The 56,141-nt window shown below is 62.4% G+C and carries 55 protein-coding genes and 1 pseudogene (1 of these 56 only partly in view); 33 read left to right on the forward strand and 23 right to left on the reverse strand.

Annotated features, from left to right (window positions below; all coding sequences use genetic code 11):
- On the reverse strand, positions 1-176 hold the start of the coding sequence (locus X728_RS161590) for a VOC family protein (RefSeq protein ID WP_023830695.1). 265 nt of this gene lie to the left of the window's left edge; only the first 176 of its 441 coding nucleotides appear in the window; the start codon lies at positions 174-176; its stop codon lies off the left edge, out of view.
- 356 nt (positions 177-532) lie between these two features.
- Between X728_RS161590 and X728_RS0134110 the strand changes: the two genes are divergently transcribed.
- The 5 genes from X728_RS0134110 to X728_RS161565 all read left to right on the forward strand — a co-directional run bounded on the left by X728_RS0134110 (position 533) and on the right by X728_RS161565 (position 3,955).
- Complete coding sequence (locus tag X728_RS0134110) at positions 533-1,129, forward strand: cold-shock protein (protein ID WP_031194802.1); 597 nt, start codon at positions 533-535, stop codon at positions 1,127-1,129.
- A 112-nt stretch (positions 1,130-1,241) separates the two neighbouring features.
- Positions 1,242-1,814: a DUF192 domain-containing protein gene (locus X728_RS161585; RefSeq protein ID WP_023815354.1), complete on the forward strand. Its 573-nt coding sequence runs from the start codon at positions 1,242-1,244 to the stop codon at positions 1,812-1,814.
- A 10-nt stretch (positions 1,815-1,824) separates the two neighbouring features.
- Positions 1,825-2,592, forward strand: a complete 768-nt coding sequence (locus X728_RS161580; protein WP_023688366.1) for an alpha/beta hydrolase — start codon at positions 1,825-1,827, stop codon at positions 2,590-2,592.
- A gap of 508 nt (positions 2,593-3,100) precedes the next feature.
- A complete protein-coding gene (locus X728_RS161570) occupies positions 3,101-3,415 on the forward strand; it encodes a hypothetical protein (protein WP_023688368.1) in 315 nt (104 codons plus the stop codon).
- Between the two features lie 39 nt (positions 3,416-3,454).
- Positions 3,455-3,955: a GNAT family N-acetyltransferase gene (locus tag X728_RS161565; protein WP_023830697.1), complete on the forward strand. Its 501-nt coding sequence runs from the start codon at positions 3,455-3,457 to the stop codon at positions 3,953-3,955.
- On the opposite strand, the gene X728_RS161560 is transcribed toward X728_RS161565, so the two are convergent.
- A complete protein-coding gene (locus tag X728_RS161560) occupies positions 3,952-4,566 on the reverse strand; it encodes a hypothetical protein (RefSeq protein WP_023830698.1) in 615 nt (204 codons plus the stop codon). The two genes, X728_RS161565 and X728_RS161560, sit on opposite strands and share 4 nt — an antisense overlap.
- A 133-nt stretch (positions 4,567-4,699) precedes the next feature.
- On the opposite strand from X728_RS161560, the gene cysE reads away from it, so the two are divergent.
- Positions 4,700-5,548, forward strand: a complete 849-nt coding sequence (cysE, locus tag X728_RS161555; RefSeq protein ID WP_023695384.1) for a serine O-acetyltransferase — start codon at positions 4,700-4,702, stop codon at positions 5,546-5,548.
- Between the two features lie 255 nt (positions 5,549-5,803).
- Positions 5,804-6,007 (forward strand): DUF3126 family protein, encoded by a 204-nt coding sequence (locus tag X728_RS161550; RefSeq protein ID WP_006200852.1) that lies wholly within the window; start codon positions 5,804-5,806, stop codon positions 6,005-6,007.
- Positions 6,008-6,295: 288 nt separating this feature from the next.
- Here the strand turns inward: X728_RS161550 and X728_RS161545 are convergent, their stop codons facing one another.
- On the reverse strand, positions 6,296-7,021 hold the full coding sequence (locus X728_RS161545; RefSeq protein WP_023805266.1) for a hypothetical protein: 726 nt from the start codon (positions 7,019-7,021) through the stop codon (positions 6,296-6,298).
- Between the two features lie 110 nt (positions 7,022-7,131).
- Between X728_RS161545 and X728_RS161540 the strand changes: the two genes are divergently transcribed.
- Positions 7,132-7,500 carry a hypothetical protein gene (locus X728_RS161540; RefSeq protein ID WP_023830699.1) on the forward strand — a complete coding sequence of 123 codons (369 nt, stop codon included), beginning with the start codon at positions 7,132-7,134 and terminating at the stop codon, positions 7,498-7,500.
- Between the two features lie 85 nt (positions 7,501-7,585).
- Complete coding sequence (locus X728_RS161535; RefSeq protein WP_023830700.1) at positions 7,586-8,113, forward strand: gamma carbonic anhydrase family protein; 528 nt, start codon at positions 7,586-7,588, stop codon at positions 8,111-8,113.
- 244 nt (positions 8,114-8,357) lie between these two features.
- On the opposite strand, the gene X728_RS161530 is transcribed toward X728_RS161535, so the two are convergent.
- The 3 genes and pseudogenes from X728_RS161530 to X728_RS24835 form a co-directional block, all read right to left on the reverse strand.
- Complete coding sequence (locus X728_RS161530; RefSeq protein ID WP_023830701.1) at positions 8,358-8,966, reverse strand: transglutaminase-like cysteine peptidase; 609 nt, start codon at positions 8,964-8,966, stop codon at positions 8,358-8,360.
- A gap of 288 nt (positions 8,967-9,254) precedes the next feature.
- Entirely contained in the window at positions 9,255-9,872 is a 618-nt protein-coding gene (locus X728_RS161525; protein ID WP_023667501.1) for a PilZ domain-containing protein, read from the reverse strand.
- Positions 9,873-9,996: 124 nt separating this feature from the next.
- Positions 9,997-10,706 (reverse strand): annotated as a pseudogene (locus X728_RS24835) (PAS domain-containing protein).
- Positions 10,707-11,106: 400 nt separating this feature from the next.
- Here X728_RS24835 and X728_RS161520 point away from each other — a divergent pair.
- From X728_RS161520 to X728_RS161505, 4 genes are all read left to right on the forward strand, one after another.
- Positions 11,107-11,874: a rhomboid family intramembrane serine protease gene (locus X728_RS161520; RefSeq protein WP_023681507.1), complete on the forward strand. Its 768-nt coding sequence runs from the start codon at positions 11,107-11,109 to the stop codon at positions 11,872-11,874.
- A gap of 151 nt (positions 11,875-12,025) precedes the next feature.
- Positions 12,026-12,457 (forward strand): CBS domain-containing protein, encoded by a 432-nt coding sequence (locus X728_RS161515; protein ID WP_023667498.1) that lies wholly within the window; start codon positions 12,026-12,028, stop codon positions 12,455-12,457.
- A gap of 201 nt (positions 12,458-12,658) precedes the next feature.
- Positions 12,659-14,158, forward strand: a complete 1,500-nt coding sequence (gene gatB, locus X728_RS161510; protein WP_023681506.1) for an Asp-tRNA(Asn)/Glu-tRNA(Gln) amidotransferase subunit GatB — start codon at positions 12,659-12,661, stop codon at positions 14,156-14,158.
- A gap of 4 nt (positions 14,159-14,162) precedes the next feature.
- Positions 14,163-14,651 carry a GNAT family N-acetyltransferase gene (locus tag X728_RS161505; RefSeq protein WP_023830703.1) on the forward strand — a complete coding sequence of 163 codons (489 nt, stop codon included), beginning with the start codon at positions 14,163-14,165 and terminating at the stop codon, positions 14,649-14,651.
- A 16-nt stretch (positions 14,652-14,667) separates the two neighbouring features.
- Here X728_RS161505 and X728_RS0134115 read toward each other — a convergent pair whose 3' ends face one another.
- The 4 genes from X728_RS0134115 to panB form a co-directional block, all read right to left on the reverse strand.
- Positions 14,668-16,068 carry a glycosyltransferase family 39 protein gene (locus X728_RS0134115; protein WP_050589846.1) on the reverse strand — a complete coding sequence of 467 codons (1,401 nt, stop codon included), beginning with the start codon at positions 16,066-16,068 and terminating at the stop codon, positions 14,668-14,670.
- Positions 16,069-16,250: 182 nt separating this feature from the next.
- A complete protein-coding gene (locus X728_RS161500) occupies positions 16,251-17,411 on the reverse strand; it encodes a helix-turn-helix transcriptional regulator (RefSeq protein WP_023830705.1) in 1,161 nt (386 codons plus the stop codon).
- A gap of 224 nt (positions 17,412-17,635) precedes the next feature.
- Positions 17,636-18,493: a pantoate--beta-alanine ligase gene (panC, locus tag X728_RS161495; RefSeq protein WP_023706622.1), complete on the reverse strand. Its 858-nt coding sequence runs from the start codon at positions 18,491-18,493 to the stop codon at positions 17,636-17,638.
- A gap of 11 nt (positions 18,494-18,504) precedes the next feature.
- Complete coding sequence (gene panB, locus X728_RS161490; protein ID WP_023702475.1) at positions 18,505-19,335, reverse strand: 3-methyl-2-oxobutanoate hydroxymethyltransferase; 831 nt, start codon at positions 19,333-19,335, stop codon at positions 18,505-18,507.
- A 325-nt stretch (positions 19,336-19,660) separates the two neighbouring features.
- Here panB and X728_RS161485 point away from each other — a divergent pair, with 325 nt between their 5' ends.
- From X728_RS161485 to X728_RS161475, 3 genes are all read left to right on the forward strand, one after another.
- Complete coding sequence (locus X728_RS161485) at positions 19,661-20,059, forward strand: NADH:ubiquinone oxidoreductase subunit NDUFA12 (protein ID WP_023667491.1); 399 nt, start codon at positions 19,661-19,663, stop codon at positions 20,057-20,059.
- Positions 20,060-20,174: 115 nt separating this feature from the next.
- Positions 20,175-20,726 (forward strand): DUF2155 domain-containing protein, encoded by a 552-nt coding sequence (locus tag X728_RS161480; RefSeq protein ID WP_023667490.1) that lies wholly within the window; start codon positions 20,175-20,177, stop codon positions 20,724-20,726.
- A gap of 75 nt (positions 20,727-20,801) precedes the next feature.
- The gene (locus X728_RS161475; protein WP_023702474.1) at positions 20,802-21,185 is read left to right on the forward strand and encodes a hypothetical protein; all 384 of its coding nucleotides are present in this window, start codon (positions 20,802-20,804) and stop codon (positions 21,183-21,185) included.
- A 42-nt stretch (positions 21,186-21,227) separates the two neighbouring features.
- Here the strand turns inward: X728_RS161475 and aat are convergent, their stop codons facing one another.
- The 6 genes from aat to X728_RS161445 form a co-directional block, all read right to left on the reverse strand.
- Positions 21,228-21,845, reverse strand: a complete 618-nt coding sequence (gene aat / locus X728_RS161470) for a leucyl/phenylalanyl-tRNA--protein transferase (RefSeq protein WP_023681498.1) — start codon at positions 21,843-21,845, stop codon at positions 21,228-21,230.
- A gap of 27 nt (positions 21,846-21,872) precedes the next feature.
- The gene (accC, locus tag X728_RS161465) at positions 21,873-23,216 is read right to left on the reverse strand and encodes an acetyl-CoA carboxylase biotin carboxylase subunit (protein WP_023681497.1); all 1,344 of its coding nucleotides are present in this window, start codon (positions 23,214-23,216) and stop codon (positions 21,873-21,875) included.
- 10 nt (positions 23,217-23,226) lie between these two features.
- Entirely contained in the window at positions 23,227-23,691 is a 465-nt protein-coding gene (gene accB / locus X728_RS161460) for an acetyl-CoA carboxylase biotin carboxyl carrier protein (RefSeq protein ID WP_023681496.1), read from the reverse strand.
- A gap of 26 nt (positions 23,692-23,717) precedes the next feature.
- A complete protein-coding gene (gene aroQ / locus X728_RS161455; protein ID WP_023667485.1) occupies positions 23,718-24,152 on the reverse strand; it encodes a type II 3-dehydroquinate dehydratase in 435 nt (144 codons plus the stop codon).
- Between the two features lie 150 nt (positions 24,153-24,302).
- On the reverse strand, positions 24,303-25,106 hold the full coding sequence (locus X728_RS161450; RefSeq protein ID WP_023667484.1) for a DsbA family protein: 804 nt from the start codon (positions 25,104-25,106) through the stop codon (positions 24,303-24,305).
- 58 nt (positions 25,107-25,164) lie between these two features.
- The gene (locus X728_RS161445; protein ID WP_023702473.1) at positions 25,165-26,577 is read right to left on the reverse strand and encodes a M48 family metalloprotease; all 1,413 of its coding nucleotides are present in this window, start codon (positions 26,575-26,577) and stop codon (positions 25,165-25,167) included.
- 144 nt (positions 26,578-26,721) lie between these two features.
- Between X728_RS161445 and X728_RS161440 the strand changes: the two genes are divergently transcribed.
- Complete coding sequence (locus X728_RS161440; RefSeq protein ID WP_023830706.1) at positions 26,722-27,870, forward strand: aminotransferase class I/II-fold pyridoxal phosphate-dependent enzyme; 1,149 nt, start codon at positions 26,722-26,724, stop codon at positions 27,868-27,870.
- An 11-nt stretch (positions 27,871-27,881) separates the two neighbouring features.
- Positions 27,882-28,811, forward strand: coding sequence for a glutaminase (locus tag X728_RS161435; RefSeq protein WP_023830707.1), 930 nt, complete (start codon positions 27,882-27,884; stop codon positions 28,809-28,811).
- Positions 28,812-28,979: 168 nt separating this feature from the next.
- Here the strand turns inward: X728_RS161435 and X728_RS161430 are convergent, their stop codons facing one another.
- Positions 28,980-31,898, reverse strand: a complete 2,919-nt coding sequence (locus tag X728_RS161430) for a ribonuclease E/G (protein ID WP_023830708.1) — start codon at positions 31,896-31,898, stop codon at positions 28,980-28,982.
- Positions 31,899-32,546: 648 nt separating this feature from the next.
- Between X728_RS161430 and X728_RS161425 the strand changes: the two genes are divergently transcribed.
- The 5 genes from X728_RS161425 (at position 32,547) to X728_RS161405 (ending at position 38,960) form a co-directional block, all read left to right on the forward strand.
- Positions 32,547-33,806, forward strand: coding sequence for an N-acetylmuramoyl-L-alanine amidase (locus tag X728_RS161425; RefSeq protein ID WP_023830709.1), 1,260 nt, complete (start codon positions 32,547-32,549; stop codon positions 33,804-33,806).
- Between the two features lie 213 nt (positions 33,807-34,019).
- The gene (locus X728_RS161420; RefSeq protein WP_023830710.1) at positions 34,020-36,476 is read left to right on the forward strand and encodes a penicillin-binding protein 1A; all 2,457 of its coding nucleotides are present in this window, start codon (positions 34,020-34,022) and stop codon (positions 36,474-36,476) included.
- Between the two features lie 130 nt (positions 36,477-36,606).
- Positions 36,607-37,738, forward strand: a protein-coding gene (prfB, locus tag X728_RS161415; protein WP_155922402.1) for a peptide chain release factor 2 whose coding sequence is annotated in 2 segments (ribosomal slippage) — positions 36,607-36,672 and positions 36,674-37,738 — 1,131 coding nt in all. Because the reading frame shifts where the segments join, the coding sequence is not laid out codon by codon here.
- 119 nt (positions 37,739-37,857) lie between these two features.
- Positions 37,858-38,277, forward strand: coding sequence for a GFA family protein (locus X728_RS161410; RefSeq protein WP_023830711.1), 420 nt, complete (start codon positions 37,858-37,860; stop codon positions 38,275-38,277).
- A 287-nt stretch (positions 38,278-38,564) separates the two neighbouring features.
- Positions 38,565-38,960: a hypothetical protein gene (locus X728_RS161405; RefSeq protein WP_023667474.1), complete on the forward strand. Its 396-nt coding sequence runs from the start codon at positions 38,565-38,567 to the stop codon at positions 38,958-38,960.
- Between the two features lie 57 nt (positions 38,961-39,017).
- On the opposite strand, the gene X728_RS161400 is transcribed toward X728_RS161405, so the two are convergent.
- Positions 39,018-39,887: an NmrA/HSCARG family protein gene (locus X728_RS161400; protein ID WP_023830712.1), complete on the reverse strand. Its 870-nt coding sequence runs from the start codon at positions 39,885-39,887 to the stop codon at positions 39,018-39,020.
- A gap of 103 nt (positions 39,888-39,990) precedes the next feature.
- Between X728_RS161400 and X728_RS161395 the strand changes: the two genes are divergently transcribed.
- The 5 genes from X728_RS161395 to X728_RS1000000171305 all read left to right on the forward strand — a co-directional run bounded on the left by X728_RS161395 (position 39,991) and on the right by X728_RS1000000171305 (position 43,043).
- The gene (locus X728_RS161395) at positions 39,991-40,881 is read left to right on the forward strand and encodes a LysR family transcriptional regulator (RefSeq protein WP_023681487.1); all 891 of its coding nucleotides are present in this window, start codon (positions 39,991-39,993) and stop codon (positions 40,879-40,881) included.
- Positions 40,882-41,028: 147 nt separating this feature from the next.
- On the forward strand, positions 41,029-41,397 hold the full coding sequence (locus X728_RS161390; RefSeq protein WP_023830713.1) for a GFA family protein: 369 nt from the start codon (positions 41,029-41,031) through the stop codon (positions 41,395-41,397).
- 151 nt (positions 41,398-41,548) lie between these two features.
- Positions 41,549-42,199 (forward strand): OmpA family lipoprotein, encoded by a 651-nt coding sequence (locus X728_RS161385; protein WP_023667470.1) that lies wholly within the window; start codon positions 41,549-41,551, stop codon positions 42,197-42,199.
- A gap of 236 nt (positions 42,200-42,435) precedes the next feature.
- Positions 42,436-42,813: a hypothetical protein gene (locus tag X728_RS1000000171300; protein ID WP_245266063.1), complete on the forward strand. Its 378-nt coding sequence runs from the start codon at positions 42,436-42,438 to the stop codon at positions 42,811-42,813.
- Positions 42,792-43,043: a hypothetical protein gene (locus X728_RS1000000171305; protein WP_245266064.1), complete on the forward strand. Its 252-nt coding sequence runs from the start codon at positions 42,792-42,794 to the stop codon at positions 43,041-43,043. The genes X728_RS1000000171300 and X728_RS1000000171305 overlap by 22 nt, the downstream gene beginning before the upstream one ends.
- Positions 43,044-43,280: 237 nt before the next feature.
- Here X728_RS1000000171305 and X728_RS161380 read toward each other — a convergent pair whose 3' ends face one another.
- Both X728_RS161380 and X728_RS161375 read right to left on the reverse strand, forming a co-directional pair.
- Positions 43,281-43,550 (reverse strand): DUF2798 domain-containing protein, encoded by a 270-nt coding sequence (locus tag X728_RS161380; RefSeq protein WP_023667468.1) that lies wholly within the window; start codon positions 43,548-43,550, stop codon positions 43,281-43,283.
- A gap of 47 nt (positions 43,551-43,597) precedes the next feature.
- Positions 43,598-44,482, reverse strand: coding sequence for an NmrA/HSCARG family protein (locus tag X728_RS161375; RefSeq protein WP_023830714.1), 885 nt, complete (start codon positions 44,480-44,482; stop codon positions 43,598-43,600).
- A 119-nt stretch (positions 44,483-44,601) separates the two neighbouring features.
- On the opposite strand from X728_RS161375, the gene X728_RS161370 reads away from it, so the two are divergent.
- On the forward strand, positions 44,602-45,495 hold the full coding sequence (locus X728_RS161370; RefSeq protein WP_023830715.1) for a LysR family transcriptional regulator: 894 nt from the start codon (positions 44,602-44,604) through the stop codon (positions 45,493-45,495).
- Between the two features lie 167 nt (positions 45,496-45,662).
- On the opposite strand, the gene X728_RS161365 is transcribed toward X728_RS161370, so the two are convergent.
- The 3 genes from X728_RS161365 to X728_RS161355 form a co-directional block, all read right to left on the reverse strand.
- Positions 45,663-47,276 carry a DEAD/DEAH box helicase gene (locus tag X728_RS161365; protein ID WP_031194819.1) on the reverse strand — a complete coding sequence of 538 codons (1,614 nt, stop codon included), beginning with the start codon at positions 47,274-47,276 and terminating at the stop codon, positions 45,663-45,665.
- 192 nt (positions 47,277-47,468) lie between these two features.
- Positions 47,469-48,236 carry an NAD kinase gene (locus X728_RS161360; RefSeq protein ID WP_023729798.1) on the reverse strand — a complete coding sequence of 256 codons (768 nt, stop codon included), beginning with the start codon at positions 48,234-48,236 and terminating at the stop codon, positions 47,469-47,471.
- A gap of 445 nt (positions 48,237-48,681) precedes the next feature.
- Positions 48,682-51,657, reverse strand: coding sequence for a caspase family protein (locus tag X728_RS161355; protein ID WP_155923918.1), 2,976 nt, complete (start codon positions 51,655-51,657; stop codon positions 48,682-48,684).
- A gap of 283 nt (positions 51,658-51,940) precedes the next feature.
- Here X728_RS161355 and X728_RS161350 point away from each other — a divergent pair, with 283 nt between their 5' ends.
- The 4 genes from X728_RS161350 to X728_RS01000000166205 all read left to right on the forward strand — a co-directional run bounded on the left by X728_RS161350 (position 51,941) and on the right by X728_RS01000000166205 (position 55,951).
- Complete coding sequence (locus tag X728_RS161350; protein ID WP_023715777.1) at positions 51,941-52,975, forward strand: extracellular solute-binding protein; 1,035 nt, start codon at positions 51,941-51,943, stop codon at positions 52,973-52,975.
- Positions 52,976-53,072: 97 nt separating this feature from the next.
- Complete coding sequence (locus tag X728_RS161345) at positions 53,073-54,500, forward strand: amidase (protein WP_023830719.1); 1,428 nt, start codon at positions 53,073-53,075, stop codon at positions 54,498-54,500.
- 69 nt (positions 54,501-54,569) lie between these two features.
- Positions 54,570-55,259, forward strand: a complete 690-nt coding sequence (locus X728_RS161340; protein WP_023725772.1) for a TetR/AcrR family transcriptional regulator — start codon at positions 54,570-54,572, stop codon at positions 55,257-55,259.
- 308 nt (positions 55,260-55,567) lie between these two features.
- Positions 55,568-55,951, forward strand: coding sequence for a DUF2569 family protein (locus X728_RS01000000166205; protein ID WP_245266066.1), 384 nt, complete (start codon positions 55,568-55,570; stop codon positions 55,949-55,951).
- Positions 55,952-56,141: the final 190 nt, after the last annotated feature.

Consider the following 56,141-nt stretch of genomic DNA (forward strand, 5'->3'; position numbering starts at 1 on the left):
GGCGCCTTCTCAGTGATGCCGCTTTCTACATCCTCGGGGGCGGCGAGGAAGATCAGCGTGAAGCGGCCCTGCTCGTTTTCGTAGCGGCGCACTTCCTGAAGGCCGAGCTTGTTGCAGTAGAAATCGAGCGAGACATCGACGTCGGCGACACGGACCATTGTGTGGAGGTAGCGCATGGGATTTCCTCGGGGATGTTTGGGTTGCGAGGCAACATAAGGTCCACCCCGCCGAAGGGCAACGAGCATCGGACTGGAAAAGTGGTCACCGGTTTTGGAAAAATCAGATTGCTCTGACAAAGCGCCGGACACAAGTGGTTGCCGATTTCGGCAAAATCCGATGCAAATTGCCGACCGGTTGACCGCCTTGATGGATCGCCATTGCAGTCGGCAGCGACGCCGGCAAACAACAAGTCAGCTATTCCTGTATTCAACCGTGAAAAAAGGCACGGCAGGTCTTGCACACCCCGGAAGCGGCGGTGTTAATCTAATGTCAAGAATCACTTGCGGTTTTCTTGAAAAAAGGGGGCGTTCTTATGGGGGATAAGGCCTCTTTCACGAGGCGGGATGAGAACCTTGACGACGCCCTGAAGCGCGACAGTGGCGGCGATACCGCCGACCTTGTCGAAATCGCCGGCGCCATCAAATGGTTCGACGTGGCCAAGGGCTACGGTTTCATACTACCCGATGACGGTTCTTCGGGCGACATCCTCCTCCATGTCACCTGCCTTCGAAAGGACGGTTTTCAGACTGCATTGGAGGGCGCGCGTGTCGTGTGCCTTGTCAAGCACGGCGACCGTGGTTTGCAGGCGTTCCGGGTGCTGTCCATGGACACCGCCACCGCGGTCCATCCGGCCGAGATGCAGGAACAGCGCACCCATGTGGCGGTGACGCCGGAAAGCGGGCTCGAGCGGGCGCTGGTTAAGTGGTTCAACCGCACCAAGGGCTTCGGCTTTCTGACGCGCGGCGAGGGCACCGAGGATATCTTCGTCCATATGGAGACGCTGCGCCGCTATGGCATCACCGAGCTCAGGCCCGGACAGGTCGTGCTGGTGCGTTTCGGACGCGGTGACAAGGGCCTCATGGCTGCCGAGATTCACCCCGATATGGGCACCTTGCCGGTCGCGCATTAGGACGCGAGCCCTCCTGAGGAAATCAGGACGGCTCTTTCTTGGTTTCACCACGATCTTATCCGAATACCTGAGACCACTTTTAGGGATCATGGTCTTTGGTCGAGGATTTCCAATGGCGTACAGGAACTGGCTGACAGCGGGCGCGCTCTGCGTCATCGTTGCGGTAGCCGCAGGCGCTTACTTCTATTCCGGGCAGCCGACCGCATCCCAGCAGACGATCGCCGGCGGTCAGGCGATGATCCTTCCCGTCGATCCGACACCCTTGGTCGTGGCGACGAAAGGGGGCAATAAATCCTTTTCCATCGAAGTCGCCGACACCGACTCGGAACGCGAGGCCGGCCTGATGTATCGCCAGGATATGGCCGACAATCATGGCATGCTGTTCGTCTTCGAGATGCAGAAGCAGGTCGGCTTCTGGATGCACAACACGCCGATGCCGCTCGACCTGATCTTTGTTGGACAGGACGGCAAGGTCCGGGCCGTCAAGCACGGCACTCCATTGTCCGATGCAGTCATCTCGCCGGGTGTGCCAGTGCGCTTCGTGCTGGAGCTCAAGGCCGGCACCGCCGCCAAAAACGGCATCGACTATGGCGATCTGCTGCGCCATCCGGCCGTCGGCACGGTGTCCGGCCCCGGCATGCCGCCATCGGACAAGGGCAACGCGCCCACGCCCGGCGCCGGCTGAGCCGCTCCCGATGCAATTCTTCTCCCATGACGGGTTCGACTTCGCCTTCCTCGACCGCCAGCCGGCGTCGGGCGATGGCGATCCGGTGCTGATGATCCACGGCTTTGCCTCCAGCCACTATGTCAACTGGGTATCGCCCGGCTGGTTCAAGACGCTGAACGATGCCGGCTATCGCGCCATCGCCTTCGACAATCGCGGCCACGGCTCGTCGTCGAAAAGCTATGACGAGGCCGACTACACACCAGCCAAAATGGCTTCGGACGCGGCGGCCCTGCTCGACCATCTCGGCATCGGCCGCGCGCATGTCATGGGCTATTCGATGGGCGCGCGCATCGCGGCGTTCCTGGCGCTGTCGGATCCCGGCAAGGTGGCGACTCTGGTCTTCGGCGGGCTCGGCATCGGCATGGTCGACGGCGTCGGCGACTGGGACCCGATCGCCGAGGCGCTGCTGGCCGACGATCCGGCCGCCACCAGCCATCCGCGCGGCCGCTCCTTTCGCGCCTTTGCCGATCAGACGCGCAGCGACCGCCGCGCGCTGGCCGCCTGCATCGCCACGTCGCGCGAACTGCTCAGCGAACACGACATGACGCGCATCGCCCAACCGACGCTGATTGCGGTCGGGACGACAGACGATATCGGCGGCTCGCCCGACGAGCTCGCCGCGCTGATGCCGAACGCCAAGGTGTTTCACATAGACGGCCGCGACCATATGCTGGCTGTGGGCGACAAGACCTTCAAGCAGCGGGTTTTGGAGTTTTATGCCGAAAATCCGCTTTAACCGGTAAGCGATTTTTCGGGCGAAATGGATTGGGCGGCCGGCGAGGGGTGGCAAACAATGGCTCAATGGGGAAGAAGCGCCGACGCTCTGCCGGGCGCCGTCGTGACAAGCATGTTCGGCAAGCGTTCCGTCATCCTGGCGCTGCTCGCCTTCGGTGCCGGTGTGATAGCGCTGACCACAATGGTGGCGCTGCCGGCCCACGCATCCGAGCGTGCCCAGAACATCGCCACGGCTTTCTTCATGGCGGTTTTCCTGCTGGCAGGGCCGTTGGCGCATATTGCCGGATTGATTTTCGGGCTGATGGCGCTGGTGCGTTCGAACGATAGCCGCGTGCTTGGGGTCGTCGGCATCCTGCTCAACGGCGGCTCCCTGGCGGTTGGCTTCCTGCNCTTCCTGCTGCTTGTGGCAATGGCATCGACGATCGGCGCTTTCACCTGATCGGGGACGAGTAATGGCCGGATGGGGAAGAAGCACGATAGCAATGCCCGGCGTGGTGGGGCGGAGCAGCTTGGGCAAACGCTCGGTGATCCTGGCCCTGCTGGCGTTCGCAATGGATGTTGCGGCGGTGGTCACGCTGGCGTTGATGCCAGGCGAGGCGTCGCTGGCCGCTCAAAACGTCCTCGGTGGGGTTTTTCTGGTGGTGTTTCTCGTTGCGGCGCCGCTGGCGCACATCACCGGCGTGGTTTTTGGCTTGATGGCACTGGGACGTTCAAACGACAATCATGTCCTCGGCATCGTCGGTATCCTCCTCAACGGGCTGTCGTTGGTGATCGGCCTGTTCTTTGTTTGGGCGGCGACCAAGTCCGTTGGCGCCTTCAGGTGATCGATCTTCGTCTGGCTTGCAGCCGGAGGCGGTGCCGCTTTGGTTGATCTTCTCGTCACCTACATGGAGATGCGCCCGCGCGATTTGGCGCCTGCACGCGTCAGCCCTGCAGCAGCGACCACGGTGGCGCCGGAAAGGCTGGACAGCGCCGCTTACATCGACCTCTACCGCGCTGTCGGCGAGCCGGTGCAGTGGGACCAGCGGCTGCGCATGCCGGCGGAAGACCTCGAGCGCCTGCTGGCGCTGCCCTCGACACATATCCATGTGCTGCGCGTCGAGGGCGTGGCCGCTGGTCTGTGCGAATTCAACGGCGTCGGCCAGCCTGAGGTCGAGCTGGTTCATTTCGGGCTGGTTCCCGCCTTCCAGGGTCGCAGGCTCGGCCCGTTCCTGCTCGACCAGGCGCTTCGCGCCATCTGGTCGCGGGCGCCGCAAAGGGTCTGGCTTCATACCGACACATGCGACCATCCGGCCGCGCAATCGGTCTACAGGCGCGCCGGTTTCAAAGCCTATGCGCAGCGCATGGAGACATTTCCGGATTAGGATTTGAGCGTTTCTAGAGACCGCGCCAGGTTTTGCTTGGCCTGGGGCTCGAACCTGTGGCGGAATTCCTGCGAGTGAAAAATATGCTGGCGCGCGAGGAAAGTCTTGAGAATCGCGCCGCGGCCGGCGCGCCACATAGGCTCCTCGACCCAGCCATATTCGCGTCGGACCGCTTGTTCGTAGGCGTCGAAAGCGTCGGCTGACGCACCCAGTATCGCCAGGTCCATGTCGAGGAAAAGCGCTGCGTCGCGGAGGGCGTTCTCATCGGCAAGGCCCCGTGGTTGAAGGCTGGGCAGTTCATGCGTGGCAGTGGCGACGATCATCGCCGCGATGCGGCCGAGGCGCTCCGGATCGGTGCGGGCGGCAAGTTTGTCCTGCGCAAGTGCCGCACTCCTTGCCTCGTTGTCCTTGGCGCGGCTGTCATAGATGGCGTCGTGGAACCAGATTGCGGCTTCGACGGCGCCGGAATCATGCAGCGATGCTCGATATTGGTCCGCCAGCGCCAGCAACGCCTCGATATGGGCGAGGTTGTGATAGTGGCGATCCGGAGCTTGATAGAGCCGGCAAAGCGCGCGTTTCAGCGGGGCGTCGATCAAGGGTTCGTTTTCCATGGCGGCTTGAATTTCCGTGAACCAAATCCATTTCACCGAGCACTAAGGAAAATTGAGTTCAATCGTGCTATGATCTGGCTTATATGTGCCGCCGGAGAATAGGCAAGCGGCCAGGACGCAGGACAAGACGTCGATGAACAGCATCAGCATTTCCCGCCCCACAAAGGTGCAGCCGGTCGATCCGATCTGGCGTTCGGTCCGCGACGAGGCGATGGAAGCGGTCAACCGCGACCCGCTTCTGGCGGCGTTCCTCTATTCGACCATCCTCAACCAGGAGAGCCTGGAGGAAGCTGTCATCCATCGGCTCGCCGAGCGGCTCGCGCATCAGGACATCGGCTCCGACCTCATCCGCCAGACGTTCAAGTCGATGCTGGCCGACGACAAGGAATGGTCGTCGATCGTTCGTGTCGACATCCAGGCCTATTACGACCGCGATCCGGCCTGCGACCGCTTCATCATGCCAGTGCTCTATTTCAAGGGTTTCCATGCCATCCAGACGCACAGGCTGGCACATTGGCTGTGGAATCAGGGCCGCAAGGATTTCGCGCTCTATCTGCAGAGCCGCTCGTCCTCGGTGTTCCAGACCGACATCAACCCGGCCGCCCGCATCGGCAAGGGCATCTTCATCGACCACGCCACCGGCCTCGTCGTCGGCGAGACGGCGGTGATCGAGGACGATGTGTCGATCCTGCACGGCGTGACGCTGGGCGGCACCGGCAAAGCCGGCGGCGACCGTCACCCCAAGATCCGTTACGGCGTGCTGATCGGCGCCGGCGCCAAGATTCTCGGCAATATCGAGATCGGCCATTGCTCGAAGATCGCGGCAGGCTCGGTCGTGCTGTCGCCGGTGCCGCACAACAAGACGGTTGCCGGCGTACCGGCCCGCGTCGTCGGCGAGACCGGCTGCGACCAGCCTTCGCGGCAGATGGACCAGCTTTTGCCGTCGCAGTCGATGGACCAGGTCGTCAGCTTCGACATCTGATTTGCAACACCCGGCGTGCCGGACTGAGTCCGGTTGCCGGCGCCGTTGCCTCTGGAGCATGATGCCGAAAAGTGTGAAGCGGTTTTCGGACGACATCATGCTCTACCTCCTTGATTTAGAGGCGGATTTGGATTCGACCTGAAATCATCCGGCTCCAGGGTTCGCGTTCTATCCAACCGGCTTGCCTTTACATCGCCATTGTCGACGTGCCAGAAGCGCGTTCCAACGAGCAAGCCCGACGATCGGAGAAGACTTTTGAAGCCGGACGAAATCAGAAAGCTGGACGCCTATTTCAAGCGCGTCTTCCAGAATCCCAAACTCGAGGTGAAGGCGCGGCCGCGCAAGGAAGATTCGGCCGAGGTCTATGTCGGCGACGAGTTCCTCGGCATCGTCTTCAAGGACGAGGACGACGGCGACTATAATTTCTCGATGGCGATCCTCGACATCGATCTGGCCTGATCGCGGAACTGGGGATCGGAGTTGCCTATCTCCAACGAAGTGGGGAGATGAAGAGCAAGCCTCGGCGATCCTTCCCACCCCCCTCTGTCCTGCCGGACATCTCCCCCGCAAGGGGGGAGATCGGCAGTTCCTCGGCTCTTCTTCTGCAACCTCGATAATTGGCGAAAGCAGTGATGGGGGCGTAATCTCCCCCTTGCGGGGGAGATGTCCGGCAGGACAGAGGGGGGTGCTGTCCCGCCAACGTTCGTAAACTTCTGCGCCGCTTCGCTTCGCCCGAACAGAGGCAGGCTAGCGCCCGGTCTTCAGGACGCGCGTGGCCTCGGCGACGATAGCGGCGTCAAGCGCCGGCCAGTTGCCCAGCAACTCCCGGGGAAAGCGGTAGGTCAGGCTGAGGCTGTCGCCGACCTGGATGTCCCGCTCGCAGGGCGCCAGCGATTCCTCGGCGCTCGGTCCGCTCAGGCAGCGGGCGACGAACGGGTCCTTGCCGGCCCGGCCGGCGACCGCGAGCACCTCGTTGAGATAGCCTGATTTTTCCGTAAAACCGTAAATCGTCGTGCCGCCGGGGCCGGGCGCGCCGGGCTGGCTGATGAGCGCGCTATAGATCGGCGCGAAACGGCCGCTCATGTCGCGCGACATCATCTGCGGTTCAAACGACAGGAAGATGATGTTTTTGGCGGCCCCCGTGTGGTTGAAATCGTCGCGGGCGGCTTCGCTGTAGCCGTCCATCTGGGGATAGCGCAGATAGAGGTCGAGGCGCGAAGCGATGCCGTCGCGCCGCGCCTGCAGGAAGCGGATGGCGTTGGCCGGCACGGCAATGACATTGTTGCCGATCACTACCCTGTGGACCGTGATGTCGTCGGTGTAGCCGGCCATGGCGATCGAGCGGCCGAACCATTTTCCGCCAAGGCTGATCGCCAGCGACAGCAGCGCCAGTGCGGCAAAAGCATAGAACACCCGCTTCATCAGCACGGAATCGACGACGTTGAACTCTTCTGCGGTCGCTGCCTGCTTCATCGCAATCCCCATAGTCGCCGCCCTCTGTCCCTAGGCGGCACACATGCCGCGGCATGGCTCTTGCTGCGCTGGACGCGACTGTGCGATTTCATGGTAAACGGAAGGTAAAGATGAGCCTGCTGCTACCCGTTCTCTTTGCTTTTGCCGTCGGGCTCACCGCCTGCGGGCTCGCTGGGTCCGTGATGGAACTGGCGGCGGGCCGCCGGCTTGCCTTTGCCGAGCCTTATGTGTCGCCGGCGTACATCCTGCGCTCGCTGGCCACGACCGCTTGCGCCGGGCCGTTCATGCTCGCCAACGATGCGCTCGATGCGCGGCGCGAAGGCCGCATTTCCACGCTCATGCTGATGTCCTGCGGCTGCACGGTGATCGCCTGGGCGCTGGTGCTGGGCATCGTGCTGATCGCCATTGCCTCCTGGGGCATCAACTCTCCTGGTGCGCTTCTGCTTTTGGTGGAATCGCTGGCGCGGTATTTGCCTTGAGGCAAATGCGGGAGAAAACCGGCACGCGGTTTTCCTCGGATTGTTCTAGGGTTTGTCCCGGCCTGCGACGAATCGGAGACTGCAAATGCCGACCTACGCAATCGACGGAAAAGCGCCCCGTTTCGAGGATGCCGACAGCAACTGGATCGCGCCGGACGCGACGTTGATCGGCGACATCAGCGTCGGTCGCAATGCCGGCTTCTGGTTTGGCGTGGTCATCCGCGGCGACAACGAGGCGATCGTCATCGGTGCCGACAGCAATGTCCAGGAGCATACGGTGATGCACACCGACCCCGGCTTTCCGCTGACGATCGGGCAGGGCTGCACGATCGGCCACCGCGCCTTGCTGCATGGCTGCACGATCGGCGACAACAGCCTGATCGGCATGGGCGCCATCGTGCTCAACGGCGCCAGGATCGGCAGGAATTGCCTGGTCGGCGCCGGCGCACTGGTCACCGAAGGCAAGGAGTTCCCCGACAATTGCCTGATCGTCGGCTCCCCCGCGCGGGTGATCAGGACGCTGGACGATGCCGCGGTCGCCAAGCTGCGCGGCTCGGCCGCGCACTATGTCGCCAACGGCAAGCGCTTCAAGGCCGGGCTGAAGAAGGCCTGAACTCTATTCCTGTTTGACGATGATCTTTTCCGAACGGCAGGTCAGCGCAGCAAAAACCGGTTCTCACTTTTCGCTGCCGCGGTCCTTCGGTTCGGGATCATGGTCTGAAATGGTGGAGCCGGCCCGGGGACGGGGCCGGCTCCTTAAAACCCGGTCGTTGGGGACGGGGAGGGTGGGGACTCGACCGGGCTTTCTCGTTAGGCACGTCGCATTATTCGATGTGCTTGACCTCTGTGATGGCGTCCTAGCGGACGCTGGCAACCGCGTCGGCGCGACCGTCATTGATCGTCACCCACACGCCGGAATTCTGGTCGGACTGGCGCTTCAGGTAGGTGTAGTCTGTGTCGGTCCAGGACAGCACCTTGGACTCCAGATTATCGAGGATGAACTCGCCGAGGCTGGTGCGCACGGTCAGCACCGCATGGCCGTCGCCATTTTGTTGGCGCGCCACGGTCATCAAGAGATTGCCGGCGGGAACGCCAAGCGCCATCAATTCGCGGCGCTTCTCCAGCGCATAGTCCTCGCAGTCGCCGAAGCCGCTGCCGGGATAGGACCAGACCTCTTCCTTGCCCCACATTTCCATGTCGGTGCGCGGCACGATCCGGGTGTTGACAGAATTGTTGACGTCGACGATCGCCGCCCACAGCTTGCGGGTCAGTTCGACCGGTGCCTGCTTCGGCGTGCGCTGAGCGCACTCCTGCGGCAGCTTCTGGCAGAATTCGTAGTGACCGACCGGCTGTGTCGTGCGGCCGCCAGTGTGCATGTAGGCCGGTCCTGCTGCTTGCGCCGTTCCCCAAGCGGAAAGCTGCATCGCCATTGCCAAGAGCAACAGCTTGCCCCACGTCTTTGCCATTCGTCAGTCTCCCCGTTTGAGGAGACAATGACAGCGTTGGATTTATTTGACGCAAAAACCCGAAGTAGACATTGAGTAAAAGCTCAATAGAATACGCGTAAAATTTGACCTATTTTAATATAAAATCGTTCAGGTCTCGGCGTAAACCCGCGGTGTCGGGGCGCGGATTTCCGGGTGGAGCCGTGGATTTGCTGCGTGCCGCTACAAGCTGGAGAGGCAGGCGGAACGCCGGCAACAAAAAACCGGCCGCGCAGGGCCGGTTCGTTTTTGCTGCCTGTTGCCGATCGTTCAGGCGCGCGGGGCGTTGAACTCGGAATCGAGCGTTTCCGGGCGTTGGATGACGGCGAATTCGATGGCAACGCCATCCTCGAAATGACGCACCACCTGGCCACGCATGGTGCCCAGCATGACCTGGATGCCGAGCGCCGGCTTGACGTCGATCTCGACCGCCGCGCCCGACAGCGACAGGTCGATGATGCGGCACTGATACTGGCGCCCATCGGTGAGCTGCAGCACGCTTGTCGGGTTGCGCGGCGCCACGCGTTCGTGGCGGCGGTCTTCCGGCAGGTCGAGTTCATGCTTGTTGGCGAGCCAGGTCAACTGCGCGGCCAGTTTGTCCTTCTTGCGATCCGAGGCAATGACGGTCATAGCAAAGCCGTCCTGCGAAGTGCGCGTCACCACGCCCTCGATGCGGCCGATATGATCGATATAGGCAATGATTTTTTCGCCCGGCATGCCGACGCGCTCGGTGCGCAACGCGACATTGCCCGGTGACATATCGACGACCTGGCAAGGGTGTTCGGTGCGGTCCTCCAGCATGAAGCGCCCGTAGATCTTGACCCGGACGCGCTGAAAGTTACGCCTTTCGGCGCGGGACGGTGCGTATTCGACCGCCGCTGACCTCATGACTGCCTACACCCCGTTGGCATTCCCGCGTCGTGCGTGGAATCTCGGCCAAAACTACAGCCAAGCAGGTTAACAAAGGAGAAAAGTGGGTCGCCGATAGTTAAGATTAGCGCCGGCTTGGAGACTATTGCTCGCGCCCGCCGTCGAACACGACGAGGTGGCGGATACGGCGCGACCGACCGAGCGCCGAGATGGTCTCCGGCGCTTCGAGTTCGGGAGCCAACGACGGAACGGATATTTCCGGCCGGTTTNACCGAGCGCCGAGATGGTCTCCGGCGCTTCGAGTTCGGGAGCCAACGACGGAACGGATATTTCCGGCCGGTTTTTCAGGAACATCGGTTCCTTGTCGGGATCGATGACCCGGATGGCGTCGATCAGCGCGTCGGTGATCGGGTCGGCGCCCAGCCAGAACGGCTTTTCCACGGCGCTGATGACGCCGAGGCAGCGCGGGTTCTCGACGCCGCCATCGAGCGGCAGCGCAAGCAGTTCGAAGTGGTTGGAACGGCCGTTGCGGCTGAATCCCTCATAAGTGATCGACACCACGGATTTCTGCTCGAAAACGCCGTGAATGAGGCGCGACACCAGCCGCTGGTCCTTCTCACGCCATAGCGAGGGGAACGAAAACCCCTTGAGCTCGCGGCCGTAGCCGGCGCAAAGCCTGGTGCCGGCAAGCCGGAACACCGCTTCGCCGCGCGTATCCCTTTCCAGGATGAAGGTGTCGGCCAAAAGCGCCTTGATGTCGGCCGGTTCGACCTCCGAACGCTTTGGGGCAGGACGTCCGCCACGCAGGCGATTCCAATAATGGAACAGCGCGATTGATCCGTTCTGGTTCATGCTATGAAACTCCGCGCATTCTGCCGTCTGATGGTCCCATCGGTGAACAGAAAGGGCGCCCTCCGATGACCTACATGCGTTCCGGAGCAGGATGCGTGCCAGCGTCGTTAAGACTTGTTCACGGGTCGGGGACGTTAAGGTTAACAAGTGGTTTACGTTGCGCGCACAGGCTCGCCATGGCACACCAAAACCACTCCAGAAGCGGTCGTTTCGCGACGACCAACAGCACTTCGGTCAATAGTTTTAGGGGAGCAGGGGGCTCGACCAGCCGTTCAAGGGAAACCTTGGACGGCTTCTTTTTGATTCGCGGTTTGTGATTCGCGCTTTGTGATTCGTAGTTTGTGATTTGTCCGGGCATGGCCTAGATGCTCGCGACACGCAAATCCCTGGATCAGTGCATATGAGCGAACCGGCCGGCCCCCTGGAGACCGAACAGACCGCGGAGGCGCCGCCGCCGCGCCGCGAGCCGGTGTTCAACCTGCCACCGGTGGTGCTGGCGGTGATCGGCATCTGCGTCGCCGTCTTCCTGCTGCAGCAATATGTGCTGACCGAAGAGCAGCAGATAACATTGCTCACCGATGGCGCCTTCATTCCGGTCCTCTACACCGGCCAATACGGTTTCGACTGGTTCCTCTTCACCCGTCCTTTCACCTATGCCTTCATGCATGGCGGCGTTGCCCACATTGCCATCAACATGGTTGCGCTGGCCGCCTTCGGGTCGCCGCTGGCCAACCGTCTCGGCTGGTTCTGGTTCGCCTTGTTTTTCGCCGCCACCGGGCTGGCCGCGGTGGTGCTGTTCTGGGCGGTCCATCCATACGGCGAAGCGCCGCTGGTCGGCGCTTCCGGAGCGATATCGGGCATGATGGGTGCTGCGGCGCGTTTCGGGTTCCGTACCGACCGCTCCTCCGGCAGGGCGGCCTTTGCCGGCCCCGTGCTGCCGATCGCAATCGTTTTGCGCATGCGCGGCGTCGTCAATTTTCTCGGCGCCTGGATGGTCATCAATCTCGCCACCGGCCTTTACGGTCTCGGGCTCGGAGAACCCGGCCAGATCGCCTGGGAAGCGCACATTGGCGGCCTCGTCGCAGGCTTCTTCGGGTTGCGCTGGTTCGACCGGCGTTGGCGGGCGCCTGAATGGGAGATCCCCGACGACCAGCGCACCCCCGACTAGCGCACTCTATTGGCGCACCCCACTGGCACACCCCACTGGCACACCCCACTGGCACACTTGAAAAGCAACCGATCACGGCGCACGATGTTCACTCTTATGTGAAGCCGGTCAGGGCGGGAGCTGGCTAGCCAAGCAGGAGGAGGAGGACGCCATGACGGTTAAGGCAATTCTCGAGAGAAAAGGCCATGACGTGTTCACGCTCGGGCCGAATGTAAAGCTCAGCGAAGCCATTCGAATCCTGGCCGACCACAAGATCGGTGCACTGGTCATCACCAATGGCGATCGCAAGATCGTCGGCATCCTTTCCGAGCGTGACATCGTGCGGGTCGTTGCCAGGGAAGGCGCTGCCGCACTTGATATAACGGTACGCTCGGCGATGACGCCGAAAGTGAAGATCTGCAACGAGAACCACACGGTCAACGAGGTGATGGAGATCATGACCAAAGGCCGTTTCCGCCATCTGCCGGTGGAAAAGGATGGGCTGCTCGACGGCATCGTGTCGATCGGCGACGTGGTCAAGCGCCGCATCGAGGATGTCGAGCGCGAGGCCGACGAAATCAGGGCCTATATCGCAACGGCCTGACCTGACGAAAAGACCGCCGACCGGAATACCGGCCGGCGGCGTTCATTCTATCGGTGCCGAGCGGCCGAAAGCGGCTGAAAAGGCCAGCCCGCTGCTCTGCGCTGCTTTGGGCGCTTGTCTCGCGAAGCGGTTTGCACTAGCGAAGACCGATACCCAAATCACGAAAATCGAAGTTTTCGCGAGCCAAAAGCGCAGGCCACCATGACCCTTATCGATACCCGCACGCCCGACGCCAAACGTTTTATCCCCGGCGCCACCGGCGATTGGGAGATCATCATCGGCCTCGAGGTTCACGCGCAGGTGACCTCGGAAGCAAAGCTGTTTTCCGGGGCGTCGACGACTTTCGGCGCGGCGCCCAACGCCAATGTCAGCCTGGTCGACGCGGCCATGCCCGGCATGCTGCCGGTCATCAATGAGGAATGCGTCAAGCAGGCGATCCGCACCGGCCTCGGATTGAAGGCGCAGATCAACCACAAGTCGGTGTTCGACCGGAAAAACTATTTCTATCCCGACCTGCCGCAGGGCTACCAGATATCGCAGTTCAAGCAGCCGATCGTAGGCGAAGGCACGATCGTCATTTCGGTCGGTCCCGACCGGCAGGGCGAGTTCGAGGACATCGAGATCGGCATCGAGCGCCTGCACCTGGAGCAGGACGCCGGCAAGTCGATGCACGATCAGCATCCCACCATGTCCTATGTCGATCTCAACCGCTCCGGCGTGGCGCTGATGGAGATTGTCTCCAAGCCCGACATGCGCTCGGCCGACGAGGCCAAGGCGTATGTCACCAAGCTGCGCACCATCGTGCGCTATCTCGGCACTTGCGACGGCAACATGGACGAAGGTTCGATGCGCGCCGACGTTAACGTCTCCGTTCGCAGGCCCGGCGGCGAATTCGGTACGCGCTGTGAGATCAAGAACGTCAACTCGATCCGCTTCATCGGCCAGGCCATCGAGTTCGAGGCGCGCCGCCAGATCGCCATCCTCGAGGATGGCGGCAAGATCGACCAGGAAACCAGGCTGTTCGACGCCGTCAAAGGCGAGACGCGCTCGATGCGCAGCAAGGAAGAGGCGCATGACTACCGCTACTTCCCCGATCCCGACCTTTTGCCGCTGGAATTCGATCAGGCCTATGTCGACGCGCTGGCCAAGGAGTTGCCGGAGCTGCCCGACGACAAGAAGGCGCGGCTGATCTCTTCACTTGGCCTGTCGACCTACGACGCCTCGATCCTGGTGTCGGAAAAGCCGATCGCCGACTATTTCGAGCAGGTGGCCTCGGGCCGCGACGGCAAGCTTGCCGCCAACTGGGTCATCAATGACCTGCTCGGCCAGCTTAACAAGGCCGGCAAGGACATTGAAAATGCTCCTGTAACACCGGAGCAGCTCGGTGCCGTGATCGACCTGATCAAGGAAGGCACCATCTCCGGCAAGATCGCCAAGGATCTGTTCGAGATCGTCTGGAACGAGGGCGGCGATCCGCGCCAGCTGGTCGAAAGCCGCGGCATGAAGCAGGTCACCGACACCGGCGCCATTGAGAAAGCGGTCGACGAGGTGATCGCTGCCAACCCCGACAAGGTCGAACAGGCTCGCGCCAAGCCGACCATGGCCGGCTGGTTCGTCGGCCAGGTGATGAAAGCCACCGGCGGCAAGGCCAACCCGCAGGCGGTCAACGATCTGGTCAAGGCCAAGCTCGGTATCGAATAGAACAATGTTCGTCCGCACCGCCAGCGAACGTGACCTTGCCGCCGTCCGCGCGCTGCTGGTCGAAACCTGGCACGCAACCTACGACGCGATCTATGGCGCCCAGCGGGTGACCGAAATTACCGATGACTGGCATTCGATCGCCTCGCTCAAGGCGCGGCTGACAAGGCCGAACTCGGAATTCCTGGTCGCCGATGACGGCAAGCGTATCGGCGGCATGGCTTTTGCCGCCGCAACGACGGATGCGAAGATCGTGCTGCTGAACCAGCTCTATGTACTGCCGGCCTGCCAGCGGCAAGGCATCGGCCAGGCCTTGCTGGACGAGGTCGAAGCCAGCTTTCCCGAGGCGAACAGGTTGCGGGTCGAGGTGGAAGAGGCCAACGTGCCGGCCATCGCCTTCTACCGTTCGAAGGGATTTTTGCCGGTCGGCAGCACAGCCGATTGCGGCGGCGGTTCGGGGTTGCCGGCGCTGATCTTCGAGAAGCCGCTGGGATAGGCGTCCGACGAAACGTTCAGTGCTGTCCCTTCAGCACGACCAGATAGCCGCGCTCCACCGGCTGCCGGAAGGCGATCTGTTCGGATGTGCCCGGATCTTTCGATTGCTTTTCGATGACGTAGCCGCCGGGATGAGACTTGAGCCATTCCTCAGGCTTGTCGGCGTTCTCGAATGGCTTCTCTATTCGCCCAAGGAAACCGACCTCGCCCTGATAGTCGTAAGCGACGGCCCAGTCGGCGTCCTTTCGTTCGTCGATGAAGCTCGCCAGCGGCGTGAGATCGTAGCGTTTGAACACGGTCGCCGAGGCGGCGGCGTGGCCGATGGCGAAAAGGGCAAGCATGACAAAGGCCGTCGCCCTCAGCCTGGCGACTGAAATCTCAGCCATGAAGTAGCCCAGCAGAATGGTCGCGAACGGTAGTGCCGGCACGACATAGTGCGGCTGCTTGCCGGATATGGCGCTGAAGACCAGCAGCACCGCAATGAACGAGAACGACAGCAGGCGCAGGGCACGCAGATCCGGGGATTTGGTGTCGATCAGGCTGCGTATCCGGGCAACCGGCCTCAGCCGCCACACCGGGGGGATAAAGGCCCAGGGCACGAACATGAGCGGCAACAGCATCAGGTAAAAGTAAAACGGCCGGCCATGCGAATTGTGCAGGCTTCCGGTAACCCGACCTGCCGACTGGTTCCAGACGAGATCGTAGACGAAACTGCCCTTGGTCAGGATGGTCGCGGGCGCCAGCCATATGGCGACCGGGACAAGGGCGGCGAGAATTGCCAGGCCGGCTCCGGCAAAGAACTGCAAAGGGGCAAGGCCGGCTCGCCGGTCACGCCAGAGGGGATAGAGCAGGACGGGCGCGCCGATGTGAATGAGCACGACCGGGCCTTTGGCCAGCACGCCGAGCCCGATGAAGAGACCCGCCAGCACCGCCTGCCAGCGGTTGCCGGTCCTGGCGAAGCCCAGCAACGCCAGCAGTGCGGCGACCACACAGGCCGTCAAAAGCATGTCGAACAGGATCAGGGTCGAATAGATGACAAAGACGGTGCTGCCGGCCACCAGCCAGGGGATGCGACTGGCGATTTCCGGGCGCTCGGGAAACAGGGTTTTGGCCAGAAGTGTCGTCAGCCAGATGACCAGCGACGAGGCAGCGAAGATGACGAGCATCGCCGCCGCGCGGCTCACACCGAAGATGTTCCAAGAGAGATCGATGAGCCAGAACAACAGCGGCGGCTTCTGCAGATAGGGCGCAAAGTTCATCGTCGGTACGAAGACATGTCCACCGAGATACATCTCCCAGGCGACGCTGAGATAGCGCGTCTCATCGACCGGCAGTAGCGGACGGAAAGCGAGCGCGATGCAAAGCAGGGCCAGCAGGAAGAGGTAAGGCAGCAGCCGTTCAATTCGTGTCGGTATCAAATTCGGGGACCGCCCAGGAAATCGTTTCCACGTCCGGTCGTGCACGATGCACCGTCTCCGGACCGGAGCAGAACCGCACCATGATTTTGGCCGAATTGCAACGATGCCGGCTTGGTATTGTGGATTACGCCTGCGTACCGGCAAATAGTTGAAAAATTTGATGATTGGCTCCGAGTATGGCTTCAGGCCGAGCGCAGCGGCGGCGTCAATTCGCGCATCAGGAGTTCCAGCTCTCGCTGGTCGCCAGTGGCGGTCTTGTCGAAGATCGTCGCCAGCTGTGATTTGACGGTGCCGTCCGAGACGCCGCTGGCAGCCGCGATTTCACGCCGTGTCAGCCCGGCGGCGACATGGCCGGCGACACGCTTTTCCGCTGCTGTCAGTCCGAACAGTGCAGCGATCGCTTCCAGCGCCGGCACTGATGTGGCGCCGGCGGCGGCAATGAAGATGGCCGCGGCGGCGCGCGGCGATATGCGGGCCGAAATGTCGCGTCGCGCCAGAGGCATGACATGCGCCACCGCCGGAGACATGGCCTTCACCAGCGGAATGTTGATGCCGGACGGTCCGAGCGCGAATTCGTCGCGCGTGCCGAGCTGGACGGCGCGGCCGATGGCGGTGTTGGCGTTGGCATAAGCGAAGGACAGCTGGCCGCGCACCGAGGACACTGAGGCGGTTTCGGTGAGCAGGGCTTCGGCTGCCCGATTGGCGAAAATGATCTGCATATCGTCGGCGACGATCAGCACCGGATGGTCGAGGCTCTCGAGGATCGAGCGAAAGACGTCGGCCTTGCGCCGCTCGGCCTCGAACAGGTCGCCGATGGTCACCGCACGCCGGACATGGGGGGCGAGCGTGGACATCAGGTCGATATCCCTGGCTGAAATCTGGGGCCTGTCCTTGTCGGTAACCACCATCAGCGTGCCGGTGCGCGCCGGCTGCTTCATCAGCGCTACCCAGAAGAAATCGTCGAGACGGTTGGGTTCCACCCACTCGCGCACGATGCGGCTTTCGAGCCAGTTCTGGCGGGCGTCAGGGCCTTGCAGGGCGTAGACGCTGTCGACGGTGAACGGTATGTCGACTTCCATCTTCGGCACCGCCTTGAAAAAGGGCACCTCGCAGGCGTAGTCGCGCTGCAGCGGCTCAAGCAGAACCGGATCGCCGCAGGAAGTCGAAAACCGGGCCGAGTTTCTCGCCGTATCGACGACCGCCAGCATGGCAAGCCGGCCGAGCGCCAATTTGCAGATTGATTCAAGCGTCGATGGCCAACGGCCGACATCGACAATCGAATCGTAGATTGCCTCGACGATCTGCGGCAGGGCGCGACCGACTATGTTGGCCTGGACAGACACGTAGAGCCTCGTAAGGATTGCAGCGTAGTGGCAGGTCACACACTGTCTCTGCCTGGGGTCGCACACAACATAGCCGGCTTGGTTACGTCTGTGAAACGTCTCACAGCGGCGTTCGGTGTATCGTGAGCGCTTACGGGCTGGCCAGAACGTACCTGATGAGCCGTTGTCTAAGAGCGCTCGGGCCGCTCTGCGATACAAATCAAAGTGAACGGAATTGGAATTTTTCAGGGAATAAATGAGTAAACTTCCACATTGTCGATCAACCTGGTTCTGCCAAGCCACGCCGCGGCAAGCAGGCGGCCATCGCCGTCACGCCGCCACGAGGTGAGCGTCAGGCTCTCGCGCGCGGCGACATAGTCGACGCTGTCGAAGCCTGCCTCGAGAAGCGCGGCAGTGGCTTTACCGGTCACGCCGTTTTCATCGGCACCGGCCGCGAGCGCTGCCGCCGTCTGGCGCAAGATGACATTGAGCTGTCGCGCGACGTCGAGCTCGGCGGCGTCGAGATAGGCGTTGCGCGACGACATTGCCAGGCCATGCGCATCGCGCACGGTTGGCGCGCCGACGATTTCCACCGGAAGGTCAAGATCGCGGCAGAGCTTTCGGACGACGCAAAGCTGCTGGTAGTCTTTTTCGCCGAAGATGGCGTAGTCGGGCAGGGCTTGCAGAAAGAGCTTGGCCACGACCGTGGCGACGCCCTCGAAGAAGGTCGGCCTGAAATCCGATTCCAGGCCAGAAGACGGGCCGCCGACCGAAATCTTCGTCGCAAAGCCTGCCGGATACATCTCGGAAACCGTAGGCGTGAAGGCAAGCTGTGCGCCGGCCTCGGTCAGCCGGTCGAGATCGCGGGCCAGCTGACGCGGATACTTGTCGAGATCTTCAGTGGGGGCGAACTGGGCCGGGTTGACGAAGATCGAGACGACGCAGCGATCGGCCGTTGCGAGCGCGGCCCCGACCAGCGAGATATGGCCGTCATGCAAAGCGCCCATGGTCGGCACCATGGCGACGCTCAGGCCTTCGCGCCGCCATTCGCGGATCTGCGCGCGAAGGCCGGGCACGGTGTCGACGACGAGCGGCTGGCTTATGGGGGGCCGGTTCATGCCTTGTCCTTGTCGCTCGCGGCTGAAAAGACGTGGCCCGGCCCGGGGAAGGTGCGGCTGCGCACCTCCGCCGCATAACGCGCCGCGGCATCGGCGACCGCGCTGCGCAAATCGGCGTATTCCTTGACGAATTTCGGCACCCGGTCGACCGTCAGGCCGACCATGTCGTCGATGACCAGGATCTGGCCGTCGCAATCGCGGCTGGCGCCGATGCCGATGGTGGGAATGGCAATGCGCCGGGTGAGGTCGGCGGCAACGGTCTCGACCGTGCCTTCGATGACCAGCGAAAACGCGCCGGCCTTTGCGACCGCGTCGGCGTCGCGCATGAGCGCGGCCACATTCTCCGGCGTGCGGCCCTTGATCTTGTAGCCACCGTCCTTTTCCACCGATTGCGGCTGCAAGCCGATATGGCCCATCACTGGAATGCCGGCCGCGACGATTGCGGCGATCTGGAGGGCGACGTCGACGCCGCCTTCCAGCTTCACCGCCTGGCAGCCGGTTTCCTCAGAGATGCGGCGCGCCGAGGCAAGGGCTTGCGCGGCCGAAGTCTCGTAGCTGCCGGCCGGCATGTCGACCACCACGCAGGCCTTTGCCGAGCCGCGCATCACGGCCTGGCCATGGACGATCATCATTTCCAGCGACGCGCCAAGCGTGGTCTTGTGGCCATGCAGCACCATGGCAACGCTGTCGCCGACCAGGAGAAGGTCGACATGATCGTCGAGCAGGCGGGCGACGGGATAGGTGTAAGCGGTAAGGCATACGACCGGCACGCCGCCCTTGCGGGCGCGTATTGTCTCCGCACTGATCCTGGCGACAGCTGGGGCCATTCCTCACCTCCCGCAGCCGGCGTTGACTACAGCGCCGCGCGTCCCGTGGACGCGCAAAGGACGCTGTAGCACTTTGGTTTGCGCATGATCCTTTCCGAAAATCGATTTCGATTTTCGGGGTCATGCGGCAGCGCCGACGATGAGAGCTTTAGGAACACACAGCCGGCTTGGCAAGCGTCGGTTCGCAGGTGCGAAATGGATCGGCCAATCACTGAGCGCTTCGGCATGCCGTCAGTGCCGCAGGCACCGCAAAACCCTTGCCTTCGCGGAGTCCTGACGCCATAAGCAGGAAGCAGGCACCGCCGTGCGCCCCGCGAGGATCTGAATGAAAACTTTCCTTCTGCAGTTTTTCACCTGGTGGAACCGCCAGACGCTGGGAACCCGTTTTCACACCTGGCGCCACGGCAACAAGGTCGGCCAGGATGGGGCCGGCAACGTCTACTACGAAGGCGGCGTCGATTCGGAAGGCCGCACCCGCCGCTGGGTCATCTACGCCAATTATTCGGAGGCGTCGGCGATCCCTCCGGGCTGGCACGGCTGGATGCATCACCGCGTCGATGTGGCGCCGCCAAGCGATGACTATCGGCCGCGCGAATGGGAAAAGGCGCATGAGCCGAACCTCACGGGAACACCGGCGGCTTATCGCCCGAAGGGTTCCGTGCTCACCAATCAGCACCGTCCGCAGGTGACGGGCGACTACGATGCGTGGACGCCTGGTTCTTGACCGCCGGCCGGTCCTTTGTCGCCACAATTGGCGTTTAGCTGCTTGCTGATATGACAACGGCGAATAGCCTTGGGCGTGACAGAATCACCCGGGCCCAAACCACCGGTATCTCCGCATGAACATTTTCAGCCTGACATCGATGGCCGGACTGGCGGCAATTGGCGCTATCGCCATGTTCCCGACAGCGTTTGCCGCGGCGCAGGCGCCTGCGGCAGCACCCGCAATCTCCGATCGCATCACCAATCCGGTCGCCGAATTTGCCGGCATCGACAAGATCACCGGCCGTATCATCACCTTCGATGTCTACATCGACGAAACCGTGCAGTTCGGCGCTTTGCAGGTGACGCCGCGCATCTGCTATTCGCGGCCGGAGAATGAAGAGCCGAAGACCGATTCCTTCGTCGAAGTCGACGAAATCACGCTCGACCGCAAGATCCGCCGCATCTTCACCGGCTGGATGTTCGCCGAGAGCCCCGGCCTAAACGCCGTCGAGCACGCCGTCTATGACGTCTGGCTAAAGGGCTGCAAGCAGAAGTCGGATGTGCCGCCGCCCGACGCGGCCAATGCCGAGACGCCCAAGGTCGACACGTCCAAGCCAAAGCCCGCCGCTGCTCCGGCCGCCGAACAGCCAGACCCCACGGAACCTGACGCGACCAACACCAACTGATCCTCCGGAACCGTGGTGGCAACTATGCGTTGGGCCATGGACGATGACGCATTTATGCGCTTGGAGGATATTCTGATGTCGGACAGCAAACGGATAACGGCCAGCAAAGACGACCTGCTCGAACTCGAAAAGGGGTTCTGGACGGGCGACGAAGCTTACTACGCCGCCAATGTCGACACAGAATGCCTGGTGGCATTTCCTGAGATGGCACAGGCAATGGACAATGCCGATCTGGCCAAGACCGCGACCAAGCCCAACCGCTGGCGCGACCTTCAGATCGACCTCAAGGGTATCATCGAGCCCGGCAGCGACATTATCATGCTGACCTATGAGGCTCATGCGACACGGGAAAACGGCGAGCCCTACGCGGCGCTGGTCAGCACTGGCTATGTCCACCGTGTCAACGGCTGGAAGATGATGTTCCATTCGCAGACGCCGATGGAAGCCGCGAAGGGCTGACCCCTTTCACCGGTCGAGCCGGCTCGGCCGCTCGGTCTCCGATCAGGGATAAAAAACGGCTTCGCCCTTCAGCGCGTCGGCCAACATCTTCTCGTATTTGACGCGCGGCACGTCGACCGCGCCGAAGCGTTTGAGATGCTCAGTGGTGAATTGCGTGTCGAGCAGGGCAAAGCCGCGCGCCTTCAGCCGCTCGACCAGATGATACAGGCAGGTCTTGGACGCGTCGGTTTCCCGGGCGAACATGCTTTCGCCGAAGAACACGCGACCGAGCGAGACGCCATAGAGGCCGCCGACCAGCCGTTCCTCGCGCCATGCCTCGACCGAATGGCAGTGCCCCAGACGGTGCAGTTCGATATAGGCTTCGCGGATCGGCGCGTTGATCCAGGTCGAGCGGCGCTCCTCGCGTTTTTCGGCGCAGCCGTCGATCGTCGCCTCGAAATCGAAATCGAAGCGGATGTCGAACGGGTGCTTGCGGATCGTCTTCCGCAGGCTCTTCGGCGTGTGGAAGCCGTCGAGCGGGATGATGCCGCGCGTCTCCGGCCGCACCCAGAACACTTCCGGGTCGGAAGCGCTCTCCGCCATCGGGAAGACGCCCGAGGCATAGGCCTTGAGCAAGAGGTCGGTCGGAATGCGATAGCCGGGTGCGTAAGGGCGGGTCATCGCGGCATCATAGCGGCAATTCGGGCGCTATTCCTCTTTGGCCAGATACTTTTCCAGCCAGTGGATGTCGTAGTCGCCATTGGCGATATCGGCATTGCCGACCAGGTCGCGAAACAGCGGCAGCGTCGTTTTGATGCCGTCAACGACGAATTCGTCGAGCGCCCGGCGCAGCCGCATCATGCATTCGACGCGGTTGCGGCCGTGCACGATCAGCTTGCCGATCAGGCTGTCATAATAGGGCGGGATCTTGTAGCCGGAATAGACACCGGAATCGACGCGAATGCCGAGACCGCCAGGCGTGTGGAAATGCGTGATCGTGCCGGGCGAAGGCGTGAAGGTACGCGGATCCTCGGCATTGATGCGGCATTCGATGGCGTGGCCGTTGAACTTTATGTCCTCCTGGCGCACTGAAAGCCCGCCGCCGGAGGCGACGCGGATCTGTTCGTGCACGAGATCGATGCCGGTGATCGCCTCCGTCACCGGATGCTCGACCTGCAGCCGCGTGTTCATCTCGATGAAGTAGAACTCGCCATTCTCGTACAGGAATTCGATGGTGCCTGCGCCGGAGTAGCCGAGGTCGGCGATGGCCTTGGCACAGATATTGCCGATGCGGGCGCGCTCCTCGGCGTTAAGGGCCGGCGAGGGCGCCTCTTCCCAGACTTTCTGGTGGCGGCGTTGCAGCGAACAGTCGCGCTCGCCGAAATGCACGCCGCGGCCGGCGCCGTCGCCGAATACCTGCACCTCGATGTGGCGCGGCTTTTCCAAGTATTTCTCGATGTAGACGGCATCGTCGCCGAAGGCGGCTCCCGCTTCCGTGCTCGCTGTCTGCAAGGCGATCTCAAGGTCAGCCTCGGTAAGGGCGACCTTCATACCGCGCCCGCCACCGCCTGCCGATGCCTTGATGATCACGGGATAGCCGATCTCGGCGGCAATGCGCCTGGCTTCCTTCTGGTCGGTGACGGCGCCGTCGGAGCCCGGCACAACCGGAATGCCGAGCCGCTTTGCGGTGCGCTTGGCCTCGATCTTGTCGCCCATGATGCGGATGTGGTCGCCCGACGGGCCGATGAAGGTGATGTTGTGGGCGGCGAGAATGTCGGCGAACTTGGCGTTTTCCGACAGGAAGCCATAGCCCGGATGCACGGCATCGGCGCCGGTGATCTCGCAGGCTGCGACGATCTGGTGGATGTTGAGATAGCTGTCGCGCGACGGCGGCGGACCGATGCACACGCTTTCGTCGGCGAGCCTGACATGCATGGCGTCAGCGTCGGCGGTCGAATGCACGACCACGGTCTGGATGCCGAGTTCCTTGCAGGCGCGCAGCACCCGAAGCGCGATTTCGCCGCGGTTGGCGATGAGGATCTTCTGGAACATCCGGCCCGCTCTACTCGATCACGACGAGCGGCATGCCGTACTCGACCGGCTGGCCGTCCTCGAACAGGATCGCCGTCACCGTGCCGGCGCGCGGCGAAGGGATCTGGTTCATCGTCTTCATCGCTTCGATGATCAGCAGCGTCTGGCCTTCCTTGACCTTCTGGCCGACTTCGATGAAGGCCTTGGCGTCGGGCGAGGGCGCGAGATAGGCGGTGCCGACCATCGGCGAGGGGACCGCGTTCTTGGACGGGTCGGCCACTGCTGGTGCGGCAGCCGCGCCCGCCGCGGGCTGCTGCGCTGCCGGAGCATAACCGGCCTGCGGTGCGGCGATGGCGTGGACGGCCGGCGCCTGGCGCGATACGCGCACCTTCAGGTCGCCGAGCTCGACTTCGATCTCGGTGAGATTGGTGTCGTTCAGTATGCCCGCCAGATCGCGGATCAGTTGCTGGTCAACACCGGTCTTCTTTATCGACATTTTCGAGCCTTCTGTTTGTGGGCCGGTCATAGGCGTGCCGCCAGCGCCTGCAGCGCCAGCGAGTAGCCAAGCGGCCCGAACCCGCAGATCATGCCGACAGCGACCGGCGCGACCATGGAGACGTGGCGGAATGGTTCCCGCGCGTGGATGTTGGAGAGGTGAACTTCGGCGACGGGCAGCGGCGCGACAGCGCGGATGGCGTCGTGAATGGCAATCGAGGTGTGGCTGTAGGCACCCGGATTGATGACGATGCCGGCTGCCTTGTCGCCGGCTTCCTGGATCCAGTCGACGAGGTCGCCCTCATGGTTCGACTGGCGAAAATCAATCTCGAGGCCAAGCGCGGCGCCCGCCTGCTTGCAGTCGTCGGCGATCGCGGCAAGCGTCTTGCCGCCATAGATGCCCGGCTCGCGCTTGCCGAGCGCGTTCAGGTTGGGGCCGTTCAGGACGAAAATCGTTTTCAAAAATGCCGACCTTTTCCGACGCCGGCCTCAAGCCGGCGCGCAGGGCCTTCTATAATGGGCATAGCCGCCCGCGGAAAGAGCACAAGTGCGATCTTTCACTGTCCACAACAGGCGGAAATGTGCCCGTGAGAAATAGGCTCGCGTGCAAGATCAGAGCGCGGCTTTCGCCGCCTCGATCTTTTCAGCCAGCACTTCCTGGCCGAGCGCCCCGAACACCACCTCATTGCCGACCACGTAGGAAGGCGTTCCGGTGATGGCCAGCTTGTTGGCGAGGTCGAAGGTCTTGGAGAAAGCCTCGGTGATGGTCGGATCCTTCATCTTCTCGCGCAATTTCGCCTCATCGGCGCCTAGCGACAGCGCAACCTTGATGGCCGCCGCCTCGGTGGCGCGGCCCTGGCCGCCGAGCAGGGCGTTGTGGAACTCGCCGTATTTCTCCGGATGCATCAGGTGGAAAGCCATCGAGACGACGCTGGCCTTTTGCGAATCCGGCCCGAGGATCGGGAATTCCTTGAGCACGAAGCGCAGCTCCGGATCGGCCTTTGTCAGAGCCTGCATGTCGTCGATGGCGCGTTTGCAGAAGCCGCAATTGTAGTCGTAGAATTCGACGATGGTGACCTTGCCCTTCGGATTGCCGACGACGCCGTCGAAGGTCGAGTTGAAAATCTCGGACTTGGCCTTCTCGATGACGCCGAGGCTGGCTATGCGCTGCTCTTCCTTCTGCTTGGCCTCGAGCGCCTCCTGCACTTCAAGCAGCACTTCGGGGTTCTTCAGGAGATAGTCGCGGATAATGCCCTCGACCTCGGTGCGATCGATCTTGGTGTCGGCAGAGGCGGTCTGCACGGTCTGCGCCGTGCCGGCCTTGGCCACCTGCGGACTGCCGGCGACGAACCCGAAAGCGAGCATGGCAAGAGCAGCCGCCACTCCCGTCGTGCCGAGCAATATTGCCTTGTTCATCGTCTCATCCTCTTTACCGGTTCCGGTCTATCCTAGTCGCCGCGGGCGACCGGAAGGTTCATTTCTTGAGTTTGCCTGAAGGGTTGTAGTTTATGATGTCCTGCGCCCGAATCCAGCCGGGCTCGCCGCGCTTCAAGTCTTTTTGCGCGCGCATGGCGAAAATTTTCGCATTCGTGTAATCGCCGGAATAAAAGTGGCCCTCGGCGGTGGCGAGTTCCGCCGCCGGAATGTTGCCAAGCTCGCCATAGGCCTGGGCGAGATAGCGGTATCCGACCGTGTTTTCCTTGTCGCGCCCGAGACCGTTGTTGATCTGCACCACCGCCTTCTTCAGCGAGTCGGGCGTGCCGATGGCCATCAGCGCCTGGCCGAGGGAAACGGGCAACAGGCCCGACCTCACCGGATCGAGGCTGACCGCCTTGGCATAGGCGTCCGCGGCGTCCTTGGGCTTGTTGGCCTTCATCAGTATGTCGCCGCGCATTTCCTGGAAGTAGGGGTTCTTCGGCTGTTCCTTGATCAATCCATTGGCCTTGGTCAGTGCTGCACCCAGATTGCCGTAGAGATAGGCCATCTGCGCTTCGCCATAGCGCGAGGCGAGGCTGCCCGGGGCCTTGCGGATCAGCCGCGTGGCGGCGGCCTGGCCGCCCATATAGGCGGCGATCTTGATGCGCATCATGTCGTGCCGCTGCTGCAGTGCCGGCGGATCGACCTTGTCGACGTTAGGGCTCTGCTTGACCAGCACTTCGAGATTGGCGATGCGCTCCTGCGGCATCGGGTGGCTGATGCGGTAGGGATCGACCTGCGTGCCGGAAAGCGACAGCGCGCTCTGGAAGCGGGCGAAGGTCTTCAGCATGCCCATGCCGGACTGGCCGGTGGCATTGAGATAGGTGATGGCAGAGCGGTCGGCGGTCGACTCTTCGGTGCGCTGGTAGGCAAGAATGCTGCGCTGCGCCATCTCGCCGCCGCCCGCAGCCACGCCCATGCCGGCGCCGGCAAGGCCGCGGCTGTTGGTGGTGGCGCCGGCAACGATGGCGCCGGCGCCAAGCAGCGTGGCGATGATGGCCATGGTCTTGGCGCGCTCGAGCTGGTCGCGCAATTTCTGCTGATGGCCGCCTGCGATGTGGCCGGCCTCATGGGCGATGACGCCGATGATCTCGTTGGGCGTTTCTGCCTGCATCAGCGCGCCGGTGTTGATGAACAGCCGGCGCCCGGTGACGAAGGCGTTGAAGCTCTGATCGTTGACCAGAACGATATCGACACCGTCATTGGCAAGACCGGCCGCCTTGAAGATCGGCCGCGCATAGTCGCGCACCAGCGCCTCGATCTCGGCATCGCGCACGACCGGCACCGCCTGCGCGAAGGCCGTCACCGAGCCGGTGACAGCGACGGCGGCGGCAAGCAAAAGCGTCGCGAAGCCGCGCGCTGTCTTCCCGATGGAAGATTTGGACATCGTCGATTTGGGTCGGCTCAGCATGAGGTCCACTGGTAAACGAGCGGGCGAACGATGAAAAGTCACGGCACCGAAACTAGGCGAACTTGTGATCCTCACATCAATCGGGCATTTGTGCGGCGCTGCCGCCGGTTCATGGCTTCGAGCGGCGGGCCGGACGGAGGTCAAATGGTAGTTTCGCTGTCGCGCCGCGGTGAAGTCGAGCCGTTTCACGCCATGGACATTCTGGCCGAAGCCAACCGGCTGAAGGCGACGGGCGTGCCTGTCGTCTCCATGGCCGTCGGCCAGCCATCCGATCCGGCGCCCGTGGGCGCGAGGGAAGCAGCCGCAAATGCGCTGAGGATCGGACGCATCGGCTATACCGACACGCTCGGTCTGGCGGATCTGCGCAAGGCGATCGCCACGCATTATGGCGACCATTACGGAATCGATGTCGCGCCGAACCGGATCGCCGTGACCACGGGATCGTCGGCCGCCTTCAATCTGGCATTCCTCGCGATGTTCGATCCCGGCGACCGCGTCGCCATCGCAGCACCCGGCTATCCGGCCTACCGCAACATCATGGCCGCGCTCGGCATCGAGATCGTCGAGATCGAGCTCGGCAGCGACGCCTATCTTCATGCCGAACATTTGAGATCGGCGCACCGGGAAAAACCACTGAAGGGCGTGTTGTTCGCCAGCCCGGCCAATCCGACAGGTGCGGTCATTCCCGCCGACGAGTTGTCGGCACTGGTGAGGACAGCCGAAGAACTCGGCATCGCGGTGATATCGGACGAAATCTATCATCGGCTGGCCTATGCCGCGCCCGACACCACTGCGCTGGCCCATGGCTCAGGCGTGACGGTGATCAATTCCTTCTCGAAATATTATTGCATGACCGGCTGGCGCATTGGCTGGATGGTGCTGCCGGAAGCTCTGGTGAGGCCGATCGAGCGCATCGCCCAGAGCCTCTACATCTCGCCGCCGGAACTGTCGCAGATCGCGGCGATCGAAGCCTTCAAGGCGACGCAAGAGCTGGAAGCGGTAAAGGCGCGCTACGCCTGGAACCGCGAGCTGTTGATGCGGCGCCTGCCGGAACTCGGATTTCCCTTGGCGGCGCCGATGGACGGCGCCTTCTACGCTTTCTGCGATGTTACCCGGCATACCAATGACAGCATGGCCTTTGCGCGCAAGATGCTGGCCGAGGCGCATGTGGCGGCGACGCCCGGCCGCGATTTCGATCCACTTCAGGGCCACCGCACGATGCGCTTTTCTTATGCCGGCAGCCATGACGACATGGTCGAGGCGATGGCGCGCATCGAGCGCTGGCTGAAATAGCGGGGACGAGCATGCCGGATCTTGAACAAGCGCTGGCCGACGTCGCCGCCGAGATGGCCGAGCGCTCCGATCGCGGCGAGGTCGCCACCTACATTCCGCAGCTCGGCAAGGTCGATCCGAACAAATTCGGCATTGCCGCCGTGACCAATGACGGCCGCGTGCTGGTCGCCGGCGACGCCGACCAGGCGTTTTCGATCCAGTCCATCTCCAAGGTGTTTACGCTTACGTTGGCGCTCGGCAATGTCGGCGACGCGCTGTGGCAGCGTGTCGGACGCGAGCCGTCGGGCAATCCGTTCAACTCGATCGTGCAACTCGAGCATGAGAACGGCATTCCGCGCAATCCGTTCATCAATGCCGGCGCCATCGTCGTGTCCGACATACTGCTTGCCGGCCACCAGCCGCGCGAGGCGATCGGCGAAATCCTGCGCTTCATCCAGTTCCTTGCCGATGACGAAACCATCATCATCGACCGCGAGGTCGCGGCTTCCGAACGCGCCACCGGCTATCGCAACTTCGCGCTTGCCAACTACATGAAATCCTTCGGCAATCTCAACCATGCACCCGAGCTGTCGCTGGGCGTGTACTTCCACCATTGCGCGATCGCCATGAGCTGCCGGCAATTGGCGCTGGCCGGCCGCTTCCTCGCCAATGGCGGCAGAAACCCGGCAACCGGGCACTCCGTGGTGTCTGCCGAGCGGGCGCGGCGCATCGGCGCCATGATGCTGACCTGCGGCCACTATGACGGCTCCGGCGATTTCGCCTTCCGTGTCGGCATTCCGGGAAAAAGCGGCGTCGGCGGGGGCATATTGGGGATCGTGCCGGGTGTGGCTTCACTCGCCGTATGGTCGCCGGGCTTGAACGCCAACGGCAATTCCAAGCTGGGGTCGATCGCCTTGGAAAAACTGGCCAGGATGATGAACTGGTCGATTTTCGCCCCCTGACGCCTTCCATCATTCGCGCATGCAAAAATCCCGCGCCGTGGTTTGAACGGCGCGGGATTTTTGTCAGGAACCTATCTTAATCGGCTGAATAGCTTAGAAAAAGCCCTTCCGCTNGGTTTGAACGGCGCGGGATTTTTGTCAGGAACCTATCTTAATCGGCTGAATAGCTTAGAAAAAGCCCTTCCGCTGCCACCAGCCGGCGCGCTTCGGCTTTTCCTCGGCCTTTGCCTCGTCGGCAACGCTGGAGGAAACCACCGGCACCGCGGTGGTATCCGCGGCCACGGCTTTGCGCCGTGACGGGCGAGCCTTGGCGGGCTCGTCGTCGACGGTCGTTTCCGTGGCGGCATCGGCCGCAGCGGGGGCGGCTGCTTCGACGGCAGCTTCCGGTGCAGCCTCGGCCGCCGTCTCATCGGCGACTTCCACCACAGCCTTCTTTGCCCTTGAAGCGCGCTTCTTCTTCGGCTTTTCGGCTGGAGCGTCGTCGTTCGCCGCGGCGGGAGCCGCTGCTTCTTCAACCGCTACGGCTGCTACGGGCTCGCTTGCGGCCGTTCCGACTTCAGCGGCCTCGGCCACCGAGGCGGTTTCGCCGGCTTCGGTCTCCGTGCCGTCTTCGCGACGATTGCGCTTGCCGCCGCGCTTGCCGCGACGGCGCTTCTTGCCCTGGGCGTCATCTGATGCTTCCACCGTTTCGACGGCGCCAACCTGGGCTTCGTCTTGCTGTGTTGCATCGTCATCGCCTGGTTCAGCGGCAAAGTCGTCGCTTGCCGCCGAAACCGAAGCACCTTCGGCGCCATGCTCGCGATCGCCATGTTCGCGTTCGCGATCCTTGCCGCCGCGCCGCCTGCGGCGCTTGCGACGCTTGCGGTCGCGGCCTTCGCCGTCCTCAGCCGATCTCGGCTGCTGCTGCTGCGATTGCGGCTGCGCCTGGCGCGGCTGCTCGGCCTGTACCACAACCTCGTCGTCTTCCTCCTCGATGACGATCTCGTCCTCGGGCTCTTCCGGCTCGACATAGGCCGGGAAGGTTCGCGCTTCGACAAAGCCTTCCGGCTTTTCGGCAATGGCGCCGCGGAAGATCGCGTAGTGCTGCACACCGACCGTATCATCGGCCTCGACGGTGATGGTCAGGCCAAAGCGGCTTTCGAGTTCCACCAGCGTGCCGCGCTTGTGGTTGAGCACATAGAGAGCGGTCGCCGCCGGGGTTCGCACCGTGATGTGGCTGCGCGAATCCTTGAGCAGGAATTCCTCGATCGCCCGCACCACCATCAGCGCCACCGACGAATCGGAGCGCACATGGCCAGTGCCGCCGCAATGAGGGCACGGCTTCATGGTTGATTCCAGCACGCTGGCGCGGATGCGCTGGCGCGACATCTCCATCAGACCGAAATGCGAGATGCGGCCGACCTGGATGCGGGCTCGGTCGTTCTTGAGGTGATCCTTCAGCCGCTTCTCGACGGAGCGGTTGTTGCGGTTCTCCTCCATGTCGATGAAGTCGATGACGATCAGGCCGGCGAGATCGCGCAGCCTCAATTGCCTGGCGACTTCTTCCGCCGCTTCAAGGTTGGTGTGGAGAGCGGTGTCCTCGATCGAGTGCTCCTTGGTGGAGCGGCCCGAATTGACGTCGATGGCGACCAGCGCCTCGGTCTGGTTGATGATGATGTAGCCGCCGCTCTTCAGCGTCACCTGCGGCTGCAGCATGCGGTCGAGCTGCGCCTCGATGCCGTTGCGCACGAAGATCGGCGTCGTGTCGCGGAACGGCTGAACCACCTTGGCGTGGCTCGGCATCAGCATGCGCATGAAATCCTTGGCCTCGCGATAGCCTTCCTCGCCGGAGACAAGAATCTCGTCGATATCCTTGTTGTAGAGGTCGCGCACCGAGCGCTTGATCAGGCTGCCTTCCTCATAGACGAGGGCAGGGGCGGTGGATTGCAGCGTCAGGTTGCGGACGTTTTCCCAAAGCCGCATCAGATATTCGTAGTCGCGCTTGATTTCCGCCTTGGTGCGGCTTTCGCCGGCGGTGCGCAGGATGACGCCCATGCCCTGCGGCACTTCGAGATCGGCAACGACCTCCTTGAGGCGCTTGCGGTCGACCGCACTGGTGATCTTGCGCGAAATGCCGCCGCCGCGTGCGGTGTTGGGCATCAGCACGGAATAGCGGCCGGCAAGCGACAGATAGGTGGTGAGTGCAGCGCCCTTGTTGCCGCGCTCTTCCTTGACCACCTGCACCAGCAGAATCTGCCGGCGCTTGATGACTTCCTGAATCTTGTACTGGCGGCGCACCGGCTTGCGGCGGCTGCGCACCTCTTCCAGCGCATCCTCGGCGCCTACGGATTCGATCTCGTGGTCGTCCGGATGCGAGGACTGCACCTCTTCCAGCATGCCGCGATCATTGTCCTCGGAGGTGGCTTCGCCACTTGCCTCGCTGGACGACCTTTCGTCACCCGGCTCCGCCGCAGGGACAGCTTCGGAGATCACATCCGCTTCGACGCTTGCCGCGATCGATGTCGGGCCGCCTTCCGACGGTTCGGTCCCGGATGTCTCGGCGTCGGAGGCTTCGCTGTCGCCATGCCCGGCATGATCGTCATGCCCGGCGGTATTGGCCGCGGCATGCTCGGAAGCAGGCGCTTCGGAGACGGCATCGCTGCCGGCATCGCCATGTTCGCCGTTCTCATCATCGGCGCCGGCGTCGCGCTTGTGTTCGCCCCGCTCACGACCCTTGCCGCCGCGCCGGCGGCCGCGCCGGCCGCGATCGCGGCTCTGGCGGTCGTCGCCGTCATTGTCCTCGTTCTCCTCGTCCTCGGCTTCCTGCGCTTCAGCGCGCAGCAAAGCCTGACGATCGGCGACCGGGATCTGGTAATAGTCGGGGTGAATTTCACTGAAGGCGAGGAAACCGTGACGGTTGCCGCCATATTCGACAAAGGCTGCCTGAAGGGAAGGTTCGACGCGCGTTACGCGGGCGAGATAGATGTTTCCTTTGAGCTGCTTCTTGTCCTGAGATTCAAAGTCGAATTCTTCAATACGGTTACCGCGGATAACGACAACGCGTGTTTCCTCCGGGTGGGAGGCGTCTATCAGCATTTTGTTGGGCATTATTTCGTTTCCTCCCGGCAGCCGTCAGCCGCAGCTTGCGAGGCAAAGCCCGCTGCTGCGTGTCTGGGATGTGGGTGCCGGATGTCTGAATGTCCGCCGGACGCCGCTTGAGCGCCATGGCGGTGCCGCCCGCAGCCACAATGGCGCGGTTTGATGCGGACCTTTCCATGATTGCGCTTGAAGCCATCGTCACCAGCAGAACCTTTTGAACCAAAGCCCGGACGAACCGGACCAGCTTGTTTGCTCATACAGAGCCGGCACGGGAACAAACCCGGCCGTTTTCCTCACGCAGGCGATTCCCCCGCCACGGGCGCACACCTGCGAAATTCGTCGCGATCACCTGAAGCCTTTTCGCGGGAAGCGAAAGGAGCCGCCTTTCATCTGACCTGTAGCAGGAAGCTGCGGGAGAAGCGGTTCCAGGATTGCAGTGATCCACCATCGCTTTTATGATTTGACGGGGTGGAAGGCAACCCCGATTTCGGATGCCGGCAAAAAGCAGTGCCGTAACGGAAGCACAGGCCTTAATCCTCAATGAAAAGGCTTGGTTAACCTTCTCTGGATACCAATCGTTAATCGAGTCTGCGGCCTGACCGGCATTTCGACCAACCACGCGGGCGCAAGGCGCCAAACCAGGAGCGACTGCAAGAAATGGGACTGGCGGGCACCACAGACAAGGGCCATGGCCGTGCAGGCCGTTTCCTGCGCGCTGCCGGTGTGCTGTTGCTGCTGGCGCTTTGCCTTGCTTTTGCGCCGGTTTCACGCGCCGCCGATGCGCCACTCGGCGCCACCGCCTACAAGATGGCCGGCGACGCAACCAAGATGCGCATCGTCATCGATTTCGACCGCGAGCCCGACATCAAATGGTTCCTGCTGCGCGGCCCCAACCGGCTGGTCGTGGACCTGCCGCGCACCCGATTCGCCATTGGCGCGAAGGACGCCAAGGCCCGCGGCCTGGTCAAAGCGGTGCGTTATGGCGATCAGGGCGAGGGATCGCGGCTGATCCTGACCGGCAAGGGGCCGTTCTCGGTCGACAAGCTCGAGGTGCTCAAGAACGAGGACGGCGCAGGCTATCGCATCGCCATCGACATGTCGGCAGCCTCCGACCGCGAGTTCGACGAAGCCCTTGCCAACCAGGCGCTGACCACTGGCTCGACCGTCTCCACCGACAAGGGCTCCAGGGTCGGCACAGGGCCGATCTCCAATCCCGGGCATCGCTTCACCATCGTCATCGATCCCGGCCATGGCGGCATCGACGGTGGCGCCGAAGGCCTCAACGGCACCATCGAGAAGAACGTGACGCTGGCCTTCGCCACCGAATTGCGCGACAAACTCGCCGCCGTCGCCAACTACGACGTGTTCATGACGCGCGATACCGACGAGTTCCTGCGGCTCGATGACCGCGTGCGCATCGCCCGGCAGCACGAGGCCGACCTTTTGATCTCGATCCATGCCGACACGATCAGCGTCAAGGGTATCAGAGGCGCCACCGTCTATACCGTCTCCGACAAGGCGTCCGATCCGCAAGCGCAGGCGCTTGCCGACCGTGAAAACCTCTCCGACCAGTTCGCCGGCATGGTGATCAAGGACGACAACAAGGAAGTCACCGACATACTGATCGACCTGATCCGCCGCGAGACGCATAATTTCTCGATGAGCTTTGCCCACACTCTGGTCGGCCAGTTGTCCACCAGCGTCGGCCTGATCAATAATCCGCAGCGTTCGGCCGGCTTCAAAGTGCTGAAAGCGCCCGATGTGCCGTCGGTGCTGGTGGAACTCGGCTATCTCTCCAACGCCAAGGATGAAGCGCAACTGCTCGACGCCGACTGGCGCGGCAAGGCGGCGCAGAGCATCACCAACGCCGTCGCCCTGTTTGCCTCCGCCAAGATGGGAACGGGAACCGGAGGCTGAGATGGTCGCCGCCGCCCACGACCGGAGGCAGCGTTGCACGACGACAACACCAGGCGCTTTTATTTCAGGTGGGGGATGCCGAAACCGGGCACTGCCGTATTTTGCCCACATGGTGGCGACATGGGTTTTCCATCACGGATCGGGACAGTTGCGAAGGCTTGCGCGAAAGGCGGCTTCGTCTAGGAAATTCCCGGACCTCGGACTGGAGCGGGCATGATTCGTCTTATCGGCTATTTCTTTGGTATCGGCACGACGCTGGCGCTTATGGTCGCCGCGGGCGTGGCGATATACATCAGCCATCTGTCGAAAGACCTGCCCGACTATGAGGTCCTGGCCAAGTACGAGCCGCCAGTGACGACCCGCATCCATGCTTCCGACGGCTCGCTGATGGCCGAATATGCGCGCGAACGGCGGCTCTATCTGCCGATCCAGGCGGTTCCGGACCGGGTCAAGGCGGCGTTCCTGTCGGCCGAGGACAAGAATTTCTACAACCATCCCGGCATCGACATCACCGGGCTTGGCCGCGCCATCTACGTCAACCTGCAGAATCTGGGTTCGGGCAGGCGCCAGGTCGGCGCCTCGACCATCACCCAGCAGGTGGCGAAGAACTTCCTCTTGTCCTCGGACCAGACCTACGAGCGCAAGATCAAGGAGATGATCCTGGCCTTCCGCATCGAGCAGGCTTATTCGAAGGACCGCATCCTTGAGCTCTATCTCAACGAAATCTTCTTCGGCTTCGGCGCCTATGGCGTTGCGGGCGCGGCACTGACCTATTTCGACAAGTCGGTCAACGAACTCACGGTCGCGGAAGCCGCCTATCTGGCGTCGCTGCCGAAGGGCCCCAACAACTACCATCCCTTCAAGCATGCCGACCGCGCCATCGAGCGCCGCAACTGGGTCATCGACCAGATGGTCGAGAACGGCTACGTGACGCGCGAGGAAGGCGACAAGGCCAAGGCCGAGCCGCTCGGCGTGACGCCGCGTCGTAACGGCTCCTATCTGTTTGCGGGTGAATATTTCACCGAGGAAGTGCGCCGCCAGATCATCTCGCGCTATGGCGAGAACGCGCTCTATGAGGGCGGCCTTTCGGTGCGCACGACGCTCGATCCGAAGATCCAGCTCATCGCCCGCAAGTCGATGCAGGACGGCTTGCTCAAATACGACACGCTGCGCGGCTATCGCGGACCGGTGACGCATATCGATGCCTCCGGCGACTGGGGCGTGGCGCTGGGCAACGTCAAGGGGCTGGAAGACGTGCCGGAATGGTCGCTTGCCGTCGTGCTCGACAGCTCGGCGACCGGCCTTTCCATCGGCCTGCAGCCGACGCGGCAGATTTCGGGCGATATCGTCAAGGAACGCATCGAAGGCGCCGTCAGCAAGGAAGACATGAGCTTTGCCATGCGCCATGTGGTCGATGGCAAGACGGTCAAGGCCAAGTTTCCGGCCGATGTACTGCAGCCCGGCGACGTCATCTTCGTGCAGAAGAACGAAGGGTCGGAAGGCGCCTACACGCTGCGCCAGGTGCCGGAAGTGGAGGGCGGCCTGATCGCCATGGATCCACATACCGGCCGCGTGCTGGCCATGGTCGGCGGCTTCTCCTATGCGCAGTCGGAGTTCAACCGTGCCACGCAGGCGATGCGCCAGCCGGGATCGTCCTTCAAGCCGATCGTCTATTCGGCCGCGCTCGACAATGGCTATACGCCGGCCTCGGTGATCATGGACGGACCGATCACCATCCAGAGCGGCACTACGACCTGGACGCCGAAGAACTATGACGGCACGGTGGCAGGCCCCGCGACCTTGCGTTCCGGCATCGAAAAGTCGCGCAATTTGATGACGGTGCGGCTCGCCAACGACATGGGCATGAAGCTGGTGGTGGAATATGCCGAGAGGTTCGGCGTCTACGACCATCTGGCGCCGTATCTGCCGATGGCGCTGGGCTCCGGCGAGACGACGGTGATGCGCATGGTGTCGGCCTATTCGATCATGGCCAATGGCGGCAAGTCGATCAAACCCTCGCTCATCGACCGCATCCAGGACCGCTACGGCAAGACCGTGTTCAAGCAGGACGAGCGCGGCTGCGAAGGCTGCAACGCGCCCGAATGGAACAACCAGCCCGAACCGGAACTGGTCGACAATTCCGAGCAGGTGCTCGATCCGATGACCGCCTACCAGATCACCTCGATGATGGAAGGCGTCGTCCAGCGCGGTACCGGCGCCACCATCGCCGAGCTTGGCCGCCACATCGCCGGCAAGACCGGAACGACCAATGACGAGAAGGACGCCTGGTTCATCGGCTATACGCCGAACCTCGTCGTCGGCCTCTACATGGGTTACGACACGCCGCGCGGTCTCGGCCATGGCGCCACTGGCGGCGGTCTGGCGGCACCTATCTTCAAGGACTTCATGCGCGTTGCGCTGGACGGCACGCCGAATGTCGACTTCAAGGTGCCGGAAGGCATGAACCTGGTCGCGATCAACCGCAAGACCGGCATGCGTGCCGCGTCGGGCGATCCCGGCACCATCATCGAAGCCTTCAAGCCCGGCACCGGCCCAGCCGACAGCTATTGGGTGATCGGCATGGGCGCCGACGGGTCCAACGGCGCCGGCGGACCGCTATCGCCGCAGGCAACGGAAGCCATCCAGGCACCCGGCGGCGGACTCTACTGACGACCTGATTTTTTACGTCGAATGGGCTGGCTTGTTGAGCCGGCCCATTTCGCTTTACAGGCAGCAATGCCGTGCCTATGTATCGCGCCGACCCAAGCGCCACTTCGAAAACAGGACAGAACAACCAGCCATGCGCGCGGAAACGCAGAATATTGTCGACGAGATCAGGCAGGCGATCACCCTGCTGAGGAGGCATCTTTGACTGGGATCAGGCTATAAAGCGGCTTGAATACCTGAACGTGCGCGCCGAGGATTCCAGCCTCTGGAATGATCCGCTGGAAGCGCAAAAGCTGATGCGCGAGCGCCAGGGCCTCGAAGACGGGATCGCCGGCGTCAAAAGCCTGACTCAGGCGCTGGAAGACAATATCGGCCTGATCGAACTGGGTGAGGAAGAGGGCGACCAGAGCGTGATCGCCGAGGCGGAAGCAGCCCTCCGCTCGATGCAGGGCGAGGCCAAGGCCCGCCAGGTCGAGACGCTGCTGTCGGGCGAGGCCGACGCCAACGACACCTATCTCGAAGTCCATGCCGGCGCCGGCGGCACCGAGAGCCAGGACTGGGCCTCGATGCTTCTGCGCATGTATACGCGCTGGGCCGAGCGTCGTCGTTTCAAAGTCGAGGTGCTGGAAGTACATGACGGCGAAGAAGCCGGCATCAAGTCCGCCACGCTCCTGATCAAGGGCCACAATGCCTATGGCTGGCTGAAGACCGAGTCGGGCGTTCATCGCCTGGTCCGCATTTCACCCTATGACAGCAATGCGCGCCGCCACACGTCCTTCTCCAGCGTCTGGGTCTACCCGGTCGTCGATGACAGGATCGAGATCGACGTCTCGGAATCGGATGTACGCATCGACACCTACCGCTCATCCGGTTCGGGCGGCCAGCACGTCAACACCACGGACTCGGCGGTTCGCATCACCCATATCGCCACCGGCATCGCGGTTGCCTGCCAGGCCGAACGCTCGCAGCACAAGAACAAGGCGAAGGCCTGGGAAATGCTGCGCTCGCGCCTTTACGAGGAAGAGCTGAAGAAGCGTGAAGCGGTGGCCAATGCCACAGAAGCGTCAAAGAGCGACATCGGCTGGGGTCACCAGATCCGTTCCTATGTGCTGCAGCCCTACCAGTTGGTGAAGGACCTGCGCACCGGCGTCGAGAGCACCAGCCCGTCGAGCGTGCTCGATGGCGACCTCGACGACTTCATGGAAGCCTCGTTGTCGCAGCGCATCGAGGGCGGTGCCGGTGAAGCCGTGGCCGACCTCGACTAGGATATGTCCATATTCAGCTGAGGCCGGGCTGCGAATGGCTGATTCCTGCGCTTTCGCCACTTTCGACTCGGCCTGACTTTGTTCTGACATATCCCTGGGCGGGGAGCGAAGGAGGAACCATGAGTCGCAGGCTCACCGGCAAATGTTTTTGCGGCGCGGTCCAGTATGAAGTGGCGGACGAGTTCGTCTATGCCGCCAACTGCCATTGTTCAAACTGCCGGCGCACCACAGGTTCCGCCTTCAAGCCTTTCGCCGGCATCGAGCGCGAGAAACTTGCCCTTGCCGAAGGGCATCACGGACTCATCCATTTCGGCGATGACAGCGGCCACGATGCGCATTGCAGCCGCTGCGGCTCGTTGCTGTATTCGCTGGTCCGCGACGGCGCCTATGTCCATGTCGCCATGGGCACGCTGGTTGACGATCCGACGATCCGGCCGACCGCGCACATCTTCGTCGGCTCCAAGGCGCCATGGTTCACCATCGCCGACGACTTGCCGCAATATGAAGGGCATGTGATCGCCGGTCCAGGCGACGCATAGGCTGGAACCACATACGGCCAATCCCGTTGTTTCGTTGCCCGTCTGCCGGGAGTTGAGCCTGGCCTTGGATCTCGTCAGCGGTTGCAGATAGCGGCGTAGATGTGCGGCCTCGCGCAGCAACTTCTTGCGCCAGCCTAGGAATCAGCCCAGCATCCGAGGGCTGGAAGAGAAAAAGCATTTATGGCCGGACGCGGCATATCTGCGACCTGACGATCCGGCCACTGGGAAGACACGTTCCGGGAACGGGCAAGCGAAACGCTTGATGCTCGTTTGAAAGGAACGCTTCCATGTCTGCTGCCACTCTCCGATCGGCCAGAGCCGTTCAACCGGCTGGCCGACTCCTGTTTTCCTTGTTCGTGACCCCGATCTTTGCAATCGCGATGCTTGCGGCGGTGCTGACCGCACCCGCCTTCGCCCATGACGCCAAGCCTACGGCGGCGAAGCCGCAAGGCTGGAGTTATCCCTTCGCCTGCTGCGCAAACTACGACTGCCGCACCACCCATACCGGCGAGGTGCTGGAAAAGCCGGAGGGCTATGTCATCGCCGGAACGGGGGAGGTCGTTCCGATGAGCGACAAGCGGGTCAAGGACTCACCCGACGGCGATTTCCACTGGTGCGCGCATCAGGCCGGCCTCGACGCAGGCAAGACGATCTGCCTGTTCGTGCCACCGCGTTCCTACTGAGTTCTGTTGGCAGTTCTCATCGGAAGGCCGGCCTTGGTGGTGCTGAAGGCGCTTGCGTCAGACGGAAGCAGCGAGTGCCGAGGCGAAGTCGCGATACGGGCGCAGTGGGCGACCCAGAAGTGCCGTCAGGCGCTCGACGTCGCCGGCCTCGGGCAGCATCCCGTCGGTGAAGAAACGCTCGCCCATCAGGCGCATGTCGTAGGCCATCCAGGCGGGCAGGAACTGCTTGAGATTTTGCTCAAAACCCTCCGTATTGTCGCCGCTGTAGCTGATCGGGCGGGCGAGTACGTCAGACCAGATTGCGGCAATATCCGTCCCGGTCAGTGTCTGCGGACCGACGAGGTTGATCCGCTCGAACGCAAGCGGCTCCTTGGACTGTTCGCGACGCAGCAGCTCAAGGGCGGCGATCTCGGCGATATCGCGGGCGTCGATCATGGCGAGACCCTTGGGGCCGATCGGCATTGGGTAGGTGCCGTAGCCGGTGATGACGTCTTCGACCGTCAGATCGTTCTGGATGAAGTAGGCCGGGCGCAAGATCGTAGCTTTGAAGTCCATGTGTTCGATCATTCGCTCGACGCCGAACTTGCCCGCGAAATGCGGCACGTTCACATAGACGTCAGCGTGGATCACCGAGAGATAGACGATCCGCTCGATGCCGGCCGATCGGGCGACGTTCAAGGCGATCAAAGCCTGGGTGAATTCGTCGGGCACCACGGCGTTCAAGAGAAACAGCGTGGAAACGCCAGACATGGCTTTGCGCAGCGAATCGACATCGAGAAAGTCGCCTTGCACGACCGATACGCCTGCCGGAAAAGTGGCTTTCGACGGATCGCGCACGAGAGCACGCACATCGGCGCCGCGCTTGGCGAGCTGTTCGACGACTTGGCGGCCGATATTGCCGGTGGCGCCGGTAACGAGAATGGTCATGGAATTTCTCCTGTTGGGTTGCTTGACAGCCCCAATATGTGTGGCTCACAAAGAGCCCAGTAGACGGCAATTTTAGACACGTCGTCTCACTGGTGGGACAGTCATGGATCTTTTAGCCCTTGCCGATTTTAACCTCGTGGCTCGCCATGGCGGCTTCGGCAAAGCGGCAAGGTCCACCGGCCGGCCCAAGGCAACATTGTCCCGGCGCGTTGGCGAATTGGAAAGCAGTCTCGATCTGCGTCTGTTCGAACGGGGTGCGCGTAACCTGAAGCTGACCGAAGAAGGACGGGCGCTCTTCGAGCGGACGGGGGCGTTGCTTGCCGAGCTGGACGAGACGGCATCGGCGATTGCCTCGGGCGGCCAGAGACCCAAGGGCAGATTGCGGATCAGCGCGCCTTTGCATTTTTCGCAGACTGCAATGGGGAGGATCGCCGCGGGATTTGCCCTGAGGTATCCTGAGGTGAGGCTTGAAGTGACCACCGAAGACCGGCATGTCGACATGATCGAGGAAGGCTACGATCTGGTAATCCGGGTCAATCCGGATCCCGATGAAAGCCTGGTCGGACGGGCGTTTCTCCGCGACCGCCTGGTCGTTGTGGCGAGCCCGGACCTTCCTCGCCCGGCCGATGGGCTCGCCGCTCCTGGCGTTGCGCGCGGGACAGGCGAGCGGCAAACATGGCAGGTGAAGACACCAGGTGGCCGGGCAACACTTAGAATCGAGCCGGTCCTCGCCTTGTCGACGCTCATCATGGTCCGGGATGCGGTGCGAGCCGGCATCGGCGCAGGACGGCTTCCCATTTCGTTGGTGGCCCACGACCTGGCTGACGGCACACTGGTGAATTGGGGGGATATTGACGGCCCCGAAATTTCTCTATGGACGCTCTACCCCTCCCGGCGGCTGCTCAGCGCGCGCGTGTCGGCGTTCCTGGATTTTCTGAAACAGGCTTTCCCAAACGGGACGCCGGACGAACTGGCCGCCTATATCGGCAGGTGACGACGATTGGGAGGTGACGACGGGCCTGCTTCAGCCAGAGCGCCGCTCGGCTCGATCGACCGGAGCCTGCTGACAGACAGTTGTCAGGAGCCTTCCTTTATGGTGCCTTGCCGCATGGGTGGCGGGCAACGGAGAGGAAAGCTTTTCATGACCATCAAGGCCAGCTGTCATTGCAAGGCGACGACGTTCGAGGTTTCGCAGGCGCCCGAGACGGTAACACAATGCACCTGCTCGTTCTGCTCCAAGCGCGGTTCGCTGTGGGCTTACTACGTTCCGTCGCAATTCAAGCTCACCAGCTCGCCGGAAAACGTTTCCTTCTATCAATGGGAATCGAAGACCGTCAAACACGGGTTTTGCGCCATTTGCGGCTGCGGCACCTTCACCGAAACGCCGGACTGGTCGACCGGAAAACCGGACTTCGACAATCCCAAGATCTCAGTCAATTCGCGGCTGTTCGACGATTTCGACCTCGACAAGGTCGAGGTGGTCGTCATTGACGGCAAGAACCTCTGGTAGGCCAGCACCAGCCACCGAAGCGGAAGTGTGGCGCGAGCGGGGAGAAGCCGCTTTCGCCGCTCGGTTTTTCGCCGCATTTCATGTTACAAGACCGGAGAAGGGCTTATATGCGCGAGCCGCAAAGGCCGCGCTTTGGAGAGGGACGATCCTTATGAAAAAGACTGTGCTCGTCGCCGTTGCGACGGCTGTGCTGGTGAGTGCCTGCACCACGACCGATCCGTACACCGGGGAGCAGAAGGTTTCGAACACCGCAGCCGGCGCCGGCCTTGGCGCCCTGGCGGGCGCGGGCCTCGGCCTGCTTGCCGGCGGCAATGACCGCCGCAACGCGCTGATCGGCGCCGGTATCGGCGCGCTGGCTGGCGGCGCCATCGGCGCGACCATGGACCAGAACGAGGCTGAACTGCGCCGCCAGCTCGAAGGCACCGGCGTCAGCGTCACCCGCACCGGCGACCAGATCATCCTCAACATGCCGTCCGACATTACTTTCAACGTCGACCAGGATGCGGTGAAGCCCGGCTTCTACCAGGTGCTGAACTCGGTTGCGCTGGTGCTGAAGAAGTTCAAGCAGACCACGGTCGACGTGTTCGGCCATACCGATTCGACCGGTGGCGACGAACACAATTTCGATCTGTCGCAGCGCCGCGCATTGGCGGTCGCCAACTATCTCTCAGGCCAAGGTGTCGATTCGCGCCGCTTCGCCGTCACCGGATTCGGCAAGACCCGTCCGATCGCGTCCAACGGAACGGCGGCCGGCCGTGCGCAGAACCGGCGCGTCGAGATCCAGCTTTCGCCGCTGACCTGAATTGTTCGGCATCGAAATGCGAAGGCGGCCCCCGCAAGGGGCCGCTTCTTTTTGGGCTCCTGTGGTCCGCCAAAAGGTCTAACGCATTAGAGATTTCTAATAATCCCTTTCCGGAGGCCTTGGAAGGGATTAGCATTGGTGCGGTTCCAGAGGGGATGGGGCGATACAAACGGCCATGCAGTCACTTAGTCGGCCCCGGTCCTGCACGGCCAGATAAGGAAATCTGGGAGGAATGCATGACAAGAACAGCTCGTCTTGGGCGTTGCGGCGTCCTCATTTTGACAGGTCTGGTCTCTGCTTGGTGCGCGGCGGCCACGGCTCGAGCCGAGGACGCCAACAAAGCCGACATCGAAGCGTTGAAGAAATCGCTCGCCAAATATGAAGACTACACGGTCGCCGTCCGCGACCTTTATCTGTCGACTGTCGGGTGCGTCTATTACAGCGGGGACAGGATCGAGGGCGCAATGGACTATCCGAAGGGCGCTATGGGCATCCATTTCGTCAACGTCCCGAGTGTCGGTCAGAAACTCGATCCGATGCGCCCCAATGTGCTGATCTACGAGCCGACCAAGAAAGGCTTGAGATTGTTGGCGTGGAATGGCTGGTGCCCCTGACGCCGGACACCAAGGAACCTCCAAAACTATTTGGCCAGACCTTCATGGGACCGATGGAAGGGCACTATCCGCTCATTCCGAGGGAGTTCGTCCACTACGACCTTCATGCCTGGCTGTTCAGAGACAATCCGAACGGCATGTTCAGTCCGACCAACCCGAACGTGAAATGCAGCAAGGCAGAGTTTCCGATGCTGGAAAAACCGACCAAGATGATGCCCGGCCCGATGTGACGGACGGGCCAGGATAGGAGCGTGCCAAGAGTGCAAGCTGGCCGGCTGCATTTGAGAGCGCTCGGGATCGGGCTCGGACGACGATCGGCATGAGGGCCGGCGCGCATGAAGGCTGCCCGCTTGAAGACGGGTATCTGGTCGCGGAAGCCGACAATGGCGCTGCGAGCCGTCAGTCGAAGGTAAAAGCGGCCCGCAAGGGCCGTTTTTGTTTGGCATGTCGGACTCTGTAATCAAGGCCTACGAGGTCGGCTGATCGACAATTGCCGCAACGATACGGCGCACGATCGGCAAGACCAGCAGCAGACTTGGAAAGCCCACTAGCCATGATGCTCCCCATGCATACGGCCAGGTCGCCACGAAACCGGTTGTCCAGCCCGCATTGATCAGCGTCGCTACCGCGGAAACAATGCACGACATCAGGATGGAAAGTACGAATGGCATTACCAGCGCATTGTAAGAGGCCGGTAGCTTCCTCGATTTCAAAACCTTGTGGGATGACGGTCGCATCAAATATCTCCTTCTCGAAAAGTGGAAGTATGCGCGGCTGGGCGCAGTCAGGCGGCCTGCGCCATTTGCTGGGCAAGGTTTCGAATAAAGCCGCGCAACGAACGCGGTTCGCGGCCCAGGGCGGCGCGCAATGTCAGACTGTTCCCACCAAGGCCATAGTGGGCGTAGTGGGCGTATATTTTGGCCAGCACCTGCATTTGGCGCTCATTGTAGGGAAGGCGTGCCTCGGCCGCCCACTCGCCAAATGTCGGCTCACCAGAAGAGATGGGTCGGCCAAGTTCCTCACTCATCATCGCAACGATGTCTTCCCGGCTGTGCATGCCGTCAGCGCACAGATCGAGGGTCGCGTAGGACAATCGCGCTTCGGTTAGGGCGATCGCCGCCACCTCAGCGACATCGCGGTAGTCGACGCGGGCCAGCTTCGCCGTCTTTGGAAACGGTTCCGAGAAAACACCATGTTCAACGACGGACGGCCAGGCCGCTGCGAGGTTCTGCATGAAATTGGCAGGGTGCAGAATCGTATATTCCATCGTCGTCGAGTAGAGAGCAGCCTCGACAGGCACCTTGCTGGCATGGTTCTTCAGTCGCGTATTGGTAGGCTGGATCACCGACGAGAAGACGAACTTTCGAACTCCTGCTCGCGTGGCGGCCTCAACCATGGCAACGCCCATGGCTGCTTCATCGGGAGCAAAAGCCGGCCCAATGTGAAAGACGCCGTCGACGCCCCCGACCGCCCTTTCGAGGCTCTGACGATTTCGCAAATCTCCTGTCGCTACCTCGGATGCCCCCAGCTTCCGGGCCTTTTCGGCATTCGCAGGGTCGCGAACGAGCGCTCGAACATTGGCATTGCGTCGGACAAGTTCAGGCACGACAACTCCCGCAACTCGGCCTGTGGCACCAACGACCAGAACAGTTGGATTGGCTACTTGCATGACGATTCCCTTCCATCAAGCCTGTCCTCGCGGGACAACTTGCAGAGAGGTACGACGTCGCAATTGTCGTTACAATTACCCGTTTTTGCGATACATTATGTCGAAGATCGGGAGAATACATGAGCCGGATGGACGATTTCGAGGCTTTCATCGCGATCGTCGAGCATGGAAGTCTGACGACTGCCGCACATCGGCTGAACCGCTCGCTGCAGTCGGTCAGCCGGTCCCTGGCGGCACTGGAGGAATCAGTCGGCGTCGAGCTGATCCACAGGACAACGCGTCGCTCGACACCGAGTGAAGTCGGAGCAGCCTTTTTCAACCGGATCAAACCCGCGGTCGACGAAATAAACGACGCAAGACTTCAGGCGATCAATCAACGATCGGAGCCGGCAGGCGTCCTGCGCATCGGGGCGCCGGTTCTGTTTGGCCCGAACGTCCTGATGCCTGTCATCGCGGAATACATGCGGACATTTCCCCGGGTCGAGGTCGATCTTCAACTTTCCGATGGATTTGCCGATCTTGGCGCCGAAGGTCTCGACCTGGCAATACGCATCGGCGATTTGCCGGATTCCAACTTGAAAGCCAAACGCCTGGGGGCGTTGCGGCGCGTTGTGTTCGGCGCGCCTTCCTATTTCGCGCGGTGCGGCCGGCCGGCCCATCCCGTCCAGCTGAGTGAGCACAGTTGCATAATCAGAACCGCTAACGAGCGTCCAGGTGAATGGACGTTTCAGATCGACGGGAAACCCCGGACCGTGAAGGTCGCAGGCGCTTTTCGCTCCAATCTGATGACCTCGGTCTATGCCGCCGCAATCCACGGACTGGGTTTGGGCTTCTCGCCTCTGTGGCAGATAAGACATTTGGTCGACGACGGTCTCGTCGAACTGGTTTTGACGGAATTCGAGCCGGCACCGGTGCCGATCCATGCCTTGTGGCAGGAAGGCCGGTCATCTTCGGCCAAGGTTCGGGCGTTTCTGGATTTATTGGCATCCCGCCTGGAACTGAAAAGCCTGTAGCATCGACGGGTATTTGAAGCGCTCCAGGCCGGAAGAGATCGGGGCAGATCGAGCCTGTTTTGCGATTACCGCGCATGGCGCCGATTGATCCTGAGCGGGCTCCAGATCTCGCATCCCAATCGCGTCCAGGAAAGCCGCGCGTCCTCGGGACGCCGCGGCTCATGGAATCAGACCTTGGCGACGATCTTCATGAAGGCCGGCATGTCGTCGCCGAAGCCGACGGTGCCGTCATTGTCTTCACCGCGGTTGTTGCCGCGGGCAGGGCGGCTGTTGCTGGCGCGCTGCGGCCTTGTGTCGCCGCGTTCCGGGGCACGGTTCTCGTTGTTGCGATCGGAGACCTTGCGGTCGCTGTTTTCGGAGCGAATCGCTTCCTTGCGCTGATGCCGTTCGCCGATGTCGGCGACCGCGGCCTCGGCTACCGCCGGCTGTTCCTCGCGTGCGGCATCTGCCGCCGGCGCGTCGTCGCTGCGCTTGGCATGGCGTTCGCGCGGCTTGCGCTCGCCACCGTCCTTGCGATCATGGGGCTTGCGGTCCTCGTCCTTGCGGCCGGCGCGGCGCGGAGCGCCACGGCCACGGCGGGGCGCTTCGTCCTCGCCGCCTTCGCTGGCGACCACGGTCGACAGGTCGCCGTCATGCCACTCGATCTTGTTGCCGATCAGCCGCTCGATGGCGTCGATGTATTTGGTGTCGGACTTGGTGGCGATGGTGAAGGATTTGCCCGAGCGTCCGGCGCGGCCGGTGCGGCCGATGCGGTGGACATAGTCTTCGGCGTGGATCGGCACGTCGTAGTTGAAGACGTGGCTGACGTCGGGAATGTCGAGGCCGCGCGCGGCGACGTCGGACGCCACGAGATAGCGCAATTTGCCATCGCGGAAATTGGCCAGCATCTGCATGCGGGCGCGCTGGTCCATGTCGCCATGCAGGGCGCCGGCGTCGAAGTCATACTTCAACAGCGAGCGGAACAGCTCCGCGACCTCGACCTTGCGGTTGCAGAAAATGATAGCGTTCTTCAGCTCGGCGTCTTCGGCCTTTATCAGATTGCGAAGCGTCTCGCGCTTGTCCCACGGCTTGGAGCCGGACTTGACCAGGCGCTGGATGATGTTGGTGGCAGCGGATGCCGCCTTGGAAACCTCGACGCGCACCGGCGCATGCAGGAACTTCTCGGTGAGCTTGGTGATCTCCGGCGGCATGGTCGCCGAGAAGAACAGCGTCTGCCTGGTGAACGGGATCATCTCGCAGATGCGCTCGATGTCGGGGATGAAGCCCATGTCCAGCATGCGGTCGGCCTCGTCGATGACGAGGATCTCGACGCCGTTGAGCAACAGCTTGCCGCGCTCGCGGTGATCGAGCAGACGGCCGGGCGTGGCGATCAGCACGTCGGCGCCGCGCTCCAGCTTCTTGTCCTGCTCGTCGAAGGAGACGCCGCCGATCAGCAGCGCGATGTTGAGCTTGTGGTTCTTGCCGTATCTGATGAAATTCTCTTCGACCTGCGCGGCGAGCTCGCGCGTCGGCTCGAGGATCAGCGTGCGCGGCATGCGGGCACGGGCCCTGCCTTTTTCGAGGCGGGTCAGCATCGGCAGCACGAAGGAAGCCGTCTTGCCGGTGCCGGTCTGTGCTATGCCCAGAATATCCTTGCCGAGCAAGGCATGCGGGATGGCGCCAGCCTGGATCGGCGTCGGCACGGTGTAGCCCGCATCGGTGACTGCGGAAAGGACCTTGGGCGACAGGCCGAGGTCTGAAAAGGTCAACGCTTCTAGAGCGGTCGTGGTGTCTGAGGACAAGAGTTGCTGTCTTTGGCTGGTTCGGGGAAGCGCAACGGCATCCGTCGCGGCAAGCACAGCGTGCCTGCAAGATTGGTATTGCGATTAGGCGCAAGCCCGCGATTTGTCAACAGAAACGGGCGGGATTGGCACGATTGTGAAAACGTAAGCTTAATCGCGATGCTTAATTAGGTAGTCACTCTTTGCGCCGGCTCAATAGCGAAACTGCTCGGCGAGAATGCGTTCGTTCCACGAATGGTTGGGATCAAACAGCAGCGTTGCCGTCGCAGTCGGCGATTCGCGGACCGTTACGGAAGCCACCGCCTTGACCTCGGTGTGATCGGCGGCGGTGTTCACCGGGCGCTTTTCCGACTCCAGAATATCGAAGCGTACGGTCGCCTTGTTTGACAACAAGGCACCCCGCCAACGGCGCGGCCGGAACGGGCTGACCGGGGTCAGCGCGAGCAACGGCGCATCCAGCGGCAGGATCGGCCCGTGCGCCGAAAGATTGTACGCGGTGGAGCCGGCCGGCGTCGCGATCATCACGCCGTCGCAGTTCAGTTCCTCGATGCGGACCTGGTCGTCGACGGTGATGCGGATCTTTGCCGTCTGGTAGGACTGACGCCACAGCGCCACCTCGTTGATGGCGAGTGCCGAAACCGTCTCGCCCTCATGCGTCAACGCCAGCATTTCCAGCGGGCGGATCGTTTCGGCGACGGCGGCCGCGATGCGCTCGGTGAGGCCCCCGACGCGGTACTCGTTCATCAGGAAGCCGATGGTGCCACGGTTCATGCCGTAGACCTTCTTTCCCGTGCTCATCGTGTCGCGCAAGGTCTGCAGCAGGAAGCCGTCGCCACCCAGCGCCACCACCACCTGGGCGTCGTCGAAGGATGCCTGGCCATAGCGGGCCGACAGGCTCTCCATCGCCGCCTTGGCATCGGCAGTGTCGGAGGAGACGAAGGCGAGATTGGCTTTGCTCATGACATTCCGATGGCGGTCGGCCGATGGCGGTCGGCGGCGGTTGCGTGGGGTAGCATGGGCAAGCGCATCTGCAAAGGGAGGCATCGTCCGGCGCAGTTGCGGCCGCGGCGAAACGAAATCGGCGGCTCGCGCTTCATGTCGCCGGAACGGCGAATGTGATGGTTAAGAGCGAGCTTAAACACTCGTAAAGCCTGATCGATCATGTTAGCCGACAGAGGATGGGTGGCTGGGGGGCTAGCCAGTCGAGACCTGTCTATTGCCGGTGACACGCCTGATTATCGTCTTCCTGATGCTGGGAAGTTTCGCCCTTCTCTTTGCTGAGCTTGTTCGGCAGTCCGAAGACATGAGCTCCAGGCCGATGGCCTCACGCTGCGGCGGCGCCGGCGTGCCATGCCCGCAAAACGCGTTGTAGGCTGAAGCCAATCCACCAACGACGATCCATCGCTCACTGCGCGACAATCCGCAGATTGGCGTTGCCGTAGAATGTGTAGGCGAGATAGGTCGGATCGCCGGTCTGGTAGAATTCTCTGCGCACATCCTGCAGGATCTCGGCCAGATAGACCGGCCCGTCCTTGATCCGCGTGCTGATGCCGCCATAGAAACCGGTCGAGAAGGCCGCTGCCGCGCGGTCGGTCAGTGGCCACATGCCGCCGATGAAGCCGGAAGCGCCGCCCGCCAGCACTGCCGGACCCCAGCCCTGCACGAAGCCGCCGAGCATCTGCGAACGGCCGGTGTCGCAGGCGTTGAAAAAGTAGAACGGATTGCCCTTGCCATGCGCGGCCGCGACCAGCGCGGCCCATGTATCGGGGTCGAGCGACTGGTCGACGAGATCGATGGCAAAGACCGGCCGGCCACTGCTCAGCTGGTTGACCTCGCCATGACCGGAGAAATGAATGAAACCGGTCGAGACTTCACCGACCAGTTTCTCGAAAGAGGTGAAATCGCCATCGAAGCGGCGGTAGCCGTAAAGCTTGCTCAGCGCCGCGATCTCGTCCTGCTGAAAGCGCAGCGAGCGCTTGTCGAGATAGGAGGGCGCGACGGCCGCGACGCCGGTGAAGGTCATGCGGTCGAGCGGGTTGTCGACCTGTGAGGCACTGCTGCGCGGAGCCCAGCGCGCCAGCCGGTAGCCCATGCCGAGAAAACCGTCGGCGACGGCGCCGTCGGCGCTGCGCGGGCGGATCAATTCCCAGGGCAGCGTCGGGCTGTTCGAGGTGATCTGGATCGAATGGAGTTCGCCTTTGCCGCGCAGCGACCAGAACACGTCCTTTAACGGTTTCGGCACATAGTCGCGGTAGAGCGCATCGCCAAAACCTTCGGCGGCGAGCGTGACAAAGCGCTTTTGCGCCCCCGTATCGCTGCTTGCGGCAGGCTGCTGCAGCGAAACGGCGCCGCGCAGGCTCAATCCGAGCTGCAGCAGGCGGCGGTATTCGGAGTCCAGCCATGCCGTCATCTCAGGTGGCGTCGAGAACGTATCGGTCACCGGACCGGCCAGATGCGGCGAATGGATGATGATCTGCCCCGAACCCAGCCCGCTCGGATCGTCATAGAGGATGGTCACGTCGAGATCGGGGACGTCATCGCCGGCTGCGCCGCCGAGCGTCACATTGCCAGTTACCGCCGGCTGCGGCGCCGCTGCGGCCAGCATCAGCATGGCAGGTGCTGCGGAGCGTTCGGCTGTGGCGCTCAGAGCGGCTGCCTCGACAGGCGCGGTGCGGCGAATGATAACCGACCGCGATGCCGATCCCAGGAACCTCCCGGCGCTGTAGATGCGCGCGATGAACTGGGCCGGCTTGCTGTCCTTGGCGATCGGCCGCGCCTTGACGTCGAAGCGGACGAAGTCGCTGTCGCCCTGGCGGTAGAGCGTCGTCCGTCGGCTCCATTTGCCGCCGTCAGCGAGATCGAAGCCGGAGGCGAACAGATCGATATCGATCGGCCATTGCTCGGTTCCCGCCGGCATCGCCATGGCCAGGGCGCCATCTTCCGTCACCGACGAGCCCGGCGCTGCCTTCACCTTCACTTCGGGCGTGAATTGCTCTTCGGTAAGGGCGATCGAAACGGTCACCGTCTCGCCGGCGACAATCTCATCCGGCGCATCGATGGTTGGATGGCGCACCACCTCGACAGCGCCCGTCTCGGGTTGTGGAAGGGCGCCGCCGGAAGGAGGGCTTTGCGCCTGGTCGATGGGCGGCGGCGCTGGTTTCGGTGGCGCCTGCGCCTCCGGCGGACTTTCGGCGCCGGTCGCGGGTGGCGGGGCCGATGTCATGCCGTCCTCAGGGGGGATCCCTGCCTTATCGGGGGGCGGTTCGGCGCCGGTGGCTCCGCCATCCTGCGGATAGGTCCCGCCGAGATTGTTCTGGGCAGCGGCCACAGCTGCGTCTTCAAGACGTTGCTTTTCCTCTTCGTATCGTTGCCGAGCCTGCTCTTCCTGCAATTGGCGCTGCTGTTCCTGGCGTTTGTATTCCTCGTAGAGCGCCGCCTCCTTGGCGCTGTCGCCCATCGCGGCATCGGGACTGCCGGAGCCCGGTGCAACGTCCATGGGGTAGGGCTCCTGACCGCTGCCATCGGCGTAGTCGCTGCCATCAGGCTCCCAACCGCCACTCCCGGAGATGTAGCCGCCGCTCGCCATCGCCGGCGGTGCCGGTTCCGGCACAAGCGGCAGCGCCGGTGCCGCGCCGGCCACCTGGTCCGGCGTCAGCACAAAGGCAGCGTCTGCCGAGCGGCCATATGCCATCCATGGCCACTGGGCGCCTGACGTTTTGTCGATAGTGGTTTGCCTGACCGAGGCGAGGATGATGGCTATGTCCGCGCCGCGCTTGACCAGCGCAGCGGTGAGCGCATCGGCAAATACGGTGACGGGGCGGGCTTCGTCCAGTGCAACGGTTCCGGGTTTGGCCGACAGAGCGACGCTGGCGTGGGTGAGGGGATCGACCGCCGCCAGACCCTGCATCACGCCGGAAGTAGGGTTGTGGCCATCGCCGGGATTGTCGAGCAGAACCACCTTCAATGTCGGGGTTGCCTCGAGCGCCTGCATGAACAGATCGAGGGGCAATGCCGTCTGGTCGACCGTTTCCTTTGAATCGATCCGGGTGCCGCGCGTCAGTAAATAGTTCCTGCCGTTGGCCTGCGCGGTGTGGCCGACATAGTAGAAGATGCCGACGGAGTCCGGATTGGCCAGGGATTGGGCGAAATCATGCATGGCGCGCGCGACATCGGCGCGGTCGCCATCCGACACCTGCCGGACGGTGAAGCCAAGCGATCGTAGTGTCGCTGCAACGAGTTCGGCACTGAGGTCGGCGTTGGCGATTGCCGGTGAGCCCTCAGAGGCCGGATTGGCGACAACCAGCGCTATCCGCTCTTCGCCGCGCGCAGCGGAGAAGAGCGCCATGGTCATCAGCAGCACGACCGCCAGAAAAAGGCGCATGACCGTGATCCAAGCCCTGCAGGCTGCGGCGCTCACGCCACGGCTTGCCCCAATTCATCAATGGCCCAACCTTGACCATATCATGTCGGCTTCGCCGGCGCACTGCCGGTGCCGATCATGCAGTTGTGTCGCAAAAGATATTGACTGTATGTTTAGTAATTAATACCGTTGCCGAGATACCGAGTTGGTCAGCCGGCATTCGCCGGTGAATGATCACCAGGACGAAGGGAACTTAGGGACTCGAGGCGCAATCCCGCCGGTCCCAACAATGGGAGACACAAGCATGCAGTTGAAATCGACCGCCACGGCGCTCGGCCTGTCGCTGCTGGCGATGACCGGCATTGCCCGCGCCGAGGGCGAACTCCAAATCTACAATTGGGGCAACTACACCAGCCCGGACCTGATCAAGAAGTTCGAGGAAACCTACAAGGTCAAGGTTACCGTCACCGACTACGACTCCAACGATACGGCTCTGGCCAAGGTCCGCCAGGGCGCTTCCGGCTATGACATCGTCGTTCCATCGGCCAGCGTGATGCCGATCTGGATCAGCGAAGGCCTGCTCTTGGAAACCGATCCCAACACGATGGAGAACTTTAGAAACGTCGATCCGAGATGGGTCGACGTGCCGTTCGACCCCGGCCGCAAATATTCGGTGCCGTGGCAATGGGGCACGACCGGCATCTCGGTCAACAAATCGGTCTATGCGGGCGATCCGAACACCTCGGCGATTTTCCTCGATCCGCCGCCGGAACTCGTGGGCAAGATCAATGTCGTGCCCGAAATGGGAGACATCATGTTCCTCGCCATTGCCTATGAGGGCGGTAAGTACTGCACCGACGACAAGGTGCTTTTGAAAAAGGTGCATGACAAGCTCATCGAGGCGAAAGCGAAATGGCTGTCGCTCGACTATGCGGCCGTCGACGGTCTCGGCAGGGGTGACATTGCCGCCGGCGTCAACTGGAACGGCATATCGCTGCGCGAGCGGCTGGAGAACGACAAGATCGTCTACGGCTATCCCAAGGAGGGCTTTCCAATCTGGATGGACAGTGTCGCGGTGCTCAAGGATGCCAAGAACGTCGAGAACGCCAAGCTCTTCCAGAATTTCATCATGGACCCCAGGAATGCAGCGATGATCTCGGCCTTCGCGCACTACGCCAATGGCATCAAGGGCTCCGAGCCCTTCCTGCCGGCCGATATGAAGGGCGCGCCCGAAGTGGATGTTCCGGCCGAATTTGCCGACAAGGGCCAATTCATGTCGGCCTGTCCCGCCGACGTCCAGGCGCTCTACACCAGGATCTGGACCGATCTGCAGAAATAGCAGCGCCGCCGGCCGAAGCTGACCAACATCGGGCCGCGCATCGCGGCTCGGCCATCCCCAATGCCAGATGCCGTAAAGCCGCCGCGGGAGATTTTTTATGTCCGATCTCGACCTTTGCTACATGCCGGCCAGCGAGGCGTTGCGGCTGTTCAAGGCGAAGAAACTGTCGCCTGTGGAACTGATGCAGGCCACCATCCGCCGCGCCGAGGCAACCAAGGCGACGATCAACTGCCTCACCTTCACGCATTTCGACGAGGCGATGGATCTCGCCAGAAAAGCCGAGGCGAAATACGCCAGAGGCGCAAGGACCGGCGCGCTCGAGGGCCTGCCGATCGGCATCAAGGATGAGAGCTACATCAAGGGCAAGCCGACCTCGCATGGCTCGCTGCTGTCCGGGGACGCCATTGGCGGCCATACCTCGACCATGAACGAGCGTGTCATGAAGGCCGGCGGCATCGTCCACGCCCGCACCGCGACGCCCGAATTCAGCTGCGCCGGTTATACCTGGTCGAAGCGCTGGGGCGTCACGCGCAACCCCTGGAACCCGGATTTCACGCCGGGCGGTTCGTCGGGCGGTTCGGCGGCAACGCTGGCCTCCGGCACGTCGTCGATCGCAACCGGCTCGGACATAGCGGGCTCAATCCGCATCCCTGCCTCGGCCTGCGGCCTGGTCGGTTTCAAGCCGCCTTACGGCCGCAATCCCGATGAGGCGCCGTTCAATCTCGATTTCTACTGCCACACCGGGCCCTTGGCCCGAAACGTCGGGGATGCGATCCTGCTGCAGAACGTCATGGCCGGGCCGAGCCCGCTCGACATCGCCACGCTGCGCCCGAAACTGCGCCTGCCGCTCGACTACAAGCCGATCAAGGGTTGGAAGATCGCATTCTCCATGGATCTCGGGTCCTTCGAGGTGGATGCGGACGTGCGCAAGAACACGCTCGCTGCCTGCGATGTGTTCCGCTCGCTCGGCGCCACCGTCGAGGTGGTGGACCTCGGCTGGGGCGACGAGGTGCTCAAGGCCGGCATGGCCTATCTCGAACATCTCTTCGGCGCCTCGCTGTCGCCGCTGCTCGCCAAGCACGGCAAGGACATGACCAGCTATGCCAGGCAGTTTGCCAACGACGGGCAGAAGTCGAAGGCCACGGACTTCGTCGCGACCTTGGACGTGGCGGCCAGGATGTATCTGACGCTGGGGCCGTTGCTGGAAAAACACGATGTGCTGATCTGCCCGACCAATGCGCTTCCCGCAGTGCCGGCGGAATTCGATCAGACCAAAGGCAAGGTCGAGATCAATGGACGAGAGGTGAACCCGTCGCTGGGCTGGGTGATGACGACGCCGTTCAACATGCTGAGCCGCTGCCCGGTTCTGTCCGTGCCGTCGGGCCGCGCCGCCAACGGCGTGCCCACCGGCATCCAGATTGTCGGCCGCACCTATAGCGACGCCGACGTGTTCCGGGCGGGTATGGCCTATGAGACGGCTCGTGGTCAGTGGTACACGAATGCCGGGACACGCCCGGCGCTGTGAGTCCGCAGGGCGCCGGCATCCCAAGGCAGCGGCGGGATGTTTCGGCCGCCGGGGAAAGGCCTGACGACAATGGCGCAACGCATAGCCACTCCGGATGCGGGAAAAAGCAAGGCGGCCAAGGGTGCGGCGAACGACGCTGCGCCCAAGGACCGCCGGCGCGAGCGCGGCGAAGCGAGCATCCAGCGCATCATCGACGCCACAATCGAGCTCATCGCGGAGGAGGGGCTGGCCAGCGTCACCATGCAGCGCATCGCCGAGCATGTCGGCTCGTCCAACGCACTGGTGGTCTTTCATTTTCGCAGCAAGGAGAACCTGTTCCGAGCCGTCCTGCAATATCTCAGCGACCAATATGACGCGCTGTGGCTGACGCTGGTGCGGGCGCCCGGCCTGTCGCCGGTCGAGCGGGTCTTGGGCGCGGTCGATTGCGCGCAACGCTTTGCCCGCCAGCATCCGAATTGGGTGTCGGTCTTCGTCGTGTTCTCCAGCGACCGCAAGAGCATGCAGCTCTACAACGAGATAGGCCTGCCCAGCGATCTCGCCTACACGGCCGAAGCGCGCGAACTGCTGATCGAGATTTCGCGCAGCGGCGGTTACACCGGCGTCGACATAGACACGCTGTCGGAGAGCCTGAATTATCTGGTTCACGGCGCCTGGTATTGGGACCATCTCAACCCGTCCAGCCGCGACACCGACGTGCTGCGCAAGACCATGCTGCTCCTGCTGCACCAGGCCTTTCCGCGGCATTTTGACTTGGGGTGAGATGCGGCCATTGCGAGCGACGAAAGCGTCCTCTGCAAACCTAAACCCGAAAATCTCTACGATGCCTTGATCTCTGTAAAAACGCTTGCACAATCCAGAGGTGCGAGCTAAACAACCCAGGGATGCATTCGAGGGTGGGTAAATGTGGCATTGGGCGATACTTCTGTTGCTGATTGGCGTGCCGGTTTTCTTCGCCGTCCGGTCGTCGCGCAAATCCTCATAGAGCCCAGATGACCTCGTGGGGTTCGGCGGCTGGCTGATCCTGCTGGCGATCAGCCTGTCCCTTTTCGTTGCGCACACTTGTCGATATGGCCAGTCTGGTCAAAACCTACCAACAGCTTGTTACAGTGCCCAACGGGGCCTTGGCCATCTATGGCGAGGCAGCCCTCAATCTGGCATTTCTGGTGCTTCAGCTGGTCGTGCTTGTTTCGATGCTGCGGCGAAGCCACCGCTTTCCGCAGCTGTTCATATGTCTGTGGTTCGCGATCCCTCTCTTATTCGTACTGGACACAGTTTGGATATCGACTGTTCTGGGTGTCCCGGTAAACCGTTTGCTTGCCGGAGGAGCTCTGGTTACACCTTTGGCATCCTTCATAGTCACAGGGATCTGGGCCGCCTACGTCTACAGGTCGGTTAGGGTGAGGAACACGTTCGGCGATACGGCAGCCATACAGGCTGCCACATTTTCCTAGAAGGTCCGACGGCTGCGAGTTGGCCTGATGTCGTGCTGCCAGCTCCGCCGAATAGAACCGTCGGCAGTCCTCCTTCGACTAACGAGCTTCGAGTGGCCTGCCACCCGAAGCTCGAAGAGTGAGCGGCCCGAGACATAGGTGACGATTTGTACCGGACACATGGGTAACACTTTTGGCTTTTGGCCGGAGG

The organism is Mesorhizobium sp. L103C119B0, from assembly GCF_000502235.1.
Classification (GTDB): domain Bacteria; phylum Pseudomonadota; class Alphaproteobacteria; order Rhizobiales; family Rhizobiaceae; genus Mesorhizobium.

Coding starts and splice junctions, on each gene's coding strand:
- X728_RS161505 (WP_023830703.1), top strand. CDS start 14,163: ATGTTCGTCCGCACCGCCAGCGAACGTGACCTTGCCGCCGTCCGCGCG.
- X728_RS161390 (WP_023830713.1), top strand. CDS start 41,029: ATGACCATCAAGGCCAGCTGTCATTGCAAGGCGACGACGTTCGAGGTT.
- accC (WP_023681497.1), bottom strand. CDS start 23,216: ATGTTCCAGAAGATCCTCATCGCCAACCGCGGCGAAATCGCGCTTCGG.
- X728_RS161530 (WP_023830701.1), bottom strand. CDS start 8,966: ATGGCAAAGACGTGGGGCAAGCTGTTGCTCTTGGCAATGGCGATGCAG.
- cysE (WP_023695384.1), top strand. CDS start 4,700: ATGAACAGCATCAGCATTTCCCGCCCCACAAAGGTGCAGCCGGTCGAT.
- X728_RS161425 (WP_023830709.1), top strand. CDS start 32,547: ATGGGACTGGCGGGCACCACAGACAAGGGCCATGGCCGTGCAGGCCGT.
- accB (WP_023681496.1), bottom strand. CDS start 23,691: ATGTCGATAAAGAAGACCGGTGTTGACCAGCAACTGATCCGCGATCTG.
- aat (WP_023681498.1), bottom strand. CDS start 21,845: ATGACCCGCCCTTACGCACCCGGCTATCGCATTCCGACCGACCTCTTG.
- X728_RS01000000166205 (WP_245266066.1), top strand. CDS start 55,568: ATGGCCAGTCTGGTCAAAACCTACCAACAGCTTGTTACAGTGCCCAAC.
- X728_RS161450 (WP_023667484.1), bottom strand. CDS start 25,106: ATGAACAAGGCAATATTGCTCGGCACGACGGGAGTGGCGGCTGCTCTT.
- X728_RS161545 (WP_023805266.1), bottom strand. CDS start 7,021: ATGAAGCAGGCAGCGACCGCAGAAGAGTTCAACGTCGTCGATTCCGTG.
- X728_RS161420 (WP_023830710.1), top strand. CDS start 34,020: ATGATTCGTCTTATCGGCTATTTCTTTGGTATCGGCACGACGCTGGCG.
- X728_RS161445 (WP_023702473.1), bottom strand. CDS start 26,577: ATGCTGAGCCGACCCAAATCGACGATGTCCAAATCTTCCATCGGGAAG.
- X728_RS161400 (WP_023830712.1), bottom strand. CDS start 39,887: ATGACCATTCTCGTTACCGGCGCCACCGGCAATATCGGCCGCCAAGTC.
- X728_RS161345 (WP_023830719.1), top strand. CDS start 53,073: ATGTCCGATCTCGACCTTTGCTACATGCCGGCCAGCGAGGCGTTGCGG.
- X728_RS161580 (WP_023688366.1), top strand. CDS start 1,825: ATGCAATTCTTCTCCCATGACGGGTTCGACTTCGCCTTCCTCGACCGC.
- X728_RS0134110 (WP_031194802.1), top strand. CDS start 533: ATGGGGGATAAGGCCTCTTTCACGAGGCGGGATGAGAACCTTGACGAC.
- X728_RS161540 (WP_023830699.1), top strand. CDS start 7,132: ATGAGCCTGCTGCTACCCGTTCTCTTTGCTTTTGCCGTCGGGCTCACC.
- X728_RS161350 (WP_023715777.1), top strand. CDS start 51,941: ATGCAGTTGAAATCGACCGCCACGGCGCTCGGCCTGTCGCTGCTGGCG.
- panB (WP_023702475.1), bottom strand. CDS start 19,335: ATGGCCCCAGCTGTCGCCAGGATCAGTGCGGAGACAATACGCGCCCGC.
- X728_RS161375 (WP_023830714.1), bottom strand. CDS start 44,482: ATGCAAGTAGCCAATCCAACTGTTCTGGTCGTTGGTGCCACAGGCCGA.
- X728_RS161380 (WP_023667468.1), bottom strand. CDS start 43,550: ATGCGACCGTCATCCCACAAGGTTTTGAAATCGAGGAAGCTACCGGCC.
- gatB (WP_023681506.1), top strand. CDS start 12,659: ATGACCCTTATCGATACCCGCACGCCCGACGCCAAACGTTTTATCCCC.
- X728_RS161360 (WP_023729798.1), bottom strand. CDS start 48,236: ATGAGCAAAGCCAATCTCGCCTTCGTCTCCTCCGACACTGCCGATGCC.
- X728_RS161410 (WP_023830711.1), top strand. CDS start 37,858: ATGAGTCGCAGGCTCACCGGCAAATGTTTTTGCGGCGCGGTCCAGTAT.
- X728_RS161485 (WP_023667491.1), top strand. CDS start 19,661: ATGAAAACTTTCCTTCTGCAGTTTTTCACCTGGTGGAACCGCCAGACG.
- X728_RS1000000171300 (WP_245266063.1), top strand. CDS start 42,436: ATGACAAGAACAGCTCGTCTTGGGCGTTGCGGCGTCCTCATTTTGACA.
- X728_RS161475 (WP_023702474.1), top strand. CDS start 20,802: ATGTCGGACAGCAAACGGATAACGGCCAGCAAAGACGACCTGCTCGAA.
- X728_RS161385 (WP_023667470.1), top strand. CDS start 41,549: ATGAAAAAGACTGTGCTCGTCGCCGTTGCGACGGCTGTGCTGGTGAGT.
- X728_RS161355 (WP_155923918.1), bottom strand. CDS start 51,657: ATGCGCCTTTTTCTGGCGGTCGTGCTGCTGATGACCATGGCGCTCTTC.
- X728_RS161535 (WP_023830700.1), top strand. CDS start 7,586: ATGCCGACCTACGCAATCGACGGAAAAGCGCCCCGTTTCGAGGATGCC.
- X728_RS161370 (WP_023830715.1), top strand. CDS start 44,602: ATGAGCCGGATGGACGATTTCGAGGCTTTCATCGCGATCGTCGAGCAT.
- X728_RS161405 (WP_023667474.1), top strand. CDS start 38,565: ATGTCTGCTGCCACTCTCCGATCGGCCAGAGCCGTTCAACCGGCTGGC.
- X728_RS161340 (WP_023725772.1), top strand. CDS start 54,570: ATGGCGCAACGCATAGCCACTCCGGATGCGGGAAAAAGCAAGGCGGCC.
- X728_RS161395 (WP_023681487.1), top strand. CDS start 39,991: ATGGATCTTTTAGCCCTTGCCGATTTTAACCTCGTGGCTCGCCATGGC.
- X728_RS161520 (WP_023681507.1), top strand. CDS start 11,107: ATGAGCGAACCGGCCGGCCCCCTGGAGACCGAACAGACCGCGGAGGCG.
- X728_RS161480 (WP_023667490.1), top strand. CDS start 20,175: ATGAACATTTTCAGCCTGACATCGATGGCCGGACTGGCGGCAATTGGC.
- X728_RS161430 (WP_023830708.1), bottom strand. CDS start 31,898: ATGCCCAACAAAATGCTGATAGACGCCTCCCACCCGGAGGAAACACGC.
- X728_RS161585 (WP_023815354.1), top strand. CDS start 1,242: ATGGCGTACAGGAACTGGCTGACAGCGGGCGCGCTCTGCGTCATCGTT.
- X728_RS161435 (WP_023830707.1), top strand. CDS start 27,882: ATGCCGGATCTTGAACAAGCGCTGGCCGACGTCGCCGCCGAGATGGCC.
- X728_RS161515 (WP_023667498.1), top strand. CDS start 12,026: ATGACGGTTAAGGCAATTCTCGAGAGAAAAGGCCATGACGTGTTCACG.
- X728_RS161560 (WP_023830698.1), bottom strand. CDS start 4,566: ATGGAAAACGAACCCTTGATCGACGCCCCGCTGAAACGCGCGCTTTGC.
- X728_RS161440 (WP_023830706.1), top strand. CDS start 26,722: ATGGTAGTTTCGCTGTCGCGCCGCGGTGAAGTCGAGCCGTTTCACGCC.
- X728_RS161525 (WP_023667501.1), bottom strand. CDS start 9,872: ATGAGGTCAGCGGCGGTCGAATACGCACCGTCCCGCGCCGAAAGGCGT.